This is a genomic window from uncultured Vibrio sp., assembly GCF_947488985.1.
GTDB lineage: Bacteria > Pseudomonadota > Gammaproteobacteria > Enterobacterales > Vibrionaceae > Vibrio.
Genome location: NZ_CANLBV010000001.1, coordinates 57672 through 115342, shown reverse-complemented (window position 1 = coordinate 115342; position 57671 = coordinate 57672). Strand labels below are relative to the sequence as shown.

General features: G+C 46.2%; 49 protein-coding genes and 1 other RNA gene (2 of these 50 cut by a window edge). 38 read left to right on the top strand and 12 right to left on the bottom strand.

The features are described from left to right. The 3 genes from Q1A70_RS00465 to Q1A70_RS00455 all read right to left on the bottom strand — a co-directional run. Positions 1–59: the 5' end (the start) of a TIGR04211 family SH3 domain-containing protein gene (locus tag Q1A70_RS00465; RefSeq protein ID WP_299685269.1), read on the bottom strand. 553 nt of this gene lie to the left of the window's left edge; 59 of the gene's 612 nt are visible here — the first part of the coding sequence; its start codon is at positions 57–59; its stop codon lies beyond the left edge, outside the window. A 206-nt stretch (positions 60–265) separates the two neighbouring features. Next, a complete protein-coding gene (locus tag Q1A70_RS00460) occupies positions 266–1528 on the bottom strand; it encodes an inorganic phosphate transporter (RefSeq protein ID WP_299685271.1) in 1263 nt (420 codons plus the stop codon). 128 nt (positions 1529–1656) lie between these two features. Then, complete coding sequence (locus Q1A70_RS00455; protein ID WP_299685273.1) at positions 1657–2337, bottom strand: TIGR00153 family protein; 681 nt, start codon at positions 2335–2337, stop codon at positions 1657–1659. Between the two features lie 207 nt (positions 2338–2544). Between Q1A70_RS00455 and Q1A70_RS00450 the strand changes: the two genes are divergently transcribed. Further along, positions 2545–4062 (top strand): inorganic triphosphatase, encoded by a 1518-nt coding sequence (locus Q1A70_RS00450; protein WP_299685275.1) that lies wholly within the window; start codon positions 2545–2547, stop codon positions 4060–4062. A gap of 42 nt (positions 4063–4104) precedes the next feature. On the opposite strand, the gene Q1A70_RS00445 is transcribed toward Q1A70_RS00450, so the two are convergent. Then, the gene (locus Q1A70_RS00445; RefSeq protein WP_299685277.1) at positions 4105–4854 is read right to left on the bottom strand and encodes a potassium channel family protein; all 750 of its coding nucleotides are present in this window, start codon (positions 4852–4854) and stop codon (positions 4105–4107) included. 97 nt (positions 4855–4951) lie between these two features. On the opposite strand from Q1A70_RS00445, the gene Q1A70_RS00440 reads away from it, so the two are divergent. The 3 genes from Q1A70_RS00440 (at position 4952) to hldE (ending at position 11006) form a co-directional block, all read left to right on the top strand. After that, positions 4952–6208 (top strand): methyl-accepting chemotaxis protein, encoded by a 1257-nt coding sequence (locus Q1A70_RS00440; RefSeq protein WP_299685279.1) that lies wholly within the window; start codon positions 4952–4954, stop codon positions 6206–6208. Between the two features lie 353 nt (positions 6209–6561). After that, positions 6562–9420: a bifunctional [glutamate--ammonia ligase]-adenylyl-L-tyrosine phosphorylase/[glutamate--ammonia-ligase] adenylyltransferase gene (glnE, locus tag Q1A70_RS00435; RefSeq protein WP_299685281.1), complete on the top strand. Its 2859-nt coding sequence runs from the start codon at positions 6562–6564 to the stop codon at positions 9418–9420. A gap of 161 nt (positions 9421–9581) precedes the next feature. After that, positions 9582–11006: a bifunctional D-glycero-beta-D-manno-heptose-7-phosphate kinase/D-glycero-beta-D-manno-heptose 1-phosphate adenylyltransferase HldE gene (hldE, locus tag Q1A70_RS00430; RefSeq protein ID WP_299685283.1), complete on the top strand. Its 1425-nt coding sequence runs from the start codon at positions 9582–9584 to the stop codon at positions 11004–11006. A 106-nt stretch (positions 11007–11112) separates the two neighbouring features. Here hldE and tolC read toward each other — a convergent pair whose 3' ends face one another. Further along, positions 11113–12432 (bottom strand): outer membrane channel protein TolC, encoded by a 1320-nt coding sequence (gene tolC, locus Q1A70_RS00425; RefSeq protein ID WP_299685285.1) that lies wholly within the window; start codon positions 12430–12432, stop codon positions 11113–11115. A 227-nt stretch (positions 12433–12659) separates the two neighbouring features. Between tolC and nudF the strand changes: the two genes are divergently transcribed. From nudF to parC, 6 genes are all read left to right on the top strand, one after another. Further along, positions 12660–13289 (top strand): ADP-ribose diphosphatase, encoded by a 630-nt coding sequence (gene nudF / locus Q1A70_RS00420; RefSeq protein WP_299685287.1) that lies wholly within the window; start codon positions 12660–12662, stop codon positions 13287–13289. 4 nt (positions 13290–13293) lie between these two features. Further along, positions 13294–13734 (top strand): DUF1249 family protein, encoded by a 441-nt coding sequence (locus Q1A70_RS00415; RefSeq protein ID WP_299685289.1) that lies wholly within the window; start codon positions 13294–13296, stop codon positions 13732–13734. 60 nt (positions 13735–13794) lie between these two features. Continuing rightward, positions 13795–14619 (top strand): 3',5'-cyclic-AMP phosphodiesterase, encoded by an 825-nt coding sequence (cpdA, locus tag Q1A70_RS00410; RefSeq protein ID WP_299685291.1) that lies wholly within the window; start codon positions 13795–13797, stop codon positions 14617–14619. A 15-nt stretch (positions 14620–14634) separates the two neighbouring features. Continuing rightward, the gene (gene yqiA, locus Q1A70_RS00405; RefSeq protein WP_299685293.1) at positions 14635–15240 is read left to right on the top strand and encodes an esterase YqiA; all 606 of its coding nucleotides are present in this window, start codon (positions 14635–14637) and stop codon (positions 15238–15240) included. A 240-nt stretch (positions 15241–15480) separates the two neighbouring features. Continuing rightward, entirely contained in the window at positions 15481–17361 is a 1881-nt protein-coding gene (parE, locus tag Q1A70_RS00400; protein WP_299685295.1) for a DNA topoisomerase IV subunit B, read from the top strand. A 3-nt stretch (positions 17362–17364) separates the two neighbouring features. After that, positions 17365–19620, top strand: coding sequence for a DNA topoisomerase IV subunit A (parC, locus tag Q1A70_RS00395; protein WP_299685297.1), 2256 nt, complete (start codon positions 17365–17367; stop codon positions 19618–19620). Between the two features lie 108 nt (positions 19621–19728). Here the strand turns inward: parC and degS are convergent, their stop codons facing one another. From degS to zapG, 3 genes are all read right to left on the bottom strand, one after another. Further along, complete coding sequence (gene degS, locus Q1A70_RS00390) at positions 19729–20793, bottom strand: outer membrane-stress sensor serine endopeptidase DegS (RefSeq protein WP_299685300.1); 1065 nt, start codon at positions 20791–20793, stop codon at positions 19729–19731. 428 nt (positions 20794–21221) lie between these two features. After that, positions 21222–22577: a DegQ family serine endoprotease gene (locus tag Q1A70_RS00385; protein WP_299685502.1), complete on the bottom strand. Its 1356-nt coding sequence runs from the start codon at positions 22575–22577 to the stop codon at positions 21222–21224. A gap of 124 nt (positions 22578–22701) precedes the next feature. After that, positions 22702–23157 carry a Z-ring associated protein ZapG gene (gene zapG / locus Q1A70_RS00380; protein WP_299685303.1) on the bottom strand — a complete coding sequence of 152 codons (456 nt, stop codon included), beginning with the start codon at positions 23155–23157 and terminating at the stop codon, positions 22702–22704. 219 nt (positions 23158–23376) lie between these two features. Here zapG and zapE point away from each other — a divergent pair, with 219 nt between their 5' ends. From zapE to sspB, 8 genes are all read left to right on the top strand, one after another. Beyond that, positions 23377–24480, top strand: a complete 1104-nt coding sequence (gene zapE, locus Q1A70_RS00375; RefSeq protein WP_299685306.1) for a cell division protein ZapE — start codon at positions 23377–23379, stop codon at positions 24478–24480. 247 nt (positions 24481–24727) lie between these two features. Next, positions 24728–25156: a 50S ribosomal protein L13 gene (rplM, locus tag Q1A70_RS00370; protein ID WP_010434689.1), complete on the top strand. Its 429-nt coding sequence runs from the start codon at positions 24728–24730 to the stop codon at positions 25154–25156. Positions 25157–25169: 13 nt separating this feature from the next. Next, positions 25170–25562 (top strand): 30S ribosomal protein S9, encoded by a 393-nt coding sequence (rpsI, locus tag Q1A70_RS00365; RefSeq protein WP_004740758.1) that lies wholly within the window; start codon positions 25170–25172, stop codon positions 25560–25562. A 328-nt stretch (positions 25563–25890) separates the two neighbouring features. Continuing rightward, positions 25891–26481 (top strand): ubiquinol-cytochrome c reductase iron-sulfur subunit, encoded by a 591-nt coding sequence (petA, locus tag Q1A70_RS00360; RefSeq protein ID WP_004740757.1) that lies wholly within the window; start codon positions 25891–25893, stop codon positions 26479–26481. Next, on the top strand, positions 26481–27746 hold the full coding sequence (locus tag Q1A70_RS00355) for a cytochrome bc complex cytochrome b subunit (RefSeq protein ID WP_299685311.1): 1266 nt from the start codon (positions 26481–26483) through the stop codon (positions 27744–27746). Before petA ends, Q1A70_RS00355 begins: the two co-directional genes overlap by 1 nt. Then, the gene (locus tag Q1A70_RS00350) at positions 27743–28480 is read left to right on the top strand and encodes a cytochrome c1 (RefSeq protein ID WP_299685314.1); all 738 of its coding nucleotides are present in this window, start codon (positions 27743–27745) and stop codon (positions 28478–28480) included. The genes Q1A70_RS00355 and Q1A70_RS00350 overlap by 4 nt, the downstream gene beginning before the upstream one ends. Positions 28481–28578: 98 nt before the next feature. Further along, positions 28579–29214: a stringent starvation protein SspA gene (gene sspA / locus Q1A70_RS00345; RefSeq protein WP_299685317.1), complete on the top strand. Its 636-nt coding sequence runs from the start codon at positions 28579–28581 to the stop codon at positions 29212–29214. A 5-nt stretch (positions 29215–29219) separates the two neighbouring features. Next, complete coding sequence (gene sspB, locus Q1A70_RS00340; protein WP_299685320.1) at positions 29220–29714, top strand: ClpXP protease specificity-enhancing factor; 495 nt, start codon at positions 29220–29222, stop codon at positions 29712–29714. Positions 29715–29832: 118 nt separating this feature from the next. Here the strand turns inward: sspB and Q1A70_RS00335 are convergent, their stop codons facing one another. Genes Q1A70_RS00335 through Q1A70_RS00320 form a run of 4 tightly spaced genes read right to left on the bottom strand, consistent with a single transcriptional unit; the run spans position 29833 to position 33259 of the window. After that, positions 29833–30453 (bottom strand): BON domain-containing protein, encoded by a 621-nt coding sequence (locus Q1A70_RS00335; protein ID WP_299685323.1) that lies wholly within the window; start codon positions 30451–30453, stop codon positions 29833–29835. Positions 30454–30469: 16 nt separating this feature from the next. Further along, positions 30470–31060: a phosphoheptose isomerase gene (locus tag Q1A70_RS00330; protein WP_004729817.1), complete on the bottom strand. Its 591-nt coding sequence runs from the start codon at positions 31058–31060 to the stop codon at positions 30470–30472. Positions 31061–31062: 2 nt separating this feature from the next. Continuing rightward, the gene (locus Q1A70_RS00325) at positions 31063–31461 is read right to left on the bottom strand and encodes a YraN family protein (protein WP_299685505.1); all 399 of its coding nucleotides are present in this window, start codon (positions 31459–31461) and stop codon (positions 31063–31065) included. Continuing rightward, a complete protein-coding gene (locus Q1A70_RS00320) occupies positions 31448–33259 on the bottom strand; it encodes a penicillin-binding protein activator (protein ID WP_299685330.1) in 1812 nt (603 codons plus the stop codon). Before Q1A70_RS00320 ends, Q1A70_RS00325 begins: the two co-directional genes overlap by 14 nt. A gap of 61 nt (positions 33260–33320) precedes the next feature. Here Q1A70_RS00320 and rsmI point away from each other — a divergent pair, with 61 nt between their 5' ends. From rsmI to carA, 20 genes are all read left to right on the top strand, one after another. Then, the gene (gene rsmI, locus Q1A70_RS00315; RefSeq protein ID WP_299685333.1) at positions 33321–34187 is read left to right on the top strand and encodes a 16S rRNA (cytidine(1402)-2'-O)-methyltransferase; all 867 of its coding nucleotides are present in this window, start codon (positions 33321–33323) and stop codon (positions 34185–34187) included. 211 nt (positions 34188–34398) lie between these two features. Further along, positions 34399–34838: RNase P RNA component class A (rnpB, locus tag Q1A70_RS00310), an RNA gene on the top strand. 229 nt (positions 34839–35067) lie between these two features. Further along, positions 35068–36018: a 16S rRNA (cytosine(1402)-N(4))-methyltransferase RsmH gene (gene rsmH, locus Q1A70_RS00305; RefSeq protein WP_299685336.1), complete on the top strand. Its 951-nt coding sequence runs from the start codon at positions 35068–35070 to the stop codon at positions 36016–36018. A gap of 3 nt (positions 36019–36021) precedes the next feature. Then, a complete protein-coding gene (gene ftsL / locus Q1A70_RS00300; protein ID WP_299685339.1) occupies positions 36022–36339 on the top strand; it encodes a cell division protein FtsL in 318 nt (105 codons plus the stop codon). Continuing rightward, positions 36336–38096, top strand: coding sequence for a penicillin-binding transpeptidase domain-containing protein (locus tag Q1A70_RS00295; protein ID WP_299685342.1), 1761 nt, complete (start codon positions 36336–36338; stop codon positions 38094–38096). Before ftsL ends, Q1A70_RS00295 begins: the two co-directional genes overlap by 4 nt. Positions 38097–38114: 18 nt before the next feature. Beyond that, positions 38115–39602: a UDP-N-acetylmuramoyl-L-alanyl-D-glutamate--2,6-diaminopimelate ligase gene (gene murE / locus Q1A70_RS00290; RefSeq protein ID WP_299685345.1), complete on the top strand. Its 1488-nt coding sequence runs from the start codon at positions 38115–38117 to the stop codon at positions 39600–39602. Beyond that, complete coding sequence (gene murF, locus Q1A70_RS00285) at positions 39599–40972, top strand: UDP-N-acetylmuramoyl-tripeptide--D-alanyl-D-alanine ligase (protein ID WP_299685348.1); 1374 nt, start codon at positions 39599–39601, stop codon at positions 40970–40972. The genes murE and murF overlap by 4 nt, the downstream gene beginning before the upstream one ends. Next, positions 40969–42051 (top strand): phospho-N-acetylmuramoyl-pentapeptide-transferase, encoded by a 1083-nt coding sequence (gene mraY, locus Q1A70_RS00280; RefSeq protein ID WP_299685351.1) that lies wholly within the window; start codon positions 40969–40971, stop codon positions 42049–42051. The genes murF and mraY overlap by 4 nt, the downstream gene beginning before the upstream one ends. Positions 42052–42109: 58 nt before the next feature. Next, on the top strand, positions 42110–43426 hold the full coding sequence (murD, locus tag Q1A70_RS00275) for a UDP-N-acetylmuramoyl-L-alanine--D-glutamate ligase (protein ID WP_299685354.1): 1317 nt from the start codon (positions 42110–42112) through the stop codon (positions 43424–43426). Between the two features lie 22 nt (positions 43427–43448). Next, a complete protein-coding gene (gene ftsW / locus Q1A70_RS00270) occupies positions 43449–44627 on the top strand; it encodes a cell division protein FtsW (protein WP_299685357.1) in 1179 nt (392 codons plus the stop codon). Between the two features lie 30 nt (positions 44628–44657). Beyond that, entirely contained in the window at positions 44658–45719 is a 1062-nt protein-coding gene (gene murG / locus Q1A70_RS00265) for an undecaprenyldiphospho-muramoylpentapeptide beta-N-acetylglucosaminyltransferase (protein WP_299685360.1), read from the top strand. Positions 45720–45732: 13 nt separating this feature from the next. Then, a complete protein-coding gene (murC, locus tag Q1A70_RS00260) occupies positions 45733–47193 on the top strand; it encodes a UDP-N-acetylmuramate--L-alanine ligase (protein WP_299685363.1) in 1461 nt (486 codons plus the stop codon). Between the two features lie 191 nt (positions 47194–47384). After that, positions 47385–48164 carry a cell division protein FtsQ/DivIB gene (locus Q1A70_RS00255; protein WP_299685366.1) on the top strand — a complete coding sequence of 260 codons (780 nt, stop codon included), beginning with the start codon at positions 47385–47387 and terminating at the stop codon, positions 48162–48164. After that, entirely contained in the window at positions 48157–49425 is a 1269-nt protein-coding gene (gene ftsA, locus Q1A70_RS00250) for a cell division protein FtsA (protein ID WP_299685369.1), read from the top strand. The genes Q1A70_RS00255 and ftsA overlap by 8 nt, the downstream gene beginning before the upstream one ends. Positions 49426–49456: 31 nt before the next feature. Continuing rightward, positions 49457–50686 (top strand): cell division protein FtsZ, encoded by a 1230-nt coding sequence (gene ftsZ, locus Q1A70_RS00245; protein ID WP_299685372.1) that lies wholly within the window; start codon positions 49457–49459, stop codon positions 50684–50686. A 96-nt stretch (positions 50687–50782) separates the two neighbouring features. After that, positions 50783–51700, top strand: a complete 918-nt coding sequence (gene lpxC, locus Q1A70_RS00240; RefSeq protein WP_299685375.1) for a UDP-3-O-acyl-N-acetylglucosamine deacetylase — start codon at positions 50783–50785, stop codon at positions 51698–51700. A 388-nt stretch (positions 51701–52088) separates the two neighbouring features. Further along, a complete protein-coding gene (gene secA, locus Q1A70_RS00235; protein ID WP_299685378.1) occupies positions 52089–54815 on the top strand; it encodes a preprotein translocase subunit SecA in 2727 nt (908 codons plus the stop codon). 280 nt (positions 54816–55095) lie between these two features. Then, positions 55096–55494, top strand: a complete 399-nt coding sequence (gene mutT, locus Q1A70_RS00230; RefSeq protein ID WP_299685381.1) for an 8-oxo-dGTP diphosphatase MutT — start codon at positions 55096–55098, stop codon at positions 55492–55494. A 90-nt stretch (positions 55495–55584) separates the two neighbouring features. Then, positions 55585–56409 (top strand): 4-hydroxy-tetrahydrodipicolinate reductase, encoded by an 825-nt coding sequence (dapB, locus tag Q1A70_RS00225; protein WP_299685384.1) that lies wholly within the window; start codon positions 55585–55587, stop codon positions 56407–56409. Between the two features lie 504 nt (positions 56410–56913). Then, positions 56914–57671, top strand: partial view of a glutamine-hydrolyzing carbamoyl-phosphate synthase small subunit gene (gene carA / locus Q1A70_RS00220; RefSeq protein WP_299685387.1) — the 5' portion only. The gene runs 397 nt beyond the window's last position; only the first 758 of its 1155 coding nucleotides appear in the window; the start codon lies at positions 56914–56916; its stop codon lies off the right edge, out of view.

Below are 57671 nucleotides of genomic sequence, written 5' to 3'. Positions count from 1 at the left end.
GCAAAGGCAGCGGGAGCCGCAAGCATTGCGAACAAAACTAAGCTAATCAGTTTTTTCACAGTAAATCCTTTAACGATTCAAATTGGATAGGCGTATGAGTCAGCCTCAATCCGCAAATAATATTTAGTTTCTTTATAGGGTGCAACAAAGAAGGGAGGCAAAGCCTCCCTTTCTGTGCGTTTGAGTCAATAATGACATGGCATTTACATATCACCACTGAAGCTCACAGTATCCTGACGCTAGCTCTCACTAGTAATAATGACGATTATACGCCAAATACAGCTTCAAGAGCGTAGAAGAATACAACAGCAAGTAGCGCACCTGCAGGCAGCGTAACAATCCAAGATGCAACGATGTTACGTACAACACCTAAGTTCAACGCGGCAATACCACGAGCGAAGCCGACACCTAATACCGCACCAACCAAAGTTTGAGTGGTTGAGATTGGCAGACCAGTACCAGAAGCCAGTACTACAGTACATGCCGTTGCAAGTTGAGCGGCAAAACCACGGCTAGGCGTTAGTTCTGTGATACCAGTACCAACGGTTGCCATTACTTTATGACCCATTGTTGCAAGACCAACGACGATACCAATACCGCCTAAAGGAAGAATCCACCAAGCAATGCTGCTTTTCGCTGTCAGCTCGCCCATGTTTTCAACGGTTGATACCACTGCAGACAATGGACCGATCGCATTCGCAACATCATTGGAACCGTGTGCGAATGCCATCGCACAAGCCGTGATCACCATCAGTACGCTGAAGATGCCTTCTACACCAGTAAAGCCACGATCTTCTTCGCGATCAGCAAACTTCTTCTGGATGTACAAATAGCCACCGACCATTACTAGGCCAGATACACCGATAGACCATAGCCATGCTTCCGTGGTGCTTAGGTGAAGACCAACGTGCTTAAGACCTTTCTGGATGGTTACAAGCGTAATCACCATCGTTGTGATGAACATGTATACCGGTACAAAGCGCTTCGCGTTAAATAACGGGTTTTCGGTATCAAAGATCAGTCGCTGTGCACTCACAAAGATAACGTAAGCGAAGAAGCCTGAAATAACGGGTGTGATAAGCCAGCTACCCACAATGCCTTGAACGCTGCTCCAGTCTACCGCTTCCGTACCTACAGACACACAAGCAAAACCGATGATTGCACCGATGATAGAGTGAGTGGTAGAAACCGGCCAACCCATGTACGAAGCTAACAATAGCCATGTACCTGCCGCCAATAACGCCGACATCATGCCGTACACGAGTACTTCAGGCTGGTTTGCAAACTGAGATGTCTCGATAACACCTTGACGGATCGTATCGGTAACTTCACCACCAGCAAGGTATGCACCTGCGAATTCAAAGATCATTGCGATAATGATCGCTTGTTTTACGGTTAGAGCTTTAGAGCCTACTGAGGTGCCCATTGCGTTCGCAACGTCATTTGCACCAATACCAATAGCCATCAAGAAACCGAAAGCTGCTGCAACAATAATCAGGACAGTGCCGTAATTAGCAAGGATATCCATCGTAATACCTAGTTGTTTGATAACAAGCGGAACAAATTTAGACGCAAAAAACCGCTCAGCGAGAGAAATACTCAGCGCATAAGTGGTTTGGTTGAAAAATGTTCTTCGTTATATGGTTAACGTATGATTTAAGAGCGAGAAAGCATTACTTCAAGACGAGCGCCGACGCGCTGTGCTTGATCTGCAATACCACCAACCCATTCAAGAATTTTGTATAAGAACATGATATCAACTGGATTCAGACCATCTTCAATCGCCATTAATTGTTGGCGCAGTTCGATCTGCATCGCATCCGTGTCATCTTCAATTACATCTAATTGATTTATCATTTCAGCAACGAGTGTCACTTCACGACCTTTAAAGCCCGTCTCAAGTAACTCGTCTAGTTCATTAATTACGTTTTGTGCTTGGTTCGCTGCATCTAGGCAACGCTTCACGTAAGCAATGAAATTGTCTTGCAAAGGAGTAGGAATGACAAGTTGACGACCATATACACGGCCAGCAATGTCTTTCGCTAGGTTTGCGAGTTTGTCTTGCTGAGTTAATAGCTCCAACATATCGGTGCGATCAACGGGCATAAACAAACCGCGAGGAAGTTTCAGGCGAATTTCACGTTTTAGTACGTCAGCTTCTTTCTCAAGGTGAGAAATTTGAGCTCGAATTTCTGATGCTTTTTCCCAGTCACCCTTTGAAGAAACTTCAAAGAAATTTACTAGGTGAGAACAACATTCATTCACGCATACTACGTGACGCTGCAAAGGTTTAATTGGGGACTTTGCAAATAACCCCATAATCGTATTTACTGGCATGGTCATCCAACCTAATAAATAATAACCTTAAAACAACATACACCATATTCATGGTGAAATGTTAAACGATGGCTACAAAGGCGCGCATGTTAACCTAATCAATCTCTCATTAAAACTGTTTTAGATCATGATAAGCGCGATATTTGTGACTTGCTGAGTTTTCAAATTGGCAATATCCTGTCCCTATCTTCACAGAAAGGTATAACTATGGAAACCGAGATAGAACTGAAGTTTTTTGTTTCTCCTGATTTTTCAGAGACTTTACGCAATAAAATTGCTGAAACTAAAGTACTTCAGCACAGTTGTCGCGAGCTAGGTAACATCTACTTTGACACCCCTGACAACTGGCTACGTAAGCACGATACCGGCTTGCGCATTCGACGCTTTGATGACGTATTTGTACAAACCGTAAAGACCGCAGGACGCGTGGTTGCTGGCTTGCATCAAAGGCCGGAATACAACGCTGAACATGACAGCAATCAGCCTAAACTCGCTCTGCACCCAGAAGATATCTGGCCAGCAGGTAAAGACATCGAAACGTTGCAAGCTGAGCTTACACCTCTGTTCTCTACTAACTTCACTCGTGAGCAGTGGTTGATTGGTATGCCAGATGGTAGCCAAGTTGAGGTGGCTTTTGATCAAGGCTTTGTTGAATCAGGCGACCAGCAAGAGCCAATTTGCGAAGTCGAACTGGAGCTTAAATCTGGTCAAACTGATGCTCTATTTACACTGTCTCGTCAATTCTGCGAACAAGGTGGCATGCGCCTAGGCAACCTTAGTAAAGCGGCTAAGGGTTACCGTCTTGCTCAAGGTTATCAAGGCGATGAAGTCACTCCTTTGACTTTAGTCGATACTGACAAAAGTGACACCGTTGAATCGTGTTTCATTCAATCTTTAGAGCATGCTCTCGCTCATTGGCATTATCACGAGCAGATCTTCACTGAGCGTCAGTCGATTGAAGCGTTGCATGAGATCAGCCACTCGCTGAGTTTTATTCGCCAAACCTTCACCATCTATGGCGGCATTGTTCCACGACGTGCCAGTGCGATTTTACGTCAAGAGTTAAAGTGGCTCGAGCAAGAGCTTGAGTGGCTAAAAAGCTATGACCACTTCGAAGATTTGCTGGAAGATAAAGGCCATGTGTTGCGCAAACTCGATGCGCGTAAGTTCTTAGTGGCTGAGCTAAAAGAGATGCAACAGCAGCTGCCAGATCGTGAATCTTTGTTGACGTTATTGAGCTCAGCCCGTTATACCGGTTTGTTGTTGGATCTGAGCCGTTGGATCTTGTCTCGAGGCTGGCAGCCGTTTTTAGATAGTAAAGCGCGCGAACAAATGGCGCGTGGTATTGAGTGGTTCTCGGTGCAGCAGCTTGATCGCACGTGGGCGGAACTCATGGAAGCATTCCCGCCAGAGCGAGTGATGACCAGCCAAGCGTATATTGATCAACAATATCGCTTAATGCGTAACCTCTATTCCGGTGTCGGTTTTGCTGGCTTGTATGATGCCGATGAGCGCAATAGTTTCCGCTTGCCATGGGCTGATATGGTGCAAGGCATTGATGACCTATTAATGCTAAGAACGCTGACACCTTTAACTGAGAAGCTGGAAGGTGACGAACGGGTTCAACTTGAACGCTGGCTAGCACGCCAAGAAGTGTCGATCCTGCATGCGATGGAGCAGACCCGTCAAATCAGTATCGAGGTTGAGCCGTACTGGCAAGATTAACCAGTAAGATAGAATACCAATTTGAAAAATAGGGCTGAGGCCCTATTTTTTTGTCTGCTGCTCCAGCTTCTCTAGTCGTTCGAGAATTTTGGCTTGTTGCTCGATGATCTGCTCTAGATACCTCTCTCTGTTTTCGGCTCGTTGATTCTCGTGGTGAGTCGGGGAGGTGATTAAAGACGTTATTAAACCTGAAATCATACCAAAAACACCCACACCACTGATGATCACCAGCGATGCCACCAATTTACCCGCAGTCGTCACTGGGTAGTGATCACCGTATCCCACGGTACTGATCGTGACGAACGCCCACCACAGCGCATCATCCCCCGTCGTGATATTGGCATTGGGATTTTGATGCTCTAACAGAAGGATCGTACCTGCGCCAATCGTCAGTAAGATCACTAATAGTAGGATGATCGAGGCTAGCGTGGTCTCATGGCGGTTGCGAAACAACGCGGAGACAATCCGCTTGCTTGAGCGAAGAACAAGAATCACTCGCGATATCTGAAAAATGCGAGCGAAACGCAGTGGTTCGATCATGGGAATGCTTGCCAAGAAATCGATCCAGTGTACCCTGAGGTACTCTTTTTTGTTTTCTGATCTGAACAGATCAATCGTGAGCTGAAAAAGAAAAATACAACAGATTATAAAGTCGAGGCCGATAAGAACTTGTTTCGATTCTTTATCAATCGGTGCAAACAATAAGCCTGAGATCACAAATAACGCTAAGAAAGATAGGATCAGTGATAATAAGCTCATCGGCGTGGGTGTGTCTTTGATATTATTTGACATTCATATGAGGCTCGAAATAAATCGCGAATATTGGCTGGAATAACCACCTCGCGGAGATAAAGGCCACCAATATATAAGAATTAATGGAGTACTGACAATGACTAAACTGTCATTTAAGCCGTGGGAAAGGGCTATTTCCGATGTTCGCCTCGTACCAAAACTGATCATGTTAATGGTCTTCAGCACTATTTTGATCATTTCGAAGCAACTATGGGACGCCAGTACGTTTTACGATTCACTGCTTGCTGCAACCAACAATACTCAAGTAGCACAACAGCATTATGAGGCTTACCTCGTGCAAGTTGCATGGCAAACTGCGTTAATGATCTCTGTGTTTGTGGTGCTTCTATTAGCAGCCGCTCGTGTGATGCTGCGTCAAACGCAATACTTGAACGATGCGATTAAAACCATGGCCGATAAAAACTTGTCGCAGCCGATTCAGATGGATTGTAAAGATGAATATGGCGATGTTGCTCGTGAATTAGAGAAAACGCGCGTGCAATTAAATACCATGATCAAAACGCAATTGGCCTCTTCCGATGAGCTATTTGGATTGACTGAGGTGATGGCTATTAGCATGTCGGAAACCAAAGAGTCCGCCCAAGAAGAGTTCAACGAGATCGATCAACTGGCGACGGCAATGAGTGAGATGACTTCTACAGTTCAAACCGTTGCTGAGCATGCCCAAAGTGCCTCATCACTGACCGAGTTAGCTTCAGGTCAAGCATTAACGGGGCAAAAATTTGTTCAGGGTTCGGTGTCTAAGATGAGTGAGTTGTCTTCCGATATCGCAGCCTCATCGGCTGCTGTCAACCAAGTGGAAGAGCGTGTTGACTCAATTGGCAGTGTGGTTGGCACTATTCAAGGTATCTCTGAGCAAACCAACCTACTGGCACTTAATGCTGCGATTGAAGCGGCACGTGCGGGTGAAGCAGGTCGTGGTTTTGCGGTTGTTGCGGATGAAGTTCGTAACCTTGCCCAGCGTACACAGCAAGCAACGGTAGAGATCCAAGATATGATCAGCCACCTACAAAGCAGCGCAAACTCAGCAGTGGAGCTGATGGAAAAAAGTGTTGTCGAAGCAGCCGAAGGTGTTGATCTGGTCACTAACGCTGGTTCTGAACTCGATGGCATCGTAAGCCAAGTCAACCAAATCAATGATATGAACTTCCAGATCGCGACGGCAGCAGGGCAGCAAAGCAGCGTGGCTGAAGAGATGAGTCTCAACCTAACCAATGTTCGTGAACTGGTTGAAGCGTCAGTGGTAGTAGTAAGTGAGTTACTGGAGACGTCTCAGATCATGCAGACTAACGCAGAAGAGCTCGACGGTGAGATTAAGCAGTTTAAGGTTTAACCTTAAGCTCAGCTCTTACCTCTACTCTAAGAGTTAGCTTCACTTAATCAGTTAGCCGATGAAAACGCCCACATTGTTGATGTGGGCGTTTTTTATTGGCGTAACTTTGGTATAACTTATCTTTAGTGATTAAAACTCGTCTGTTAAAGCTGTTCGACTCAAGAGCGGCTTCAACAGAAACGACTTACCTAAGAACTTAAGAGCTATTTAGCTAAGAGCTGTTTAGCCAAGAACTATTTAGCCGAGAGCTAAAGAACTATTTATCTAAGAACTCAAGCCATTTACCAAAGAACGGAACCGATTGTTCAGCGCACCACTTATACGTCGGCGTACTACTTATACAAGGAAGAAACATGCCATTGCCTTCTCAAATCGTCACTCATTCGCAGTCTGCTTTCGAACAGTTGTTAGAGCATCAAAGCGACGCCATCAGCACTTGGTCTGACCCTCTAATTGACGAGCTCAAGCGAGTATTAGCTTTAAGCAGTTTTATAGGTGACTGTTTACAGCGCGACACTTTGTTGTCAAAGACCTTACCTGAAATGTTGGCATGTGAAGAGCGTGCTGAAGGGTATCGTGAGCGACTCGCCACATTGCTTGCTGACTGTGCCGATGAAATGAGTGGTCAGCACGTACTGCGCCAATTTCGTAATCGAGAGATGACTTATATCGCTTGGCGTGACTTTATGGGGTCATGGCCGCTAGAGCAGAGCTTAAGTCATTTATCGATGTTGGCAGAGGCGATGATATTTGAGACCTACCAGTGGCAATATGATATTTGCTGTAAAGAGTGGGGCACACCTTGCAATCAGCAAGGCGAGGCGCAGCCTATGTTGATCATTGGTATGGGCAAACTCGGTGGCGGAGAGCTGAACTTCTCTTCCGATATCGATCTGATTTTTACCTATCCTGAAAATGGTGAAACGCAAGGCGCAAGGCGCAGTATCGCCAACGCGCAGTTTTTCACACGTTTAGGGCAGCGGATCATCAAGGCGCTGGATCAACAAACCTTTGATGGATTCTGTTATCGAGTCGACATGCGCCTGCGCCCATTCGGTGAGAGCGGTCCACTTGTGATGAGCTATGCCGCACTGGAAGACTACTACCAAGAGCAGGGGCGCGACTGGGAACGTTACGCGATGGTCAAAGCGCGAGTGATGGGCAGTGAGATGTACCCTGAATACCAAGAGCTTCGTCAGATGCTGCGCCCATTTGTGTTCCGTCGTTATATCGATTTTAGTGCGATCCAATCACTACGCCGTATGAAGTCAATGATCAGCAGCGAAGTGCGTCGTCGTGGTCTCTCGAACAACATCAAGCTTGGTTCTGGTGGTATTCGCGAAGTGGAATTTATCGCTCAAGTCTTCCAATTGATACGTGGTGGCCGTGAGCCGAGCTTGCGTGGTCGAGGGCTACTGGAAACCTTAGACGCTATCGAATCACTGCATTTGTTAGAAGGCGAAGAGGTCGGCCATTTGCGTGAGGCTTACCTGTTTTTGCGCCGCTTAGAAAATCTGCTGCAAGCGATGGCAGACAAGCAAACTCAGACGTTACCCGATGGTGAATTTGAACAGTTGCAACTTGCTATCGCGATGCAATTCTCGGATTGGGATAGTTTGAACGCAGCGACTCGTGTGCATATGGCGAATGTCCATACCGTGTTTGAAGACTTAATTGGAGTGGACGAAGAGGATGCGAACCCTATAGAAAGTCACTTTAGTGAGCTGTGGGATATGGCCCATAAACCGGATGTGATTGAGCATGTTTTACAGAATGATATTGCAGTGGCCAGTCCTCAGGAGGCGGTTAAAACGATCATTCAATTTAAGGCAGATTTGGCGAAGAAAACCTTAGGCCCACGTGGGCGAGAAGTGCTCAATCGCTTAATGCCTAAAGTCTTTCAAGCGCTATATACCAATAAAGATGCCGAGTTTGGTTTGTCCCGAGTGCTGCATCTCTTGCATAAAATAGTCACCCGTACCACTTATCTTGAGTTGTTGGATGAGCACCCTGCTGCGCTGACTCAGCTTGTGCGCCTATGTACCGCAAGCCCGATGATTTCGGAGCAGCTAGGTCGTTATCCAATTTTGTTGGATGAGTTGATTGATCCTCAGCAGCTCTATAACCCAGTCCCATTGGATTCTTACAAGACAGAGCTGCGTGATTACCTCGCTCGCATTCCTGAAGATGATATGGAGCAGCAGATGGAAGGCCTGCGTCAGTTTAAGCAGACCTGTATTTTGCGAATCGCCGCCGCTGATATTGCAGGCGTATTGCCCGTTATGGCGGTCAGTGATCACCTTACTTATTTGGCTGAGGCGATAGTTGAGGCTGGGGTTAGCCAAGCTTGGTTACAAGTTTCAGCCAAGTTCGGTGAGCCAACCCATATTAAAGATCGTGAAGGTCGCGGCTTTGCGGTGGTCGGCTATGGTAAGGTGGGCGGCTGGGAGCTTGGCTACAACTCCGATCTTGATATCGTGTTTATGCACGACTGCCCGGTACACATCTATACGGATGGAAAGAAAGAGATCGACGGACGCCAATTTTACCTAAGGTTGGCGCAGCGAATTATTCATATTTTCTCGACCAGAACCGCTTCTGGTATTTTGTATGAGGTCGACACCCGTCTCCGTCCTTCAGGAGCCTCTGGCTTATTGGTGAGCCCTACCGATGCCTTTGATGAGTATCAGCACAATGATGCGTGGACATGGGAGCACCAGGCTTTGACTCGCGCGCGTATGATCTACGGTGATGAGCCATTGGCTTCTGCGTTTAACAAAACTCGACATGAGGTGTTATCTCTTACGCGTGATGAGGCAACGCTCAAAAAATCAGTGGTCGATATGCGAGAAAAAATGCGTGATCATTTGGGAGGCAAAAAAGCCGATAGATTCATGCTTAAACAAGATGCGGGTGGGATTACCGATATTGAGTTTTTGGCGCAGTATTTAGTGCTTAGATACAGCCATGAGAAACCGAAACTCACCCGTTGGTGTGACAATGTCAGAATTTTTGAAAGCCTGCAGACACAAGGGATCATGGACGAGCAACAGGGAATAGCACTTATCCATGCTTATACAACGCTCCGCGATGAAATTCACCATCGTAATCTGCTTAATCTTGATGCCGATGTCGCGATAGATAAGTTTACCGACGAAAGAGCGCATGTGGTGCAAGCATGGCAGCAATGGATGGAAGCGCAGCCTGAGTAACGGCGTATGCTTTATTTGAGCCACTTTCGCTGCGCGGTCTATGGCTTATCGGTTGCTGACCGCAGTACCAGCCGTGATCGGCTTTTACTCATTTTTCTATGGTTTAGCCACTGTAATCAGTGTGCTAGACTCTAGCCAGATTCGATTTTTGGAGATTCACAATGAAACCAATTCTACCTGACTACAGTCAATCAGGTGTTCTTGTTGTCGGTGATGTCATGCTAGACCGTTACTGGCATGGCCCTGCAGGCCGTATTTCACCGGAAGCACCTGTACCTGTTGTAAAAGTAGAAAATAACGAAGAGCGTCCCGGTGGTGCGGCTAACGTAGCGATGAACATCGCTTCACTTGGTGGTCATGCTCATGTCGTTGGTTTAACAGGTAAAGATGAACCGGCTGAGGTGCTAAAAAACACCTTGGGTGCACTTAAAGTTAAGTGTGACTTCGTTGAATTGGAAGATTACCCAACGATCACCAAACTGCGAGTGATGAGTCGTGGTCAGCAGTTGATCCGCCTTGATTTTGAAGACAAATTTGAAAATACGGATCCACAACTGGTGCTGTCTCGTATGGAGCAAGCGCTGCCAAATGTGCGTTCAGTGATCCTATCTGATTATGCGAAAGGGGCTTTGGAGCATGTGCAAAGCTTTATTCAAAAAGCGCGTACTGCCAAGGTTCCAGTGTTTATTGATCCAAAAGGCGCAGACTTTGAACGTTACCGTGGTGCTACCTTGCTTACGCCAAACATGGCTGAGTTTGAATTGGTGGCTGGCAAGGTTAAATCTGAAGAAGAGATGATCGAAAAAGGGATCGCACTCATTGAAGAGTTTGATTTCGAAGCCTTGCTGGTGACACGCAGCGAACATGGGATGACGCTACTTCGTAAAGGCTTGGAACCATTCCACCTACCGACTCAAGCGAAAGAAGTGTACGACGTGACGGGGGCTGGTGATACGGTGATCTCGGTACTGGCTGCTTCGGTTGCTGCTGGCAAGCCATTGGATGAAGCGTGTGCGTTAGCCAATGCTGCTGCGGGTGTGGTGGTTGGCAAGCTTGGCACATCCACACTGTCTACGATTGAATTAGCGGAAGCGATTCACGGCAGTCAAGATACCGACTACGGCGTGATTTCTGAAGCGGCACTGGTTGAAGCGGTGAAGCGTGCGCGTGCGAAAGGCGAGAAGGTGGTCATGACCAATGGCTGCTTTGATATCTTGCACGCAGGGCACGTCTCTTACATGAATCACGCGGCTGAATTAGGCGATCGTTTGATCGTTGCGGTGAATACTGACGAATCCGTAAAACGCTTGAAAGGTCCGGGTCGTCCTGTGAACCCAACCGATCGTCGTATGGCGGTATTGGCTGGCTTAGGTGCAGTTGACTGGGTGGTTCCATTTTCTGAGGACACGCCACAGCGTTTGATCTCGGAAGTGCTGCCAAGCATTCTGGTCAAAGGTGGAGATTACAAGCCCGAAGAGATTGCAGGTGGTGAAGAAGTGATTGCTGCTGGTGGCGAAGTTAAAGTACTCAACTTTGAAGATGGTTGTTCGACGACGGAAATCATTAAAGCGATCAAAGGCGGCTGAGGCTAAGCCTTAGTGTCTGATTTCGTTTAGATAGACAATAAAAATGCCGCTCAATGAGCGGCATTTTTGTAACGGTAACCTTATAACCTTACTTGATTACTTGATATCAGTTGTTTGCTGACTTTAAACCAGCGTTTACGTCAACAATGTCTTGTTCGCTAAGAGTACCAACCGCTTGACGAAGCTGAAGTACACTTAGGATGTAATCGTAGCGAGCGTCAGACAGGTTTTTGTTGGCATCGTATAGACGACGTGTTGAATCAAGTACGTCAACGATAGTACGAGTACCTACATCAAAACCTGCTTCTGTTGCTTCTAGTGCAGATTGAGCTGATATCACCGATTGCTCGTAAGCGCGTAGAGCACCAATCGAAGCGCTGATGTTGTTGTTGAATGCACGTACGTCTTTTACCACGCTACGGTAAGTCGCTTCTAGGTCTTCACTTGCTGCAACATAGTTGTATTCAGCCTGCTTAGTCAAAGAAGTGGTGTTACCACCCGTGTATAGAGGCACCACTAAGTTTAAACCTAGGTTCAGGTTGTCAGAGTCGTAATCATTTATGCTGTTAGAGCTATTTGATTGTTCCGCAAGAGCATAGCTACCATCAAGTGTTAGGCTTGGTAGGTGACCAGAATGAGCGAGCGAGATGTTGTCTTTCGCAATGTCTTGAGAGATGCGTGATGCTAACAGGCTTAGGTTCTTTTGCTCTGCTTGCTCAACCAGTGCTGCGGCTGATTCTGAAGATTCGCTTGCTGAGAAACGATCAGTGTCTAGGATGCTTAGGTTAGAGTGTTCTTGACCTGTGATCTCACGTAGACCTTCGTAGTTATTGGTCAGTGTGTTCTCTGCTAAAACTTCGTCTGCTAGTACGGCATCATACTGAGCTTGTGCATCATGCACGTCAGTAATCGCTGAAAGACCAACTTCAAAGCGCTGTTTCGTTTGTTCTAGTTGACGAGCAACTGCGGCTTTTTCGGCACGAACAAACTCTAGGTTGTCTTGAGCTCGAAGTACTTCAAAGTAAGCGCTCGCAACACGAAGAATCAGAGCTTGTTGCTGGGCTGCGTAAGCGGAATCTGATTGACGGGCTGTTTTCTCTGCCGTATCTAACGTAATCCAAGAAGAACGTTGATAAAGTTCTTGCGTAAATCCAAGAGCCGCTCCCCAAACGTTACTGTTAAATCTATCATCGGAACGGTCACCACGGTTGATGTCGTAGCTTGCTGTCAAATTGATTTGCGGTAACAAAGAGCTACGGCTTGACGTCACTGCTTCAAAAGCGGCATCGCGCTGTGCTGCAGAACGAAGCAGTTGCGGATCGTTCTGTTTTGCTTGGTCGTAAATTTCAGCTAGCGTATCAGCGAACGCTGATGTGCTCAGGCTACCAATTGCTGCACTGATAAATAGTGGAAGCAGTTTTTTCATTTTCCTATTCCTGCCTTTGATGGAATTTTTCTTACAAGAGTTTAACTCAATTTGATGGTAATTTACTCGAAAATTTGCACTTTTTTACATTTAACTGTCCATGTGGGCAATATTTTTTTGTTGAAACTTAACTTTAATTGTAAGTTTTGTATAAAAAGTTGAATCTTATGCTTGGTAGTTAACTCGGACAATGAGTAAACTATAGAAATCACTCAGTGAGGTGCCTAATGCAACAGTATGAAAATCAACGCCATGAGTTTACTCAGCAAGATCTGGAAATCGTCTCCAAAGAGACGCTGTTCCATGGCTTTTTCAAAATGGTGAAATACACATTTAAACATAGACTCTTTGAGGGCGGCTGGAGCCAACCGATAGAGCGTGAGATGTTTGAGCGTGGTCATGCTGCTGCTCTGTTGCCTTATGATCCTGTTCGTGACGAAGTCGTGATCGTCGAGCAGATCCGTGTTGGTGCCCTAGAGCATGACAATCCATGGCAATATGAAATTGTGGCTGGGATTATCGATACCGATCAATCATCGGAGGAGGTCGCTCGTCGTGAGGCGATGGAAGAAGCCGGAGTTGAAGTCGGCTCTGTGTTGCCTATTACTTCGTATTATCCTTCATCTGGCGGTTGCTCTGAAAGGCTCGATGTTTTTGTTGGCTGTGTTGATGCAAGTACCGCACAAGGTGTACATGGTTTAGATTACGAAGGGGAAGATATTCGCGTGCATGTGATGAGCCGTGAAAAGGCTTATCAGCGAGTCAAAGAGGGTGCGTTTGAAAATGGCGCCACGATCATTGCACTGCAGTGGCTACAATTAAACTACCAAGAATTACAGTCAGAGTGGATAGATTAAGGTTATGCCAAATATCGCGGTCAAAAAACCGTATCATGTTGATCTTGCTGAATTGATGCGAGTTTATGAGACGAATTATGCCAAGCTGAATGCTTTGTTACCGGTTGGGCATCAGGTTGGTGACGTTCGTTGTTACCAAGCCGTTAATATGGTGTATCAGCTGACAGTGAATGAGGTCACAAAATACACCACATTATTAGATATATGTCAGAGTGATGAGATGCCAGTATTCCCTTTGCCAAAAATGTCTGTCAGGCTGTATCACGATGCTAGAGTTGCAGAAGTATGCGGGAGTGGGGACTTTTCACGAGTCAAAGCGAAGTATGACTACCCCAACAGCAAACTGCTGCAAAAGGATGAGAAATTTCAGTTGAATAAATTTCTTGGAGAATGGTTAACGTTTTGTTTGAAAACGGGTATCAGCCGAACACCAATGACTTTTTAATTGAAGCTATTTTAAGAACACGTTTAAAGTCTAAACAGTAACGTATCTGGATTTGTTATTTTGGAATTATCACACACTTCAAAATTTGATGAGAGCAGTATCAAGCTTGTACAGCTAACGGATACGCATTTATTTGCCCCGAGTGATGGCTGCTTATTAAGCATTAACACCCAAGATAGCTTTCGTGCTGTAGTCGATGGTATTGTTAGTCAAGGCTTTGAGTACCAAGCAATTTTAGCGACTGGCGATATCTCGCAAGATCACAGTGCTGAGTCGTACCAAAAATTTGAATCAGGGCTCCTTCCTTTGGAAAGGCCATGCTATTGGCTGCCTGGAAATCATGATTTCAAACCCAATATGGGTAGTGTTTTACCATCGCCACAAATTCAATGTGTCGATCATGTGCTGTTAGGCGATAACTGGCAGATGATCATGTTGGATTCACAGGTGGTTGGTGTACCTCACGGGCGGTTAAGCGATCAGCAGCTTGATTTGTTAGATCAAAAACTGACTGAATTCCCACAGCGAAATACCTTAGTGCTGCTGCATCACCATCCGTTATTGGTTGGCAGTGCGTGGCTGGATCAGCATAACTTGAAAGACGCTGAGCAATTTTGGGATGTGGTTCAGCAACATGACAATGTTAAAGCGATACTGTGTGGGCATGTTCATCAAGACATGAATCGAGAGCATCATGGTGTCCAAGTGATGGCAACCCCGTCGACTTGTGTGCAGTTTAAACCTAACTCGGATGATTTTGCGGTTGATACCTTGTCTCCGGGGTGGAGAGAAATTGAATTGCATCAAGATGGTACGCTAAGCACCCAAGTTCGCCGTTTGCCTCATGGTCAGTTCCTGCCTGATTTTAAGGCTGCTGGTTACTAATGAAGGTGGTTATTGATGCCAGGCTCTAATCAGCAAGCGACTAAGCCACCGCTGCTTCTCTATATTCACGGATTTAACAGCTCATCACGTTCTCATAAAGCGAATGTGATGGCAGATTACTGTGCGGAGCATCGCGCTGATATTAAAGTTGTAACTCCTCAACTGCCGAGTTTCCCTCAGCAAGCGGCACTTCATTTGCAGAAGCTGGTGGAGCAATACAAAGGGCAATATCAAATAGCGTTGGTCGGTAGCTCGCTGGGTGGCTATCTTTCAACATGGCTGAATAGTCACTATGGTTTTAAGGCTGTTGTCGTCAACCCTGCGGTCAAGCCTTATGAGTTACTGGCTGATTATTTAGGTGAGCAAGTTAATCCTTACACCAATGAGCGCTATGTATTGGAAGCAAAACATATCGATGAGCTGAAGGCATTAGAGGTTCCGATTATCGCTAAACCAAGTGACTTCTGGTTACTTCAGCAAACAGAAGATGAAGTTCTGGATTACCGACAAGCGGTAGATAAATACCAAGGGGCAACGCAAACAGTTGAAGAGGGCGGAGATCATAGTTTTGTTGATTTTGAACGCTACCCACAACAAATCATCGCCTTTCTGAACCTTTAATCTGTTTCACGATACTGATTAATCTTCTCTTGTTTGCCTGATATTTCATCTATCAATGGTGAAATATCATAGTTTGATGTCTTAGTTTTTGAACTCGCTTGACATCATTACCCAGCTTCCAGACTATATTCCCCAATACTTCGTCCGTTCGCTCTACTATGACGGTTCATAGTAACGATGCTGCTTTAGTGAAACTAAGGCCAGCGAATAGACGCAAACTTTTTGAGTAAACTCCGTATTATGACTGAACAATATAATGCAAAAGACCTTGAGGTGCTTGAAGGTCTCGATCCCGTACGACATCGTCCGGGAATGTATACCGAGACAGAAAGACCTAACCACCTTGCCCAAGAAGTCATTGATAACTCGGTCGATGAAGCACTAGCGGGACACGCTAAAAAGATCAAAGTGATACTTCACGCAGACCAATCGCTAGAAGTTACCGATGACGGCCGTGGTATGCCTGTCGATATCCACCCTGAAAAAGGGATCTCAGGTGTTGAGCTTATTTTAACTAAGCTCCACTCAGGCGGTAAATTCTCAAACAACAACTATAAGTTCTCTGGTGGTTTGCACGGTGTCGGTATCTCGGTGGTCAATGCGCTGTCAAAACGCGTTGAAGTAACCGTTCGCCGTGAAGGTCAAGTTCACGAGATCGCACTAGAAAATGGTAAAGCGGTCACTGAACTGACGGTTACTGGCACTTGTGGTCATCGTAACAGTGGTACATCAGTACACTTCTGGCCTGATCCTAAATACTTCGATAGCTCTAAGTTTTCAACGCTTCGCTTGATCAACAATCTACGCGCAAAAGCGGTACTTTGCCCGGGATTAGAAATAACCTTCAGCGACAAAGTAAACAATGAAGAACACAAATGGTTCTATGAAGATGGTCTAAAAGATTACCTTGCTGAAGGCGTAAAAGGTTACACCCTGTTGCCTGAAGAGCCTTATGTTGGTGAATTCGTTGCTGAAACGGAAATGGCGAACTGGGCGATCATCTGGCAGCCAGAAGGCGGCGATATGATCACCGAGAGTTACGTGAACTTAGTACCGACCAAGCAAGGTGGTACCCACGTAAACGGGCTTCGCCAAGGTCTGTTGGATGCCATGCGTGAGTTCTGTGAATTCCGTAATCTTCTTCCCCGTGGCGTTAAGCTAACGGGTGATGATATCTTCGACCGCTGTTCATACGTATTATCAGTGAAGATGCAAGATCCGCAGTTTGCAGGTCAAACAAAAGAGCGTCTCTCTTCTCGCCAAACGGCAGCATTTGTTTCAGGTGTAGTTAAAGATGCCTTTAGCTTGTGGTTGAATGAAAAGCCACAGTTGGCAGAGCAACTAGCAGAAGCTTGTATTGCCAATGCTCATCGTCGTATGCGTGCAAGCAAGAAGGTTGTGCGTAAGAAAGTCGCTTCGGGTCCGGCGCTACCGGGTAAGTTAACCGACTGTTCAGTACAAGATTTAAACCGTACCGAAATCTTCTTCGTGGAAGGGGACTCGGCGGGCGGCTCTGCCAAACAAGCGCGCGATCGTGAGTTCCAAGCGGTGATGCCACTGCGCGGTAAGATCCTAAATACATGGGAAGTGTCAGCAGACCAAGTATTGGCGTCGCAAGAAGTGCACGACATTTCGGTGGCTTTAGGGATTGATCCAGACAACGACGATTTATCAGGCCTGCGTTACGGTAAAATCTGTATCCTTGCCGATGCGGACTCGGATGGACTGCACATCGCAACACTATTGTGTGCCCTGTTTACCCGCCACTTCAGCGCACTGGTTGAAGCTGGCCATATCTATGTTGCCATGCCCCCACTGTATCGTATCGACTGTGGTAAAGAGGTGTTCTACGCCTTGGATGACGATGAAAAAGATGGTGTGCTCGAGCGTTTGTCTAAGAAGAAAGCTAAGATCAACGTGCAACGATTCAAAGGTCTGGGTGAAATGAACCCGCTTCAGTTGCGTGAAACCACCATGGATCCAAACACGCGTCGCCTTGTTCAGTTAACGATTGACGACAATGAAGCGACAATCGAGATGATGGACATGTTGCTCGGTAAGAAACGTGCAGATGATCGCCGTGCATGGCTACAGACTAACGGTGATATGGCCGAGGTATAATGAATGTCTAACGAAATTACATTTGATGGCGTTGAACAGTTGCCGATGCGCAAGTTCACCGAAGATGCCTACTTAAACTATTCAATGTACGTGATCATGGATCGTGCATTGCCGTATATCGGTGATGGCTTGAAGCCAGTACAACGTCGTATTATTTATGCGATGTCTGAGCTTGGATTATCGGCATCATCGAAATACAAAAAATCAGCCCGTACCGTGGGTGACGTTCTTGGTAAGTATCACCCACACGGTGACTCTGCTTGTTACGAAGCGATGGTACTGATGGCCCAGCCGTTCTCTTACCGCTACCCACTGGTCGATGGTCAGGGCAACTGGGGTGCGCCAGATGATCCGAAATCATTTGCTGCAATGCGTTATACCGAAGCGAAACTGTCTAAGTTTGCTGAAGTTCTGCTGGGTGAATTAGGCCAAGGCACGGTTGAATGGCAACCAAACTTTGATGGCACCATGAAAGAGCCACAAATGCTGCCAGCACGTCTGCCTCATATCCTACTGAACGGTATCACGGGTATCGCGGTAGGTATGGCAACCGACATTCCACCACACAACGTGCGTGAGATTGCGGACGCAACTATTAAGTTGATCGATAGCCCTAAATCTGAGCTATCGGACATAATGGAAAGTGTACAAGGTCCTGACTATCCAACAGAAGCTGAGATCATCTCTCCTAAATCGGATATCGAAAAGATCTACAAAACAGGTCGTGGCAGCATCAAGATGCGCGCGGTTTGGCATAAAGAAGGCTCTGATATTGTTATCACAGCTCTGCCTCACCAAGTGTCAGGCGCTAAGTTGCTTGAGCAAATTGCTAACCAGATGCGAGCTAAGAAGCTACCAATGGTTGACGATCTGCGTGACGAGTCGGATCACGAGAACCCAACGCGTATCGTAGTGGTTCCTCGTTCGAATCGTATCGATTGTGATCAGCTGATGAGTCACCTATTTGCTTCGACGGATCTAGAGAAGAACTTCCGTGTTAACTTGAACATGATTGGCTTAGACAATCGTCCTCAAGTTAAAGGTCTGGTTCAAATCCTTAAAGAGTGGATTGAATTCCGCCGTACAACGGTTCGCCGTCGTCTGCAATACCGTCTAGATAAAGTGTTGGCTCGCCTGCACATCTTAGAAGGCTTGCTGGTGGCTTATCTTAATATTGATGAAGTGATTGAGATCATTCGTACAGAAGATGAGCCTTCTCCTGTGCTGATGAGCCGATTCAATATTAGCGAAACACAAGCCAACGCCATCTTAGATATTAAACTTCGTAATTTAGCGAAGTTAGAAGAGTTTAAGATTCGTGCAGAGCAAGAAGAGCTTGAAGCAGAGCGCGACAAGCTTGAAAAATTGCTAGGTTCAGAGCGTCGTTTAAATACGTTAATCAAAAAAGAAATCCAAGCTGATGCTGAGAAATACGGTGATGATCGCCGATCTCCACTTGTGGTACGTGCTGAAGCAAAAGCGCTGACAGAGCGTGATTTAGTGCCTAGTGAACCAATCACGGTGGTGCTGTCTGAGAAAGGTTGGATTCGTCATGCCAAAGGGCATGAAGTGGATGCTGAGGGCTTGAACTACAAATCGGGTGATAAGTTTTTAGCGAGCACTAAGGGTAAAAGCAACCAACAAGCGGTGTTCCTCGGCAGTGATGGTCGAAGTTACTCTCTTGAATCACACTCACTACCGTCAGCGAGAAGCCAAGGTGAGCCGATTACCGGTCGTTTGAACATTAGTGCTGGTAGCTCAATTCGCCAAGTAGTGATGGGGGAAGATGAGCAGCTATGGTTGGTTGGTTCTGATGCTGGCTATGGCTTTGTTTGTAAGGGCAGCGATCTGTTGTCGAAGAATAAGAGTGGTAAAGCGCTGGTTAACTTGCCACAAGCTTCTGAAGTGATGATGCCAAGTCCGATCGCGGACTTAGAGAGCAACCAGATCCTGGCGATTACTAACCAAGGTCGTATGCTGTTGTTCCCAATTAAAGATTTACCTCAGCTGAGTAAAGGTAAGGGGAACAAGATCATCAACATTCCTTCTGCCAAGGCCAAAGAGCGTGAAGAGTTTGTATCACATCTGATGGCGATCCCAGAGAATGCAACGCTGACTATCTATGCTGGTAAGCGTAAACTGGGTTTGAAACCGGCAGACCTTGAAAACTTCCGTGGTGAACGTGGTCGTCGTGGTGGTTTACTGCCGAGAGGATTACAACGAGTGACTCGCATCGATATCGAAGACCCAAATGAATGATAAAGATGTCTGTTCTTGTGATTAGATAAAAGAAAACCCAGCTTGAATGCTGGGTTTTTTGTATCTGTGTTCTGTTGTATGCGTGCTTTGGTCGTTTAAATATCGGCTCTACAAGCGAGTATCTTCGGCAATGCTGACCTTGAGGGTTTCGTTTTTACCTTGGCGCAAGATGCCGACATCAATGACAGTACCCGGTCGTAAGTCGGTAACGATGTCCATCACGCTTTGACGACCATTTATCTGAGTATCATTGATGCTGATAATGATGTCTTGTACTTCAAATCCTGCATCAGCGGCTGGGCCATTCGGGTCGATGCCTAATACCACAATGCCACCGATGTTCTTATTGCCAAGCAAGCGTGATGTCACCGAATTAATATCTTGCCCATCAATACCGATATAACCACGAATCACGCGGCCATCGGCGATGATCTTCTCCATGATTTTATTGGCAAGTGGATACGGAATGGCAAATGAAATTCCGTAGGTTTCCATATCCGTTGCTTGCTGGAAAGAAGCGGTATTGATACCGACCAGTTCACCTTGGGAATTCACCAATGCGCCACCTGAATTACCTTCATTGATTGCCGCATCGGTTTGGATAAAGGCTTGATGTCCATCGGCACTGATCGAAGATCGTCCCGTTGCTGAGATAATACCTAAGGTTGTGGTTTGACCTAGGTTGTACGGGTTACCGATAGCCAGTACCACATCGCCGACATTTGCTTTGTAGCTCGGATTGAGCGGGATCACTGGCAGATTGTCACCACTGACTCTGAGTACCGCGATATCAGTGCGCTGGTCTGAGCCGACAAGTTGCGCGGCGGCGACTCGTCCATCTTGAAGTGCCACGACAATTTGATCGGCCTGAGCCACTACGTGGAAATTGGTAATGATATAACCTTTTTCGCTGACAATGACCCCTGAACCCAAACCTTGGGTCAGAAGCTTATTGCGATCGTTTTCTGCATATTTACGGCTATAAATATTGACTACCGCTGGCGCAGCGCGGCGTACGGCTTGATTAAATGAGATCTGAAGAGAGCCAATATTATCGACCTTAGGATTGCTGGCGCTTGAGACAATCGCTGGCCTTAAGCTCGGAAAGGCGAGCAAGATTAGCGCTGCTGAAATGAGTCCAAGGGAAATAGAACGAAATAGAAAGGACAGCATGTTTCCCTCTTCAACATATAAGGTATGAATTATCCATCAATGGATGACCGATTGACTTGATTACTAGGGCGTGTTGGTCTTTTGTGGTTAAATTTCGTTCGAGATAAAAGCGTTTTAATCGCGGCGAGGGTGAAGTAGCCTAGTCACTCTAAGCAAATCTCCCTCAACAAAGAGTAAAAAGCTTTTAGCCGACCCCTTAGAGCAGCGTTTGCTGGTCATTTCTACTACGTTATCGGCTTCTCATGTAGGCTAGCTACACATAGACACCTCTGCCTTGTAAAAATACCCAGCAACTCGCTGCAAAAATCAGCTCGAAAGATCAACACGCCCTAGTGAAGCATAGCATTTTGATTCATCTAAAGAAAAGGGAGGGTGAATAAGTTTACAGCAAACTTACTCAGCCTCCCTATGGGTACATGGGGGAATAACTATCGGATCACAAGATAGATCGTTCTGTCACCTCGTTGGATATTCAATGCTAATACACCAGGTTGCTTTTCAAGAATTTCTCTAAACTGTGCAATGTTCTTAATCGGCTGGCGGTTTACCCCGATGATGATGTCATCTTTGAGAAGTTGATAGGCTTCTGCGGGAGATCCTTGAGCCACACTTAATACCTTCACCCCGGTCACCGCATCGCTTTCATTGGTGTTGGTCAGCTCTGCACCGGTCAGCCCTTCATGGAGCTTTTCAGCTTGTGTCTTATTGTTTATTGATTCGCCAAGGGTTACATCAAAGGTTTTGCTCTTTCCATCACGCACTACGCCGAGCTCTATTTGCTTTCCTGCCCCAAGGGTTGCGACTTTCGCCCTTAGCTCACTGAAGGTATCAATTCGCTTACCATTGATAGAGACAATGATATCACCGGCTTGTAAGCCTGCTTTATCTGCTGCACTGTCGGGGACAATTTGACTAACAAAAGCGCCTTTACTGGATTCATAGCCGAGAGCTTCGGCTAACTCTGAGGTGATTTCTCCGCCTTGAACACCAAGCATGCCACGTTTTACTTCACCGAAATCGAGGATCTGCTCTGTGAGATTTTTCATCATATTGGATGGGATGGCAAAGCCGATACCAACATTGCCTCCGTTAGGACCAAGAATCGCGGTATTGATACCAATCAGCTCGCCGTTTAGGTTCACTAACGCACCGCCGGAGTTACCACTGTTAATGGCAGCATCGGTTTGAATGAAGTTTTCGAAGTTTTCTAGGTTGAGGCCGCTACGACCTAATGCTGAAACGATACCGGAAGTCACGGTTTGTCCAAGGCCAAATGGGTTGCCTATTGCAACGCTAAAATCGCCGACTCTTAATTTGTCTGAGTCCGCGAACTTAATTTGGGTGAGCTTCTTGGCTTCTTCTAGCTTGAGCAGCGCAATGTCTGACATTTGATCGCCGCCAATCAACTCAGCGTCGTACTCTCGACCATCATGCAGTTTCACTTTGATATCGTCGGCACCATCAATGACATGGTAATTGGTGACAATATGTCCTTTTTGAGCATCAATGATCACACCAGAGCCAAGCCCTCTAAATGGACGTTCTCGCGTTTGCTCTGGTCCGAAAAAGAATTGGAATTGTTCCGGGATTTGCTGACGTTGTACCTGTTTACCTTTGACAGCGATACTCACCACGGCCGGGGTGACTTGCTCAAGCATAGGGGCGAGGCTGGGTAGCGGTTCATTACCAACACTGACTGGCAGTGCCGCTGTTGCTTGAATGGGGGTGATGATTGAACTTAAGCTTAAGGTCAGTACCGATAAAGCAAGCAAAGGTTTTTTCATCATAAACTCCTCTCTAGTTAAGGTATTACTCTCTCAAATTTGGTATGAAAATGAGAGTTTTCAAGTGACCTGAGTGATAGTTATGACTCAAAAACCTTTGCAAAGTTCACAGAAATGTTAAATGTTATGATGCTTTTGCGGTCACAACATCAGGTGCATCGATGATTTCTTTCTTATGCTCTGTAAATAAACCGGTTGCCCCATTAGCGTAGTCTTTAGGTTGCTCATCAAGCGTTTCCTCTTTAGCTGAAGGTTTGTCTTGTGGTTTATCTGAGTGGGCAGCGGCTGTTTTAACAAATGGATTGTCTTGCTCTGGCAGATTAGGAATCAGCTCTGAGCTTGTTTTTTCCATATGTTGATACAGCTTTGTGTAGTCCTTACCTAAGGTATCCAACATTTCTGCTGATTTTGCAAAGTGATCAGCGAGCTCTTGTCGCTGCTGCTCGAGAGCATATTTCGCGCTCTCTAACTCTTTCTGTACGTTCTTTTGTTTTTTGTACTCAGGTGTCATGAGACGAGAAATAGCGACCCCTAAAATAACTCCAACTAGTAAACCACCAACGGCATACATCCAAGGCATAACAGCTCCTTATTATTGTTTTTTAACATGTTTGTTACTGCTTAGTTACAGATAATACCGCTCCATGGTACTATGAGAGAGCCGCAGTATAAAGAGAAATGCGTGTGCGCTAATTAGCATTTTGGTGCTGCTTTATTCGCCAGTTGACGTTATTTGTTGTGCTGTTAGGGCTTATTTTTCTTCGCTGCCTGATATCGCTTTCATTGTGGAACTGTCGTCATGAACCCCGTCAAAAAATACGAACAAGATATAAAAGAACATGGATTTCAAAGAGATCCCGCACAAGAGCAAGCCGTTAAATCTTTAGATGAACTCTTTTATCAGTTCCAAGATTATATGAATACTCCGGTTCCTCAACTGACTCGCTTCCAGAAATTACTCGGCAAAAAGCCAGAGATACCAGAGCCTCCCAAAGGACTCTATTTTTGGGGAGGCGTTGGGCGTGGTAAAACGTACCTTATGGATACATTTTATGATGCCTTGCCTACCACCCAAAAAATGCGCGTCCACTTTCACCGCTTTATGTATCGAGTTCATGATGAGTTGAAGGCATTAGGTCATGTTAGCGATCCGCTTCCTTTAGTCGCAGACAAGTTGCAGCAAGAAGCGGATATTATCTGCTTTGATGAATTCTTTGTTTCAGACATCACCGATGCGATGATCTTGGGTACCTTGTTTCAAGAGCTGTTCGCCCGAAACGTTATCTTAGTGGCGACTTCTAATATTCCGCCAGCAGATCTGTATCGCAATGGCTTGCAACGTGCGCGTTTCCTACCGGCGATTCAGCTTATTCAAGACAATTGCCATATCCTGAATGTCGATAGTGGTGTGGATTATCGCTTACGTACTTTAGAGCAGGCTGAGATCTATCACTATCCGTTAGATAGCCAAGCCAATGTCAACCTTGAGAAGTATTACACGCAGTTGGTGGGGGAAGATAAAGAGAAACTCAAGCAGATTGAGGTTAATCACCGCCAATTAGAGGTTATAGAAGCGAGCGATGGAGTATTGCATGGCACTTTCGCTCAACTTTGTCAGTCGGCTCGTAGTCAAAATGATTACATTGAGCTATCTCGGCTTTATCACACTGTGCTTTTAGCCGATGTTCTGCAAATGGACGCGACCTCAGATGACGCAGCAAGACGCTTTATTGCCTTAGTTGATGAGTTCTATGAGCGTAATGTGAAATTGATTATATCGGCAGAAGTTGAGCTAGAAAGTTTATACACCCAGGGCCAACTGGAGTTTGAATTCAAGCGCTGTCAGTCACGCTTAATTGAAATGCAGAGCCATGAATATTTAGCAAAAGAGCACTTAAGTTAGTCTGGATTATCTCGATTCAGAAGCAGAATTAAAAAAATCGTGATTTTATTCAAAAAGAGGTGATTTTTTCTTCGCTCTTCTCTATAATCCTGCGACCTACCGTTACTGCGGGCCTCTAGCGATGAGTAAAATCACGTTATGCCAAGAGTTTTCCAACACTCGAAGGGGTGATGAATGGTAACTCTTAGACAGTGGGAATACATCAGTATTCCTTAAGTGTAAATTTTTTAAATAGGTAATTATTAGCATGAAAACTTTCGTTGCTAAACCAGAAACTGTAAAACGCGACTGGTACGTTGTAGACGCTGAAGGCAAAACTCTTGGCCGTCTAGCAAGTGAAATCGCTTCTCGCCTACGCGGCAAGCACAAAGCAGAATACACTCCTCACGTAGACACTGGTGATTACATCATCGTTGTTAACGCTGAGAAAGTTGCTGTAACTGGTAACAAAGCTAAGGGTAAGGTTTACTACCGTCACTCTGAGTTCCCAGGTGGTCTTAAAACTATCACTTTTGAAAAGCTAATTGCTAAGAAACCAGAAATGGTTCTAGAACTAGCAGTTAAAGGTATGCTTCCACGTGGTCCTCTAGGCCGCGCGATGTACCGTAAGCTTAAAGTGTACGCTGGTACTGAGCACAACCATGTTGCTCAACAGCCACAAGTACTAGACATCTAAGGGGATTATGAAAATGGCAGAGAATCAATACTACGGCACTGGTCGTCGCAAAAGCTCAGCAGCTCGTGTTTTCATCAAACCAGGCTCTGGTGAGATCGTAATCAACAAGCGTAGCCTTGATGTTTACTTCGGTCGTCCAACTTCTCGTATGGTTGTTAAGCAACCTCTTGAGCTAGTTGAACTAACTGAAAAACTTGACCTTTACATCACTGTTTCTGGTGGTGGTATTTCTGGTCAAGCTGGCGCAATCCGCCACGGTATCACTCGCGCTCTTATGGAGTACGATGAAACTCTACGTCCTGCTCTACGTGCAGCTGGCTACGTTACTCGTGACGCTCGTTGCGTTGAACGTAAGAAAGTTGGTCTACGTAAAGCACGTCGTAAACCTCAATTCTCTAAGCGTTAATTTTTCTTTACGAAAAGTACACGCTCCCAGTTTTATTACTGGAATTGTGGTTCAAAGCTCGGCTATATGCCGGGCTTTTTGTTTTATACCCCCTCTAAACACTTTCCCTCCCTCGTTTTATTTCCAAATTCTTATATTTTGAAAGCTTTTGTAACCCAGTGTGCGCTTTGCCTCATGATTGTTACAAAAAAGTAGCTTTATCTTGTCAAAAAGTAGGGTTTTATTTATCATTTGCCGTCAATAAATACAACTAGATACATATTTTGTTAGCCATGCTCTTTAATCGGAATAATGTCAATCCACAGGGAACAAATGGGAGAATGTTTGGATGAGCAACGCGCCTTTAAATAACGGTCGCAGGCGTTTCTTAACCGCAACAACAGCCGTTGTTGGTGGTTTAGGAGCAGCCGCTGTAGCCGTGCCTTTTATAAAATCATGGAACCCGAGTGCCAAGGCGAAAGCTGCGGGTGCGCCGGTGGAAGTGGAAGTCAGTAAGTTAGAGCCAGGACAAATGGTTCGTGTCGAGTGGCAAGGTAAACCTGTCTGGGTTGTGCGTCGAGCAGAATCGGTACTTGAGAACCTTAAGTCAATCGGTGGTCAACTTCGTGATCCTCAATCTGAAGCTGAGCAACAACCTGAATATGCACAGAATGAATTCCGTTCAATTAAACCGGAGTTCTTTGTCGCTGTAGGTTTCTGTACGCACTTAGGGTGTTCTCCAACTTACCTACCAGATTCTTTTGCAGAACAAGTTCAGGGTGTTAAGTCCGGTTTCTTCTGTCCTTGTCATGGTTCAAAGTTTGATATGGCGGGTCGAGTGTTCCAAGGCGTACCAGCACCATTGAACCTTGTTGTGCCAAAACATATGTATTTAAGTGACACTAAGATCCTGATCGGTATTGACGAGGGAGATGCATAATGCAAGGACTACTAGATTGGGTAGAGAAACGTATACCCGCGATGAATGCTTATAAAAAGCACTTGTCGGAATACCCAATGCCTAAGAACTTCAACTTTTGGTATCTTTTTGGTTCTTTGGCAATGTTGGTGCTGGTTAACCAAATTCTTACCGGTATTTGGCTAACGATGAACTATGTACCGTCGGGTGAAGGCGCATTTGCTTCTGTTGAATACATCATGCGTGATGTGGAATACGGTTGGCTACTGCGTTATATGCACTCCACGGGAGCGTCAGCATTTTTTGTTGTTATCTACCTGCATATGTTCCGTGGCCTGATCTACGGTTCTTATCAAAAGCCTCGTGAGTTGCTTTGGATCTTCGGTATGTTGATCTTCTTAGTGCTTATGGCTGAAGCCTTCATGGGTTACCTACTACCATGGGGACAAATGTCTTACTGGGGTGCTCAAGTCATCATTTCTCTGTTTGGTGCCATTCCCTTTATTGGTGATGACCTCACACTTTGGATTCGTGGTGACTACATCATCTCTGGTGCTACGCTAAACCGTTTCTTTGCACTGCATGTTATCGCTCTACCAATCGTCCTGTTGTTGCTTATTGTACTTCACGTACTTGCGCTGCACGAAGTGGGCTCGAATAACCCAGACGGTATCGAGACTAAGCTCCCTAAAGGCACAATGGGCGACGACTACAAAACTCAGTTCCCATTCCACAAGGATTACACTAAGAAATACGACATCATTGACTCTATTCCTTTCCACCCATATGGAACGGTGAAAGATATGGTTGGTGTGGCTGGTTTCCTATTCTTGTTCTGTTATGTGCTGTTTTTTAACCCTGAGATGGGTGGTTATTTCCTTGAGCCGCCTAACTTTGAAGCTGCAAACCCACTGAAAACGCCTGAGCATATTGCTCCAGTTTGGTACTTCACGCCATTCTACGCAATCCTGCGTGCGGTTCCTGACAAGCTGGTCGGTGTTGTCGCAATGGGTGCATCGATTGTGGTGCTATTCCTACTGCCATGGTTCGACCGCTGTAAAGTGCGCTCTTATCGTTACCGTAGCAAGCTGCATTTGATTAACATCATCCAATTCACAATAAGCTTTATTGCATTGGGTATACTGGGTGCGCTTCCTGCAACACCAACGTATACGCTACTGGCTCAAATCTTTAGCTTAGGTTATTTCATGTTCTTCGTTCTGCTGTGGTTCTACAGTAAAAATGAAGCGACGAAACCATTACCAGAAAGGGTGACATTCAAATGAAAAAGTGGATTGTAATTTTATTTGCTATGTTGCCGTCACTGGCTATGGCAGCGGGGGCAAACGTACCATTAGACAAAGCGAACAATGACTTAACTGATAAAGCTTCATTGCAAAATGGCGCTAAGATGTTCATGAACTACTGTTTCGCTTGTCACTCAACTCAGTACCAGCGCTATGAACGTGTTGCGAATGATTTAGAGATCCCAGTTGATCTGATGAAGGAAAATCTGATTTTCGACCCTCAAGCGAAAATCGGCGACCTGATGGTTAACGCGATGCCTTCTGAGCAAGCGGCAAGTTGGTTCGGCGCTCCACCACCAGATCTAACATTGGTTGCTCGTGTTCGTGGTGCCGATTGGCTATATACGTACCTTCGTACTTTTTATGAAGATCCGTCTCGTCCATTTGGCGTGAATAACATCGTTTTCCCAAGCGTTGGTATGCCGCACGTTCTTGAAGAGCTGCAAGGTATCCCTACACCAATCTACGATACTCATATGGTTGATGGCGAGGAAGTGACGGTTGTTGTTGGCACTGAAACGGATGGTTCTGGCGAATTAAGTGCAGGTGAATACGACGAAGCGGTTCGTGATCTTGTGAACTTCTTGGTTTACTCGGGTGATCCTGTACAACTAGAGCGTCATGCGATGGGTTGGTGGGTAATGGCCTTCTTGGTTATCTTCACTATCATCGTGATTTTGCTTAAGAAAGAGTATTGGCGTGATGTGCACTGATTGTGCTATAATGTCGTGCTAATTCCCAAATTATGTTAATGTTCAATGGAGGCTTTTAGGCCTCCATTGTTTTTATTTAAAGTGTACTGGAGGGCTCCATGGCTGTAGCTGCCAATAAACGTTCTGTAATGACTCTTTTCTCAAGTGCTTCTGATATGTATAGCCATCAGGTGCGCATTGTTCTTGCTGAAAAGGGCGTAAGTGTTGAAGTTGAGTTGGTTGATGAAAAAAATCTACCAGCAGAACTTGTTGAACTGAACCCGTATAAATCAGTACCTACCCTTATTGATCGCGAGCTTGCTCTATACGACTCAAAGATCATCATGGAATACCTAGATGAGCGTTTCCCTCATCCACCATTGATGCCTGTGTACCCGGTTGCCCGTGGTAATAGCCGTCTAATGATGTACCGCATTGAGCGTAACTGGTATTCAGTTGCAGAGAAGATTGTTAAGGGCAATGCTGAAGAATCTGAAGCGGCTCGCGTTAAACTACGCAACGATCTACTGACTCTTGCTCCTATCTTCGCTGAATATGAATACTTCATGAGCGAAGAGTTTAGCTTAATTGATTGCTACCTAGCTCCGCTACTATGGCGTTTACCTGAGCTTGGTATTGAATTGATTGGCCCTGGTTCTAAAGAACTTAAAGTTTACATGAACCGCGTATTTGAACGTGATTCATTCTTAGCTTCTCTTACTGAGGCTGAGCGTGAGATGCGACTCGTTCGCTAAGCGTTATGGATATTTCAAATATGACACCACGCCGTCCATATATGCTGCGTGCATTTTATGAATGGCTGGTTGATAACGAATTGACGCCACACCTTGTTGTTGAAGCAACATTACCGGGTGTGCGAGTGCCAGAAGAGTTTATCCAAGATGGTCAAATCATTCTGAACATTGCGCCTCGTGCCGTTGGACAACTTGAACTGGGTAACGAAGCGGTGACGTTTAGCGCTCGCTTTAGTGGTCGACCACATTCAGTGATCGTTCCTCTATACGCGGTACAAGCGATTTATGCTCGTGAAAATGGTGCTGGGACCATGTTTGAACCTGAAGAGGCTTACATGGAAGCGTTTGAAGAGGGAATTGAAGAAGGTCCTTTCGAACAAGCCGAAAAAGTGCCATCTTTGAGCGTAGCAACGGCAGACGTAGATGCGGAAGAGCCTGACTCAGATCCTGAGCCACCTCGTCCAGCGAAAGGTCGCCCAAGCCTTCGTGTTATCAAATAACGATTTAAATAAAAAAAGCAGCGACTCGTCGCTGCTTTTTCTTTTCAACTTAACAGTCTAGCGTTCAAACTTATACTCTAGCGTTCAAACCTATAGTCTAGTGTTCAAATCTATACGCTTATGATTCGTCAGCAGCCGTTTCTACTTTTTCTGCTTCGCCATATTCAAACGCTCGAATGACCTGTTTCACACCTGAGATGTTACGTGCCACTTCTGTCGCGATATCTGCGTGCTCACGAGTAACCAATCCTAGCAGAAACACTTCTGAATCCTCAGTAATGACTTTGACTTCCATACCGTTAAGATCTGAGTTAGCAAGTAGAGCCGACTTCACCTTAGTGGTAATCCAGCTGTCTTTACTGATCGCGCTCACCGACAATGGCTCTTTCACGCGCACCTGATTGTGGATCTTGTTGACGCCTGCCACTTCTTTAGCTTGGCTTTCAAAAGCACGGCGCTCTGAGTCTGTGGTTGCTTGCCCCATCAATACTACTGAACCTCGGTAAGAGCTGGCGGTGACTCGGACATTGCCACGAAATGGCTGTTTATTAGTGATCGCTGCGACTTCAAATTCGATGTTGTTGTCGTTCCAAATCTCTTTGGTTGTTCGAGTATCAGTAACGAAGTTTGCTGTGGTTGCTGCACCTGCAATGAAAATTCCAGCACAACCAGATAGGGACAGTGTCAGTAGTGAAACGCTGATCAGCTTAAACAGCCTCATTGAGATTAATGTTTTCATTGCGATGCTCCTGCTATTACTCTTCGTGAGCTGGGAAGAGTACTTGGTCAATAAGATCACATAAGCAGTGCAGTGTCACCATGTGGACTTCATGAATGCGTGCGGTACGGTGTGAGGGAATGCGAATTTCCACATCATGCTCACCAAGTAGACCTGCCATTTCACCGCCATCTTTACCGGTAAAGGCGATGATGGTCATGTCACGTGTTACCGCCGCTTCCATAGCTTTGATAATGTTTTTGCTGTTACCGCTGGTCGAGATCGCCAACAAAATATCACCGGTTTGGCCAAATGCGCGTACCTGTTTAGAGAAGATCTCTTCATAATGATAGTCGTTTGCGACCGCCGTTAGCGTGGTGTTATCTGCCGTGAGTGCCATGGCGGGCAGGCTAGGGCGCTCAGTTTCAAAACGGTTGAGTAGGCACGACACAAATTGCTGGGCGTTCGATGCCGAGCCTCCATTACCACAACAAAGGATTTTGTTACCGTTGAGTAAGGTCGCAACCATGGCTTGAGCGGCGTGCGTGATCGCGTCTGGCAGTGCTTCTGCAGCTGCAATTTGGATTTGAATACTTTCTGTAAAACTTTCTTTAATGCTGTCTAGCATGTTTATCCTTGGGTAATTGCGTTTTGAATCCAGTTGATATTGTCATTCGGCCCTTCAATGGCAACGATATCAAACCTGAAATCTGTAGAGTGCACCGACAAGCCTTGCTGCATCAGCCACACATTGGCCGTTTTGAGCAGCTTTTGTGCTTTCTTTGCTGTCACCATCTCTGCGGCATGTCCGTAGCGGGTTTGCTTGCGGTATTTTACCTCAGCAAACACAACCGTATTGTTATGGCGCATTATAAGATCAATTTCGCCACATTTTGCTATGAAGTTTTGCTCAATTAACGATAAACCACGGCGAGTTAGATAGGCTTTGGCCACGGTTTCATATTTATCACCTACCTGTTTATGGGTGACAATGGTTTTTGATAGAAACTGACGACTAAAAAGTCCCATGCTCTGCCCAGCTGATTTCACGCTGTACTATACAGTTGTTATCAATGGTCAATACGCCGGTTTTTCCTGGAATGCTGTAACCTTGGACTGCTTTCATCTGTGGCAGTGCATCCATAAGGTAGTAGGCATCCATCCCTAATGCTTGGAGGCGTTTTTGACCGTTTGAATTGGATGGCCATAGGGTATTAAGCTGGCTGTTTAACTTATTCTTGCTTTCAACCAGTAGTGGAATATCGCTGTAGAATACTCCCGTCAGGTCTTCGTACTGCTTGTCACCACTATTGCTGCGTGAGTTTGAGAACAGTGCAGGTTGGCTCGCGTCCGGGTTAATCGCCACCTCGATAAAAGGTTTGATCAGCGTGAGCTCCGAGTTTTTCGCAACGATATAGACGGAATCGATATCACGACGGCTGCGCGGCTCGGTTTCTAGGTCGAGATCGAGTAACCCATCCATTTGAGCAATCCGTTGCTGACTCTCTTGCAAGCCAAATACTTGGTTTACATTACGCTGCAGTTGGCGCTTGTCTGAGAAAAAGCTGATCGCGACATCATTGTTGCTGTATTTTCCCCACTCTTCTTTAAATGCTTGCTCAACTCGGTCACCTAGGCGGCCTTTTGGCGCAAGAACCAGCGGGTATTTATAGCCTTGAGCGAAAAGGTGCTTCGCGGCTTGAGCGACTTCTTGTTCTGGCGATAGGGTGAGATAACAAATATTGGTATCAGGCTCTAGTTGCGTTGGGATGTTTAAAGCTAACGCTGGGATCGAATTTTCGTGGTTTTTCTGCGCTTGTTGAAGCTTAGTGATGTTGCTCTTAATCAATGGGCCAACGATGAAATCAACCTTGTTCTCTTCCAGAGTTGCTTTAATTTCTGTTGCGCTTTGAATGTTGGTGTCCATCACGGTTAGCGTGGCATCTTCTTCGCGATCTTTGTCATTCATCATCGCAAAAATGAAACCATCACGTACCAGTTGTGCTTGTTTGCCGTACTTCCCCGTTAATGGTAGCAGCAGTGCCGTGCTGGTTGGTTTGCTGATTTCTAGCGCTAAGATATCGGTGATCGCTTGCGGTGTATAGGTTGCGGCTGGATGACGAGGGTTCTCTGCCAACCAATCAGACAATGTTTTCTGTAGGTCTGGCAGGTTGCCATTGAGCGCCTTCATGTAAATCGTCAGCTGCAACCAACCGGCTAGAGTGTCTTCTGTCGGAGAAGTCTTCAGTTCTAGAATCTCATATTGAGAGTAGCTGTTTAGGTTTTGCCAAATACGGTCGGCGATTTGCTGCGGGTTGGCGTCGCCTGGATACTCGGAATAAAGGACTAACTCACGGCTCGCTTCGAAGTACTTGCCTTGCATCTCTGAACTGTTAGCACGCAGTTCGTGGTAATCTTTCCACTGCTCATCTGGCAGTTTCCACCAAGGCTGGAAGTTGAGCTGGTTGTCGGCTTGCTGTGGCTGCGCGTTATTAAGTAGCAGCTGTGCGCGAGCTAATTGCCACTCTGCTTGTTGAACTTCACTCAGCTCTTGCTTTGCGATGCGTTTGATAAGCGCAGTGGCTTGATCGGTTTTACCAGCTTGTACTGAAGCCTTGAGCGCCATGATTAACCAATCGTTTTGCAGACTGCCAGTGCTACTGTCCGCTTGCATCATGTAACTTTCCGTTGATTGCGCTGGATCGAGTGTAATATCAACACGCGTAGGTGCTTGAGGACTTGAAGAACAAGCCGCCAATGTAATTGCTAATGCAATTGGAGTGAGTAAGCGTGGTACACTGAGTCTCTTATGGTTCATCGTTGCCATGAGTTCTTTAAATTCCGTATCAATTTGTATCTATATTAATCGTTGAAGTGATGGTAAACAAATGACAGATAACAAAACCTTGCTCACAGAGAGCCCAACTCTCTATATTGTGCCCACCCCAATCGGAAATTTGGGAGATATCACTCAAAGAGCAATTGAAATCTTATCAAGTGTCGATGTTATTGCAGCCGAAGACACACGCCACACGGGTAAGCTGCTTGCTCACTTCAATATAGCAACCAGAACGTTCGCTTTACATGATCATAATGAACAAACGAAAGCGCAAGTTCTAGTTGAAAGGTTATTAGAAGGCCAGTCTATCGCATTAGTCTCTGATGCGGGTACCCCTTTAATCAGTGATCCAGGTTACCATCTTGTCTCACAATGTCGTCAAGCCGGTGTGAGAGTTGTGCCACTTCCTGGTGCATGTGCGGTGATCACTGCACTGAGCGCGTCTGGTTTGCCGTCTGACCGCTTCAGTTTTGAAGGTTTCTTACCACCGAAAAGCAAAGGTCGTAAAGATAAGTTCTTAGAGATCGCAAAAGCCGAGCGCACCTGCATCTTTTATGAATCACCGCACCGTATCTCTGACTCTCTACAAGATATGCTTGAGATTCTTGGCCCAGAGCGTGAAGTTGTATTGGCGCGTGAGCTAACCAAAACCTTCGAAACTATACAAGGGCTGCCACTTGGTGAGCTGATAGAGTGGATTGAAGAAGATTCGAACCGTAAACGCGGTGAAATGGTATTGCTGATCCACGGTCACCGTGAAGAAGCGAGCACCGAGCTGCCAGACGAGGCGACTCGCACGCTAGGTATTCTAACCAAAGAGCTGCCCCTTAAAAAAGCAGCGGCGATGACGGCAGAAATCTACAATCTGAAAAAGAACGCATTATACAAATGGGGCCTAGAGCACCTAGATGGTTAACGCTGAATAACTAAATAGCGAAATAGATAAATCGCTGCTCAGTGTATAAGTTGCCAGAGCGCTATTTCAAAGCTTGTGAGGAGTGATGGTGTTACCGTCATTCCTCTTTTTTTGTCTTAATTGTGTAAAGTTTCCGCAGTTGCTTAGAGGTTTGCAGCATATTTGTGATCTCGCTAGACACTGCCCTCTAATCTCTATACAATTCGCCCTCGGAGTTGAACGGGTAATCGCTGCTTTGCTGATGTCCTTCGGGAGACTGACGTTGAGGTCCTTCGGGAAACTGACGTTGAAGTCCTTCGGGAGACTGGTAGAGGGGAGGAACGTCCGGGCTCCATAGAGCAGGGTGCCAGATAACGTCTGGGGGGCGCGAGCCCACGACAAGTGCAGCAGAGAGAAGACCGCCGATGGCCTCATTTCTTCGGAAGAGGCACAGGTAAGGCTGAAAGGGTGCGGTAAGAGCGCACCGTGCGACTGGCAACAGTTCGTAGCAAGGTAAACTCCACCCGGAGCAAGATCAAATAGGCCCTCACATTGCGTTGCTCGCGTATGGGGGCGGGTAGATTGCTTGAGCCTGTGAGCGATTGCAGGCCTAGACGAATGGTTACCGCCGCGCAAGCGGAACAGAACCCGGCGTATGTGTCAACTCCACCCATTAAAAGAACCCATCATTACCTAACGGTAGTGATGGGTTTTTTGCTTTATATTGACGTAAATGATTTCGATTTCCTTAGAATCTTCCATCTTGATATAAGCTTAGAGCAACAAATTGGCAAAGCTTGTCCACAATATGGTGGAGATACAGCGTGAAATCAGTACACTAAAACGTTAACAGAATAAATTATTGCCTAACTAACGGCTAAATCCACTCACTGAGAAGACTATGACAGAAGCATTCAAACATATTTCAGTATTGCTTAACGAATCTATTGACGGACTTGCGATCAAACCTGATGGTACCTACATTGATGGTACTTTTGGCCGTGGTGGTCATAGCCGTACAATCCTGTCTAAACTGGGCGAGAATGGACGACTTTTTAGTATCGATCGCGATCCACAAGCGATTGCTGAAGCACAAAAGATTGATGATCCGCGTTTTACTATTATTCACGGTCCATTCTCTGGCATGGCGGAATATGCCGAGCGTTACGACTTAGTTGGTCAAGTGGATGGTGTTTTACTGGATCTCGGAGTGTCTTCACCACAGTTGGATGACGCTGAGCGTGGCTTTAGCTTTATGAAAGACGGCCCGCTTGATATGCGCATGGACCCGACGTCTGGCATTCCAGTTTCTCAGTGGTTAGCTCAAGCCGACCTTGATGATATCACTTGGGTTATTCGTGAGTTCGGTGAAGATAAACACGCTCGCCGTATCGCAAAAGGCATCATTGCCTACCAAGAGAATGAAGAGAACGAACCGCTAACACGTACCGGTCAGTTGGCTAAGCTTATCTCGGATGTAGCACCTAAAAGCTTCAAAGAGAAAAAGCACCCAGCGACTCGTGCTTTCCAAGCTTTCCGCATCTACATCAACAGTGAGCTTGAAGAGATTGATACCGCACTTAAAGGCGCTGCGAGCATTCTGGCTCCAGAAGGCCGTTTGTCTGTGATCAGCTTCCACTCGCTTGAAGACCGTATGGTGAAGCGCTTCATCCGTAAAGAGAGCCAAGGCCCTCAAGTCCCTCATGGTTTACCTCTCACTGAAGAGCAGATCAAAGCACTAGGCAGTGCGGATCTGAAGCCGGTTGGTAAAGCGATCAAACCATCGAAAAATGAAGTGGATGAGAATACTCGCTCACGCAGCTCTGTACTACGCATCGCAGAAAAGCTCTAGTCGATGAAGACCTCCAAGCCCAATTTAGCCAAGATAATATTTTTCGATTTGATCTCCGTGGGCAAGGTTCCATTGGCGTTGCTTATTTGTATCTTTGCGAGTGCCATGGGGGTCGTTCTTACCACACATATGTCACGTCAGGCGATCATGCAAAAAGACATGGCTTTGGTGGCGCGAGAACAGCTGGATGAAGAGTGGCGAAATTTAATGCTTGAAGAGACGGCACTGGCTGAACACAGCCGCGTTCAAGCTTCAGCAGTAAGAGATCTCGAGATGAAACGTCCAGACTCTGACAAAGAAGTTGTGATCACACTGAAATGACCGGTAAAAAGGAAAACGCACCCGCAAAAACCGTTAACCAATCAACGAAAGAGCGAGTGAAGAACGACAACAAGGATTTAGGTCCGATTCTGATAAAGTGGCGTTTCAACGTCATTATTGCTTTTGTATTTCTTGCCTTTGCGGCACTGGTTGGCCGTGTCGCTTACATTCAAATCATTGAACCCGATAACTTAATTCGTCAGGGCGACCTTCGCTCGGTGCGCGTTAAGGCGATCCCTTCTGCGCGGGGGATTATCTCAGACCGCAATGGCGAACCGCTTGCTGTCAGCGTCCCCGTTGAAGCGGTATGGGCCGATCCAAAAACGATTTTCGATAAAAATGGCTTAGCCCAAATTGATCGTTGGCATGCGTTAGCCGATGTACTGGGCCTAGATCGACAATCGATGATCGACAAAATATCGAGTAACAAATCTCGCCGATTTATTTACCTGCAAAGGCAAGTTAGCCCGGCGATGGCTAAGTATATCCGTGACTTAAACTTAGTCGGTATTGGCCTTAAAGCCGAGTCTCGTCGTTATTACCCAGCGGGTGAAATCAGTGCTCACCTTATTGGAGTCACGGGGATTGATGGTCATGGTCTTGAAGGCGTTGAACGTAGCTATGACAAATGGCTCACGGGTGAGGCGGGTAAGCGCACGATACGCAAAGACCGCTATGGACGTGTGGTCGAAAATATTGCTCTAGAAGAGCGTGAACAGGGCAAACCCTTAGAGCTGACGATTGATCAACGCTTACAAGCGATTGCGTATCGAGCGATCAAGCAGGCGGTTGCGGATCATAAAGCGACCTCTGGCTCCGCCGTTTTATTGGATGTTAAAACGGGTGCCGTGCTCGCGATGGTTAATGCTCCTTCATACAACCCTAACAATCGTGCTGATTTGCAGAGCTTTAAGATGCGTAACCGCGTGCTCACTGATGCAATGGAGCCCGGCTCGACCGTGAAACCTTTTGTGGTTTTGGCGGCGCTAGAAAATGGCATCGCCGATCCTAACACCGTGGTCAATACCGGTAACGGCATCATGCAGATTGGAGGCAGTCGTGTACGAGACACATCGAAAGTGGGGAAAGCGGATTTAGCCACGATTTTGAAGAAGTCGAGTAACATTGGTGTGGCGAAGCTGGCGCTTGATATGCCACTTGAAGCCCTGCTTGGGTTATACAGTTCGGTTGGGCTAGGTGAAATGTCGGGGCTAAATCTGGTGGGGGAAACCACAGGTATCTTCCCGAACCGTCGACGCTGGTCCAAGTTTGAAATTGCCACCTTATCCTTTGGTTATGGTCTGTCAGTGACACCGATCCAGTTGGCGCATGCTTATGCGACCCTTGCCAATAAAGGCTTATATGAGCCGATTCATCTTATCAAGAGCAATGATCAGGATTTCTCAAAACAGATAATCAAGCGTGAGAACGCAGAGCTGGTACTGCAAATGCTGGAAGGGGTAACCCAAAAAGGCGGTACGGCAACCAGGGCGGCGGTGCCGGGTTACCGAGTTGCGGCGAAAACAGGTACTTCTCGTAAAGCCGAGGCGGGGGGCTATAGTGATCAATACATTGCGATCACCTCAGGCTTTGCTCCAGTGAGCGACCCGAGAGTCGCGCTGGTGGTTGTGGTTAATGAACCTCAAGGCGATCTTTACTATGGCGGCTCAGTCGCTGCTCCTGTTTTTTCAGAGATCATGAAGGGGGCACTGCAAATACTGAATGTGCCTGCCGATGAAAACAAGTTTCAAGAATAGAGCCAATCAGGATTCAATATGAGTAATAGCCTTACGCTGTCATCGTTACTTTCACCTTGGGGAGACTTTAGTTCGCCAGAGCTGGAGTCGATTACTGTCAAGCATTTGGAATTGGACAGCCGAGCCATCAATAAGGGCGATATCTTTGTTGCCGTTGTTGGGCATGCTGTGGATGGCCGCCGTTTCATTGATAAAGCGATTGCTAAAGGCGCTCACGCCGTCATTGCACAAGCTGACGCTGACAAACCGCATGGCTTGGTTGAGTGGCTCAACACGGTAGCGGTGGTTTACGTCGCCGATCTTAGTCACGTGCTGTCGGAATTGGCGGGCCGTGTTTACTCATCTCAAGCGACCAAGCTGATTGGTATTACTGGCACCAATGGCAAAACCACCATCACCCAATTGATTGTTCAGTGGCTAGGTTTAGTCGGTCAACGCTCTGCGGTAATGGGCACTACAGGTAATGGCTTCTTAGATAATCTAAAAACAGCGGCCAATACCACAGGCAACGCGATTGAAATACAGCGCACGCTGAGTGAGTTGGCTGAAGAAAAAGCCGTTTATACTGCGATGGAAATCTCTTCTCATGGTTTGGTTCAAGGCCGAGTAAAAGCATTAGATTTTGAGGTTGGTGTATTCACTAACCTGAGCCGTGATCACCTTGATTATCATGGCACGATGCAAGAATACGGATTGGCTAAGAAAAGCCTGTTTACTGAGCACAAATGCAAGCATGCAGTAATTAATGTGGATGATGAGGTCGGCAAAGCGTGGATGTCAGATTTGTCCAATGCGATAGCCGTTTCATTGCTTCCGTTGTCTGGTTACCAACAGTCGGTGTGGGCATCTGATGTCGCTTATGCAGAGACAGGCATCAAACTCAATTTTGATGGTAGCTGGGGGCAAGGTCAGCTTTCGGTTCCTTTAATTGGTCAGTTCAACGCATCAAATGTGTTGGTTGCTTTCGCGACTCTGCTGTCATTAGGCATCGACAAACAAACCTTAGTCGATACAGCGCCTCAGCTTGAGCCTGTTATTGGGCGTATGGAGCTATTTCAAGTGCCGAGCAAAGCTAAAGTAGTGGTCGATTATGCGCATACGCCAGACGCGTTAGAGAAAGCATTGGCGGCGTTACGTGTGCATTGCTCTGGAAAGCTGTGGGCTATTTTTGGCTGTGGCGGGGATCGTGATACTGGTAAGCGTCCGATAATGGCAGCAACCGCTGAGCAGTTTGCCGATAACATCATTCTTTCAGATGACAACCCTCGCAGCGAAGATCCGGCGCTGATTATTAAAGACATGCTTGCTGGCTTACGCAAACCTGAATCGGCATTTGTCGAACATGATCGCTATCAAGCGGTGAAGTTCGCACTTGAGCAAGCTAGCAGCAATGACATTATTCTCGTGGCAGGTAAGGGGCATGAGGATTATCAAGTATTGAAAGATAAAACGATTCACTATTCAGACAGAGAGTCTGCGCGACAACTTTTAGGTATTTCAACATGATCAATGTATCACTTGAACAGATTTGTACTGCGGTTAGCGGTGAACTGGTTGTGGCTGGCAAGTCCAGTAATAGCGTGATTGATGCCATTTCGACAGACACGCGTACCGTGGAACAAGGTGCGCTGTTTGTTGCGTTGGTTGGTGAACGTTTCGATGCGCACGACTTTTGTCTGCAAGCGGCTGAAGCCAATGCGAGTGCGTTATTGGTCGAACGAAAACTTGACCTCAATATTACTCAAGTTGTTGTTGAAGATACTAAACTTGCATTAGGTCAGCTCAGTGCTTGGATCCATGAGCAATGTCACGTACCTACAATGGCGATTACAGGCAGTTGCGGTAAAACAACCGTCAAAGAGATGGTGGCAAGTATCTTACAGCAACGCGGCAAGGTGCTGTTTACAGCAGGCAACTTCAATAATGAGATTGGGGTACCGCTGACCTTGCTACGCAGTGAACCCAGTGACGATTATGCCGTGATCGAATTGGGCGCCAATCATATTGGGGAAATTGCCTATACCACTCAGCTGGTAAAACCTCAGGTGGCACTGGTCAATAATATCGCAGCGGCACATCTCGAAGGCTTCGGCTCGATTGATGGTGTGAAGCAAGCGAAAGGTGAAATCTTTCAGGGGTTAGCCGCTGGTGAGACTGCTATTGTTAATTTAGATAGCCATGGTGGTGACTTTTGGAATCAAGTGCTCGCAGATAAAACCGTACTGACATTTTCTGAAAGTAGCTGTGAAGCCGATTATTTTGCTGAAAATATCGAAATCAACGATCAAGGCGAAGCCTGCTTTGATATGCAAACGCCACAAGGTACAGCGGCTGTTGAACTTGGTATTATTGGCCAGCATAACGTGGCCAATGCGTTGGCAGCAGCCGCGTTGAGTGCTCAATTTGGTGCCACGCTTGAAGAAATTAAAAGCGGTTTGGCGAATCTTATCTCAGTTAAAGGCCGAGTAGAGGTTCAACAATTAACTGACAATATCAAGTTGATCGATGACAGTTATAATGCCAGCGTACCGGCAATGAAGGCGGCAGCGAAACTGCTTTCTAGCTTCAAGGGGCAACGTTGGCTGATTTTGGGCAATATGGCCGAATTAGGTGACGAAAGCCTTGCACTTCACCGTCAAGTCGGTGAATATGCTGCCCCATTCGCTTTTGAGCATGTACTCACTTATGGTGATGATACCAAGGTGATTAGTGAGATCTGTAACGGCACTCACTTTGCAACGCATCAAGCGATGATCGCGCACATAGAGCAGCACTTATGCTTGCCAGACAACGCGTCACATACCTTGTTGGTAAAAGGCGCAAATAGTGCAGGAATGAGTAAAATAGCCGCTGCTTTAAAGGAGAACTTTTCATGATAATTTGGCTTGCAGAGCTACTACAGCCATACTTTTCTTTTTTCCGTTTGTTCGAATACCTATCTTTTCGAGCAATCTCGAGCATATTGACTGCGTTATGTTTGTCGCTGTGGATGGGACCTCGCTTAATCGCGCGTCTGCAAATGCTACAGATTGGTCAAGTGGTTCGTAATGACGGCCCTGAATCTCATTTCAGTAAGCGTGGTACACCGACCATGGGTGGTGTGATGATCCTCGCTGCGATCATTATTACGGTATTGATGTGGGCAGACCTGTCAAATCCTTATGTTTGGGCGGTATTGGTTGTCCTTGGCGGTTACGGTGCGGTGGGTTTTGTAGATGACTACCGTAAAGTGGTTCGTAAGAACACCGATGGCTTAATCGCTCGTTGGAAGTATTTTTGGCAATCAGCGATTGCACTGGTTGTGGCGTTTGCTCTTTATGCTCACGGTCAAGATACCGCTGCAACACAACTGGTGGTTCCGTTTTTTAAAGATGTGATGCCACAACTCGGCTTGCTATACATTGTACTGACCTACTTTGTTATTGTGGGGACCAGTAATGCGGTCAACCTAACCGACGGTCTCGATGGCTTGGCGATTATGCCAACGGTGATGGTCGCGGCTGGCTTCGCGGTGATTGCATGGGCGACCGGCAACGTTAATTTTGCAGAGTACCTGCACATTCCATACATTCCATATACCTCTGAACTGGTTGTGGTATGTACTGCGATTGTGGGTGCAGGACTGGGCTTCTTGTGGTTCAACACTTACCCAGCACAAGTTTTTATGGGCGATGTGGGCTCTCTTGCACTGGGTGGCGCACTGGGTGTGATTGCGGTATTAGTTCGCCAAGAGTTGGTGCTGGTGATTATGGGCGGCGTGTTTGTAATGGAGACCTTATCCGTGATCTTGCAGGTTGGTTCATACAAGTTGCGTGGTCAGCGTATTTTCCGCATGGCACCGATTCATCACCACTATGAACTGAAAGGCTGGCCGGAGCCGCGCGTTATCGTGCGTTTTTGGATCATCTCAATGGTACTGGTACTGATTGGTCTAGCGACACTGAAAGTTCGTTAATCCTATTCGAGCCTCTTAATTAGAGGCTCGTTAAAACAATTAAGAGCATCTTGTTTAAATGGAACCTTGGCAAAATATTCAAAATGTAGTGGTTGTGGGGCTCGGTATTACCGGGCTCTCTGTCGTTAAGCATCTCGTAAAAAATCAGCCGCAACTTTGCATTAAAGTGGTTGATACTCGAGAGCAACCGCCGAGCAAGGAATCTTTACCTGAATCGGTAGCGCTGCATTCTGGAAGTTGGCATCGCCAATGGCTAGCAGAGGCTGATCTGGTGGTGACTAACCCAGGCATTGCGTTGGCGACTCCTGAAATTCAAGACGTTATTCAAGCGGGTATTCCAGTTGTGGGCGACATCGAGTTGTTTGGCTGGGCAGTCGATAAACCTGTGGTGGCGATAACAGGCTCTAACGGCAAGAGCACCGTGACTGACCTTACGGGTGTGTTGGCAAAAGCGGCCGGTTTGAGTGTCGGTGTGGGGGGGAATATTGGTGTCCCTGCCTTGGATCTTTTAGAGCTTAATGCTGATTTATATGTTCTTGAGCTTTCAAGCTTTCAGTTAGAAACAACATCAAGCCTAAACTTAGCAGCAGCAGCATTTCTGAATCTGTCAGAAGACCATATGGATCGCTACCAAGGCATGGCCGATTACCGCAATGCCAAGCTAAGGATCTTTAACAATGCGCAGTGTGCGATTGTAAACCGCGACGATAAGCAGACGTATCCAGACCACCACATGTCATTGGTAACATTTGGGCTCGATGATAAAGAGTTTGGTGTCGCGACAGTTGATGGCACCGAATGTCTAATCGACAACGGTAAATCTGTACTTGCTACCCAAGATTTAACATTGGTTGGACGTCATAACGTGGCCAATGCGTTAGTCTCGCTTGCACTGCTTAAACAGGTCGGAATTGATTACGGCAAAAGCCTTGAAGCTTTGAAAGCCTATAATGGCTTAACGCATCGTTGCCAAGTGGTGGCAGATAAACGCGAAATCAAATGGGTTAACGACTCAAAAGCGACTAATGTAGCCAGTACATTAGCGGCTCTGTCGGGCTTAGAGTGCCGAGGTACTTTGTATCTTCTGGTTGGTGGGGTTGGTAAAGGGGCCGATTTCAGTGAGCTTAAGCCTGTGTTGTCGCAACTAGAGCGCGTTCAACTGTGTTGTTTTGGTGAAGATGCTGCGCAATTCATGCCATTACATCCATCGACGAAGACGTTTGATACCATGCGTGACATCATCGAGAGTATCTCTGCACAATTGATGTCGGGTGACATGGTGATGCTGTCTCCTGCATGCGCGAGCTTCGATCAATTTAATAATTTCATGGCGAGAGGTGACGCGTTCACTGAACTTGCTCATGAGTATGCTTAACGTGTTGAAGGACTAACATTCAGTGCAAAGAGTGAAAGAAATCAATCAATCTATTTGGCAATGGCTTAACCGTGCCACACCAGAGGCGCTCTACGATCGTCAATTGGTATGGATTGCTCTTGGATTGATGCTGACGGGCTTGGTAATGGTAACGTCGGCTTCGTTCCCAATCAGTGCTCGTTTAACCGATCAGCCGTTTCACTTTATGTTCCGTCATGCCATCTTCCTTGTGTTGGCGTTAGGTGTGTCCAGCGTCATATTGCAGATTCCGATGCAGCGCTGGTTTCAGTACAGTATGTATCTACTGAGCCTGTCCTTCTTCTTGCTGATCGTGGTATTAGCGGTCGGTAAGTCGGTTAACGGTGCATCGCGTTGGATCCCTCTCGGCCTATTTAACCTACAACCTGCAGAAGTTGCCAAGCTGTCACTGTTTATCTTTATGGCGGGCTACTTGGTTCGAAAACAAGACGAAGTAAGGAAAACCTTCTTCGGTGGTTTCGGTAAACCTATCATGGTGTTTGGCGCCTTTGCTGTGTTGCTGCTCGGTCAACCCGATTTAGGTACCGTAGTCGTAATGCTGGTTACCCTGTTCGGCATGTTATTTATCGCCGGTGCCAAGCTTTCGCAGTTTATTGCTTTGATGGTGGCAGGCATTGCTGCCGTTGTCGGCTTGATTGTCATAGAACCCTACCGTGTTCGACGTGTGACCTCTTTCTGGGAACCTTGGAATGACCCGTTCGGTAGTGGTTACCAGTTAACCCAATCACTGATGGCGTTTGGTCGTGGTGATTGGATGGGGCAAGGGCTTGGCAACTCAATTCAAAAACTCGAATATCTACCGGAAGCACACACCGACTTTGTATTTGCTGTATTGGCAGAAGAGCTCGGTTTCGTTGGTGTTACCTTAGTGCTGATGCTGATCTTTAGCTTGGTGTTTAAAGCCATTCTTATTGGTAAAAAAGCCTTCGATAACGACCAAGTGTTCAGTGGCTATTTGGCTTTCGGTATTGGTATTTGGTTTGCTTTTCAAACGCTTGTTAACGTAGGCGCCGCTTCAGGTATTGTTCCGACCAAAGGTCTCACGTTGCCGCTTATTAGTTACGGTGGTTCAAGTCTTATCGTGATGTCGGTGGCGGTTTCTATGCTGCTGCGAATCGATCACGAATGCCGAGTGCAACAAAAAGAACAAGCCGACAATTAAAACGAATCAGTAGAATAAGAATCTAACATTATGACAAAGAACAAAAAACTTTTAGTGATGGCTGGTGGTACTGGCGGTCACGTTTTCCCAGGGCTAGCAGTAGCGAAAAAGCTTCAACAGCAAGGCTGGGAAATTCGCTGGTTAGGCACGGCTGACAGAATGGAAGCGGATTTAGTGCCAAAGCATGGTATTGAAATCGATTTCATCAAGGTAAAAGGCCTTCGTGGTCAAGGTATGAGCAAGCTAATCAAAGCGCCATTCCAGATTGTTAACGCCATACTTCAAGCAAGAAGGCACATCAAAGCATGGCAACCGGATGTGGTGCTTGGTATGGGCGGTTACGTCAGTGGTCCTGGGGGGATCGCAGCTTGGTTATCGGATATTCCCGTGGTTTTGCATGAACAAAATGCCGTGGCAGGGTTAACCAATCAATGGTTATCTAAAATTGCCAAAAAAGTGTTCCAAGCTTTTCCAGGGGCCTTTCCGAACGCAGAAGTCGTAGGTAACCCGGTGCGTGAAGATGTTGTGAGTCTTGCTGAACCTGAATTACGTTTAGCCGAGCGTGACGGCGACATTTGTATTTTGGTGATGGGCGGCAGTCAAGGCGCTAAGATCTTGAATGATACCCTGCCTGTGACGATGGCGCAGTTGGGGACGGGCTTCAGCGTGTTGCACCAAGCCGGTAAGAACAATCAGCAGCAAGTGGTTGAGCAATACCAATCGCATTCTGTCGATAATGTTCAAGTCACAGAATTTATTGATGATGTGGCGCAAGCTTATGAGTGGGCCGATCTATTAGTGTGTCGCTCAGGAGCGTTAACCGTATCGGAAGTGTCTGCGGCGGGGGTGGGGTCTATCTTCGTTCCGTTTATGCACAAAGACAGACAACAAGCGCTGAACGCCGATCACTTAGTTGAGTGCGGCGCAGCGTTAATGATTGAACAGCCTCAACTAACGGCTGATAAGCTAGCGAACACCATCGCTCAGCTGGATAGAAATGAATTAAAAATGATGGCAACAAAAGCTCGTCAAGCAGCCAAGCTTGATGCTGATGCGACCGTCGCTGAAGCGATCAAAGCTTTAGCAAAATAATGAGAACGAATTGATGACGATTGAACATACCCAAGACTTAGCGCAGATCCGTGCAATGGTGCCAGAGATGCGCCGTGTTAAATCTATCCACTTCATTGGTATTGGTGGCGCAGGAATGAGCGGGATCGCTGAGGTCTTGTTAAATGAAGGCTATCAAATTACCGGCTCTGATATTGCTCAGAATCCAGTAACCAAGCGTCTAGTGAGCAAGGGGGCGACGGTTTATATTGGTCACCAAGCCAGTAATGTAGCTGATGCGAGTGTGGTCGTGGTATCAACCGCTATTAATGAAGAGAACCCCGAGATTGTAGCAGCCCGAGAAGCGCGCACACCGATCGTTCGTCGTGCTGAAATGCTGGCTGAGCTGATGCGTTTTCGTCATGGCATTGCTGTAGCTGGTACGCACGGTAAAACCACCACGACTGCGCTAGTGACTCAGATCTATTCAGAAGCGGGTTTAGATCCGACTTTCGTCAATGGTGGCTTGGTGAAGAGTGTGGGGACTAACGCTCGTTTAGGGTCGAGCCGCATTTTGATCGCGGAAGCCGATGAGAGTGATGCGTCATTCTTACATCTGCAACCTATGGTCAGTATCGTGACGAATATCGAAGCGGATCATATGGACACCTATGGTGGTGATTTCGAAACGCTAAAGCAGACGTTTATTGATTTCTTGCACAATCTGCCATTCTACGGTCAGGCAGTGATGTGCGTTGATGATCCGGTTGTTCGTGAGCTTATTCCTCAAGTGAGCCGCCAAGTCATCACTTATGGCTTTTCAGAAGACGCGGATATTCGCATTGAAAACTACGCTCAAAAAGGCCAACAAGGCAAGTTTACGGTAGTACGTAAAGGAAAAGAGAACCTTAATATTACCTTGAATATTCCGGGTCGTCACAACGCGCTCAATGCAGCGGCAGCGATTGCTGTCGCGACAGAAGATGATGTCAGCGATAAAGCGATTCTAAAGGCTATGGCAGGCACTGAGGGGACTGGTCGTCGTTTCGATCATCTTGGTGAATACGAAACAGGTAAAGGCATTGCAATGCTGGTTGATGATTACGGTCATCACCCAACCGAAGTGGGTGTTACTATCCAAGCGGCTCGAAGTGGTTGGGCTGACAAGCGTCTGGTGATGATTTTTCAGCCGCACCGTTATAGCCGAACTCGTGATCTCTATGATGACTTTGCAAATGTTCTTGATCAGGTTGATGTCCTCATCTTATTGGATGTGTACTCAGCCGGTGAGAAACCGATTGCAGGGGCTGACGGACGTTCATTAAGCCGAACTATTCGTGGTCGTGGTAAGGTTGATCCGATCTTTGTTGCCGATATCAATACTCTGCCGTCGGTTTTAGCCAATGTAATTCAGGGTGGAGATCTTGTCTTAACGCAGGGGGCCGGTGATGTTGGCCGCGTTGCCAAGCAACTTGAATCGTTACAGTTAGACATCTATAAAATGCAGAACGCGTAATAGAATCGCGTCTACATACTGTGGTCAATCGCTCACTTCTTGCGATTGGCCTAAAATTGACCAAAAATCTTATTATCAACGTTTGATAGTTTGGTTTTGCTCAGTATAATTCACAGGTTAAAGTAAGTGCTTTTACCTCTATTACGAAGATAGGGAATAGAATTGCGAACCAACGACAGGGAGTGCGGGCTTTGGTAGAAAGTACTTTTAGCGAAAACCGCCACCTACTCAGTATACCAACAGTTAAGAAACACGCCTTGGGCGGCTCTTTTTTTGTCATGGTATTGCTATTCATTGGGTTTCTTTTCTACACCACATTGACGTGGATGTGGGACGATCAGCGATTGCCCCTCTCTAACATAATACTTCAAGGCGATTTAACTTACGTAACCGCAAGTGATGTCCAGCATGCTTTTGGCGATCTCGAGCATATTGGTACATTCATGTCGCAAGACATCGGCGTATTGCAAGACAGTTTGGAATCGTTACCTTGGGTATCAGTTGTTTCTATTCGTAAGCAGTGGCCAGACACAATAAAAGTATTTTTGACTGAGCATGATGCAGCAGCAATCTGGAATGGCAATATGCTGCTGAACGAAAATGGTCAAGTTTTTGATGGCGACATCGGTATTTTGAAGGGCGATAGAGTTAAGCTTTATGGCCCAGATGGCACCAGCCAAGACGTGATTGAAAAATGGCGACAGGTAACCCCTTTGATTAACCGTTTGGGGCTAACCGTGACCTCGCTGGTTCTCAATGAGCGTCGTGCTTGGCAAATAATCCTAGATAACGGTATTCGTTTAGAACTAGGTAAAAATTTTTTAGATGAGCGTGTTGAACGCTTCATTTCGCTTTATAACCAATTAGGAAGTAAAGCGAATCAAGTGAGCTACATCGACCTCAGGTATGATACGGGAGCTGCTGTAGGATGGTTCCCAGAACAAGAGTTAGAAGAGAGCACAGATGACTAAGACCGCAGATGACAACATAATCGTTGGTCTTGATATAGGCACTGCGACCATATCAGCTCTGGTTGGTGAAATATTGCCTGATGGTCAAATCAATATCATTGGCTCAGGGCAAAGCCCATCCAGAGGTATGGATAAAGGTGGTGTCAACGACCTAGAGTCGGTAGTTAAGTCGGTTCAGCGAGCCATTGATCAAGCAGAATTGATGGCAGAATGCCAAATCAGCAATGTGTTTATCTCGTTATCGGGCAAACATATCGCAAGCCGAATTGAAAAAGGCATGGGTACTATCTCAGATGAAGAGGTGTCTCAAGACGATATGGATCGAGCGATCCATACCGCAAAATCAATTAAAATAGGTGATGAGCAGAGAATCCTGCACGTGATCCCACAAGAATTTACCATTGATTATCAAGAAGGGATTAAGAACCCACTTGGCTTATCTGGTGTTCGAATGGAAGTCAGTGTTCACCTAATATCTTGCCATAGCGATATGGCGAGAAACATTATTAAAGCGGTTGAACGATGTGGTCTCACTGTCGAACACATCGTGTTTTCAGGGCTTGCCTCAAGCAATGCGGTAATTACTGAAGACGAGAGAGAGCTTGGAGTTTGTGTGGTTGATATCGGTGCCGGTACGATGGATATTTCCATTTGGACGGGCGGCGCGCTTCGACACACAGAAGTGTTTTCTTATGCAGGAAATGCAGTAACCAGTGATATTGCCTTCGCTTTCGGCACGCCAGTGAGCGATGCTGAAGAGATAAAAGTAAACCATGGTTGCGCTCTGAGTGAACTCGTAAGCAAGGATGACTCGGTTAACGTCCCAAGTGTTGGTGGTCGCCCATCGAGAAGTTTGCAACGACAAACTTTGTCTGAGGTGATTGAACCACGCTACACTGAACTCATGGGGCTCGTTAACCAAACTATTGATACGGTTCAATTACAGCTACGAGATGAAGGCATTAAACACCATCTTGCAGCTGGTGTCGTTCTCACTGGTGGAGCAGCACAAATTGACGGGTTAGTGGAGTGTGCGGAACGTGTATTCCGCAATCAAGTTAGAGTGGGTAAGCCGTTAGAAGTTAGTGGCTTAACTGACTATGTTAAAGAGCCGTATCATTCTACGGCGGTTGGTTTACTTCATTACGCAAAAGATAGTCAGATCAGCGATGAAGGTGATTACAGCGAATCTAAGCGTTCAGCACCTTCTATGCCTAGCTTATTTGGCAAATTGCGTAATTGGATACAAAAAGAGTTTTAACCTGAGTTGCAGGAAAAAACGGAGATAACACATGTTTGAACCGATGATGGAAATGTCTGACGATGCGGTAATTAAAGTCGTTGGAGTTGGTGGCGGTGGCGGTAACGCTGTTGAGCACATGGTACGTGAATCAATCGAAGGCGTAGAATTCATCAGTGTTAACACTGATGCTCAAGCACTTCGTAAAACAAGCGTGAGCAGCGTGATCCAAATTGGTGGTGATATCACTAAAGGTTTGGGCGCGGGTGCAAACCCACAAGTAGGCCGTGATGCAGCTCTCGAAGATCGAGAAAGAATTAAAGAAGTTCTAACTGGCGCCGATATGGTATTTATCGCAGCTGGTATGGGCGGTGGTACTGGTACAGGTGCTGCTCCAGTTATTGCTGAAGTTGCGAAAGAGTTGGGTGTGCTAACGGTTGCTGTTGTAACTAAGCCATTTAGCTTTGAAGGCAAAAAGCGTTTAGCGTTTGCAGAGCAAGGTATCGAAGAGCTTTCTAAACATGTGGACTCTTTAATTACGATTCCAAATGAAAAGCTACTTAAAGTACTTGGCCGTGGCGTAACTCTGCTAGAAGCCTTCGCAAGTGCCAATGATGTACTCAAGAATGCGGTACAAGGTATTGCTGAGCTAATTACTCGCCCTGGTATGATTAACGTCGATTTCGCGGATGTTCGCACCGTAATGTCTGAGATGGGTCATGCAATGATGGGTAGCGGTATCGCAAAAGGTGAAGACCGTGCTGAAGAAGCGGCTGAAACGGCAATTTCTAGCCCACTACTAGAAGACATCGACCTAGCTGGTGCACGTGGCGTTCTTGTGAACATCACAGCAGGCCTAGATATGCGTCTAGATGAGTTCGAAACAGTAGGTAACACAGTTAAGGCATTCGCATCTGATAACGCAACGGTTGTGATTGGTACTTCTCTAGACCCTGATATGACGGATGAAATCCGCGTGACGGTTGTTGCAACCGGTATCGGTACAGAGAAAAAACCAGACATTACTTTAGTTGCTGGTGGTAAAGCTAAGGTTGCACCAACTCCTCAACCACAGGTAGCGGCTCAAACTGCACCAAAAGTGGAAGAGAAAGTGGCACAGCCATTGCGAGAAAAAACTGAGGTTAAGCCTCAAGTTAACCCTCAGCCAACAACGTCACCTGTTTCTTCAGGTACAGGGGCTAGCCAAAGTGCTGCACCTAAAGCTGAGAAAGAGAGTGGATATTTAGATATTCCAGCATTCTTACGGCGTCAGGCTGATTAACAAACACCCAAAATTTGACTATAGTCGAATTAATGGTAAAATTCGCGGTCGGTAAATACTGGCCGTGATTTGTAGCACTGATAACGAGGCAAGCAGATGATCAGACAACGTACTCTGAAAGAAATTGTGAAAACAACTGGTGTGGGTCTCCACTCTGGTCGTAAAGTCACACTTACTCTTCGCCCGGCAGCTGCAAATACAGGCATTGTTTATCGTCGTACAGATGTAAATCCACCTGTAGATTTCCCAGCTGATCCAGCATCAGTTCGTGACACTATGTTATGTACTGCTCTTGTTAATGACGAAGGCGTACGTATCTCTACAGTGGAACACCTTAACGCAGCTCTAGCGGGCATGGGCATTGACAACATTATTGTTGAAGTAGATGCACCAGAGATCCCAATTATGGATGGTAGCGCAAGCCCATTCGTATACTTGCTACAGCAAGCGGGTGTAGAAACACTGAATGCAGCGAAGCGTTTTATTCGTATCAAAAAGCCTATCCGTTTTGAAGAAGGCGATAAATGGGCAGAGTTTGTTCCATTTAACGGCTTCCGTATGGACTTTGAGATCGACTTTAACCACCCAGCAATTGAATCTGATGAGCAACGTTTGTTGTTTGATTTTTCTTCACAAGGCTTTGTGAAAGAAATCTCTCGCGCTCGTACTTTCGGCTTCATGCGCGATATTGAGTATCTACAATCTCAAAACCTAGTACTTGGCGGTAGCTTCGATAACGCCATCGTTCTAGACGAATACCGAATTCTTAATGAAGAAGGTCTGCGTTTTGACAATGAGTTCGTAACTCACAAAGTACTGGATGCGATTGGTGACTTGTACATGTGTGGACACGCTATTATTGGTGAGTTCCGTGCATACAAATCAGGTCACGGCCTAAACAACCAACTACTACGTGCAGTACTTGCTGACGCAGAAGCTTGGGAATGGGCGACATTCGAAGAGGAAGCAGGTTCTCCTGTTGCATTTGCAGAACCGGGAATGGTTCTAGCTTAATTGTGGTAAGCAAGAATATAAAAATTTTAAAACCAGGTCATAGACCTGGTTTTTTTGTCTCTATTTTTCAGTTCTAATGACATTAACCTCCCCAAATTGCCCACCAATAGCCTGCTGCCTGGCTAATCCATCAGCAATTAGAAAGAAAAGTTCCAAGCACATCAAACAAATGGGGTTATAAATGGTCGTGAGTGTGAAAATTCCTTACACTAGAGGGCATTAATTTTAACTCAAGCCTTGAAAACTCTACGCTCAAGTACAATATCAATGGTACTAGATTTATCTCAGTATCCTTGGTTAGTAACTGAAGACTAGTTCATAACTAGTAGAGACTGACGGCATTTAAAATAGATCGCGGACGATCTGAGAACGAAGAGATTCCAAGCACATGATTACTAAGCTGCTGACAAAGGTAATTGGCAGTCGCAATGACAGAACACTGCGCCGCCTTAGAAAAATTGTAAAAGAAATTAATAACTACGAACCAACATTTGAAGCACTTTCAGACGAAGAGCTAAAAGCAAAAACGGTTGAGTTTCGTGAGCGCTTAGATAAAGGTGAATCGCTAGATCAACTTCTACCTGAAGCATTTGCTACGGTACGTGAAGCGTCTAAGCGTGTTTACGGCATGCGCCACTTTGACGTACAAATGATTGGCGGTATGGTACTAAATGCTGGCCAAATTGCAGAAATGCGCACAGGTGAGGGTAAGACTCTTACTGCAACCCTACCTGCTTATCTTAACGCCCTGCCAAGCAAAGGGGTTCACGTTGTCACCGTGAACGACTACCTAGCGAAGCGTGATGCGGAAACAAACCGACCACTGTTTGAATTCCTTGGCATGACGGTTGGCGTGAACGTGCCAAACATGGCTCCACCAGAGAAAAAAGCAGCGTATCAAGCGGATATTCTTTACGGGACAAACAACGAGTTTGGCTTCGATTACCTGCGTGACAACATGGCTTTCCGTGCTGAAGAGCGAGTTCAACGTGAACGCTTCTTTGCTGTTGTCGATGAGGTTGACTCCATCTTAATCGATGAAGCGCGTACGCCACTTATCATTTCTGGTCCTGCAGAAGACAGTTCAGATCTTTACACGCGTATCAATACGTTGATCCCTTCTCTAGAGCGTCAAGATAAAGAAGATTCAGAAGAGTACCGTGGTGAAGGTCACTACACCATGGACGAAAAATCGAAGCAGGTTCACCTCACTGAAACCGGTCAAGAGTTTGTCGAAGAGCTGATGGTGAAAAACGGTCTGATGGAAGAGGGGGACACACTTTATTCTCCAACCAATATCAGCCTATTGCACCACGTTAATGCTGCGCTTCGTGCGCACGTATTGTTTGAGAAGAACGTTGACTACATCGTGACTGAAGAGGGCGAAGTCGTTATCGTTGATGAACATACTGGTCGTACAATGCCAGGTCGTCGTTGGTCTGAAGGTTTACACCAAGCGGTTGAAGCGAAAGAAGGTGTGAAGATTCAAAATGAAAACCAGACGCTAGCATCGATTACCTTCCAGAACTTCTTCCGTCTGTACGAAAAACTATCAGGTATGACAGGTACCGCTGATACTGAAGCTTTCGAGTTCCAGTCGATCTACGGCCTAGAAACAGTGGTTATTCCAACCAACAAGCCTATGGTTCGTAACGATATGCCTGATGTGGTTTATCGTACTGAAGAGGACAAATTCAATGCGATCATTGAAGACATCAAAGACCGTGTTGCTGCGGGGCAGCCATCATTGGTTGGTACGGTGTCTATTGAGAAATCGGAATTGCTATCGAATGCATTGAAAAAAGCAAAGGTTAAGCACAGCGTTCTAAACGCGAAATTCCACGAACAAGAAGCGGAAATTGTTGCACAAGCGGGTACGCCAGGTGCGGTCACGATTGCGACTAACATGGCAGGTCGTGGTACCGACATCGTGTTAGGTGGTAGCTGGCAGGCACAAGTTGAGAAGCTAGCGAACCCAACGCAAGAGCAGATCGAGAAGATTAAGGCCGACTGGAAAGTGGTCCACGATACCGTACTTGAGTCAGGTGGTTTGCACATCATTGGTACTGAACGCCATGAATCTCGTCGTATTGATAACCAGCTACGTGGTCGTTCTGGTCGTCAAGGTGATGCGGGTTCTTCTCGTTTCTACCTATCGATGGAGGACTCTCTACTGCGAATCTTCACATCGGATCGTATGGCGGGTCTTATCCAAAGTGGTATGGACGAAGGCGAAGCGATCGAATCTAAGATGCTATCGCGTTCAATTGAAAAAGCACAACGTAAGGTTGAAGGGCGTAACTTCGATATTCGTAAGCAGCTTCTAGAGTACGATGATGTAGCCAATGACCAACGTAAAGTGGTTTATGAGCTCCGTGACGAACTGATGAGTTCAGACGACATCAGCGAAATGATTGAACACAACCGTGAAGACGTGTTTACTTCGGTTATCGATGAGTACATTGCACCTCAATCACTTGAAGACATGTGGGATATCGCTGGTCTACAAACTCGCCTGAAGAATGACTTCGATCTAGACTTTGATATTCAAGGTTGGTTAGACGAAGACGATAAGCTTTACGAAGAAGCTTTGCGTGAACGTATCCTAAGCATGGCTATCGATGCTTATAAGCAGAAAGAAGAAGTGGTTGGTGTTCAAGTACTGCGTAACTTCGAGAAATCTGTGATGCTACAAACGCTAGATGGCCTGTGGAAAGAGCACTTGGCGGCGATGGATCACCTTCGTCAAGGTATTCACCTACGCGGTTACGCTCAGAAGAACCCGAAACAAGAGTACAAGCGCGAGTCGTTTGAACTGTTTGAAGGCCTACTAGATGTACTGAAATCAGACGTGATTACCATCCTTTCTAAAGTTCGTGTTCAGCAACAAGAAGAAGTAGAAAAGATGGAAGCTCAGCGTCAAGCTCAAGCTGAAGAGGCTGCTCGTCGTGCGCAAGCACAACATGCAAACGCTGAAAATCAGTTGGGTGATGATGAAGCAGAAGCGGCTTCTCCACAAACGGTCGTGCGTGATGATCGCAAAGTGGGTCGTAACGAACCTTGCCCATGTGGCAGTGGTAAGAAGTACAAACAGTGTCACGGTAAAATTAACTAAGTTTGGTGAATCGTTGCTGTAACAGATGATAGCTATAACGGATGATTGCAGTGTCGGAGGTACTCACTTACTAACGTAAGCTCAGTGCTTCCTCCTCGCACTCACCACGTCACAGCTTAGCTTCACAAAACTTAATGATAAAAAAAGAGTCGCTTAGGCGGCTCTTTTTATATGTGAATTTGATGGCTTACCTTTTGACGAGAGAGGCGGTCGTCATTCCCTATAGCGAGGAACGAGTCTTGGTTGAGTGGGCTAACAGTTATAGAAAGGAACACTATCAATGAAAAGAATCCATATTGTAGCGGGTATTATCTTCAATCAGGATAAGTCTCAGGTATTTATCACAAAGCGTCCAGACGACAAGCACAAAGGCGGTTTTTGGGAGTTTCCGGGTGGCAAGGTTGAAGCGGGTGAAACCATCGAGCAGGCAATGATCCGAGAACTCGATGAGGAAATCGGCATTACAGTGACTAAGCAGTCTCTGTTTGAGTACCTTGAGTTTGATTACAGTGATAAGTCACTTAAATTTGATTTTATGTTGGTGACTGACTTTGAACAGCAACCTTACGGCAAAGAAGGTCAGCAAGGTGAATGGGTAAGCCTAGACTCATTGAGTCAATACGCCTTCCCAGAAGCAAATGTGCCAATTTTAGAGCGGGTAGTAAAAGAGTTTTCGTAATTACTAGCCTGGGTTTGAGATTGTTGTTAATTTAAAGAGATTAATCGAATGAACGTTGCTGCAAGATAAAAGTGGCAACGCTAACCAAAAATGGAGATATTCGCAGTGGTAAGAATTGCAATTGCAGGAGCAGCGGGCCGTATGGGGCGCAACTTGGTGAAAGCTGCTCATTATAATTCACAAGCAAGTGTTGGCGCTGGTTCAGAACGTCCAGAGTCCTCTTTGGTCGGCGTTGATGTGGGCGAATTATGCGGTGAAGGTCGTTTTGATGTGGCTCTAGTCGATGACCTGTCTAAGGCTGTCGAAGAGTTTGACGTGATCGTCGATTTTACATCCCCTGTTAGCACGTTAGCGAATATTGAACTTTGTAAGCAATACGGTAAGAAACTGATCATCGGTACTACCGGGTTCTCTGAAGATGAGAAGTTGGTGATTGAGGCGGCTTCAAAAGAGATGCCTATCGTGATGGCCCCTAACTACAGTGTGGGGGTAAACCTAGTATTCAAGCTGTTAGAGAAAGCCGCCAAAGTGATGGGTGATTACAGTGATGTTGAGATCGTTGAGGCTCACCACCGTCATAAGGTCGACGCACCATCCGGCACAGCGATTGGTATGGGCGAAGCGATTGCAGGAGCAATGGGCAACGAGCTAAACGATGTTGCGGTATGGTCACGTGAAGGTATTACTGGCGAACGCACTAAAGACGAGATTGGTTTTGCGACGATTCGTGCTGGCGACATCATTGGTGAACACACGGCGATGTTTGCGGATATCGGTGAACGAGTCGAAATTACTCATAAAGCTACTGATCGTATGACTTTCGCCAACGGTGCTATCAAGGCTGCTGTTTGGCTAAATGATAAACCAGCCGGTTTTTATACCATGACCGATGTGCTTGGTTTGAATGAGCTGTAAATAGATATTTATGCGCTGGCCGTTGCCAGCGCCTTTTGCTTTTTAAGTCTTTTCCAAAGTCACTCCTTCTTTGTTGTCTTCCATTTGGTTACTCTATTCTTCTGTTTTTCTTCTATATTGCTGTTTGTTTTATTGGTTACAGTGATATTTTCGCCTTAGCTCTTCAAATTGTCATCTTTTCTCTTGGTATTTATCGATTGCGTTTTGTAGATGGTCGTATCTGTCGTCCTATTACGAGTAATAGTGAGCCTTTAAGGTTGGAAAATCGGAAAGTCCGGACTATTTCTGCATTAAAGTTGAACTTTTGAAGGTTTGGTGGTGTAAATCGATCTAGCCCTTACAAATGTTTAATTTCTTTTGCGTTAAATGTTGACACGTATCACGCAGATCACTAGAATACCGCCAATTTGTCTAATTTCCATAAACACGCAGTGTTTGGTGTTGCAGGAAGGTAGATTTGCAAATTAAATCAATTTTAATGCATTTTTATTTCTGGAGGTTGTCTTGAATAAGTCAGCACTACTTGTCCTAGAAGATGGGACAGTATTTCACGGTGAAGCCATTGGCGCTGTAGGTTCTGCAGTTGGTGAAGTCGTTTTTAATACCTCGATGACGGGGTACCAAGAAATCCTCACTGATCCTTCCTATTCTCAGCAAATCGTTACTCTTACATACCCTCACATTGGCAATACCGGAACCAATTCCGAAGATGAAGAATCTTCTTCAATCCACGCTCAAGGCCTTGTGATTCGCGATCTTCCTCTTATCGCTTCTAACTTCCGTAATGAACAATCTCTTTCTGATTACCTTAAGTCGCAAAACGTTGTTGGTATCGCTGATATCGATACTCGTAAACTGACGCGTATTCTTCGTGAAAAAGGCGCTCAGAACGGTTGTATCGTTGCTGGCTCTTCAGTAAACGATGGAAACCTTGACGAAGCGCTAGCTCTAGCGAAAGCAAAAGAATTCCCTGGCCTAAAAGGTATGGACCTTGCGAAAGAAGTTACAACAAAAGAAGCGTATCAATGGAAACAAGGTTCGTGGACGCTTACGGGTGGACTTCCTGAAGCGAAAGCAGACTCAGAATTGCCATACCACGTTGTTGCTTATGACTTCGGTGCAAAACGAAACATCCTACGAATGCTCGTTGACCGCGGCTGCCGCCTAACTGTTGTTCCAGCTGAAACTTCTGCTGAAGAAGTGCTTGCGCTGAACCCTGACGGCGTATTCCTTTCAAATGGCCCTGGTGACCCAGAACCATG

Bases quoted from the DNA above. Each gene is read 5' to 3' on its own strand.
- Q1A70_RS00450 (WP_299685275.1), top strand. From the start codon at position 2,545: ATGGAAACCGAGATAGAACTGAAGTTTTTTGTTTCTCCTGATTTTTCA.
- yqiA (WP_299685293.1), top strand. From the start codon at position 14,635: ATGCCAGGCTCTAATCAGCAAGCGACTAAGCCACCGCTGCTTCTCTAT.
- Q1A70_RS00350 (WP_299685314.1), top strand. From the start codon at position 27,743: ATGAAAAAGTGGATTGTAATTTTATTTGCTATGTTGCCGTCACTGGCT.
- Q1A70_RS00355 (WP_299685311.1), top strand. From the start codon at position 26,481: ATGCAAGGACTACTAGATTGGGTAGAGAAACGTATACCCGCGATGAAT.
- parC (WP_299685297.1), top strand. From the start codon at position 17,365: ATGTCTAACGAAATTACATTTGATGGCGTTGAACAGTTGCCGATGCGC.
- murC (WP_299685363.1), top strand. From the start codon at position 45,733: ATGACGATTGAACATACCCAAGACTTAGCGCAGATCCGTGCAATGGTG.
- tolC (WP_299685285.1), bottom strand. From the start codon at position 12,432: ATGAAAAAACTGCTTCCACTATTTATCAGTGCAGCAATTGGTAGCCTG.
- sspA (WP_299685317.1), top strand. From the start codon at position 28,579: ATGGCTGTAGCTGCCAATAAACGTTCTGTAATGACTCTTTTCTCAAGT.
- Q1A70_RS00440 (WP_299685279.1), top strand. From the start codon at position 4,952: ATGACTAAACTGTCATTTAAGCCGTGGGAAAGGGCTATTTCCGATGTT.
- lpxC (WP_299685375.1), top strand. From the start codon at position 50,783: ATGATCAGACAACGTACTCTGAAAGAAATTGTGAAAACAACTGGTGTG.
- Q1A70_RS00295 (WP_299685342.1), top strand. From the start codon at position 36,336: ATGACCGGTAAAAAGGAAAACGCACCCGCAAAAACCGTTAACCAATCA.
- ftsZ (WP_299685372.1), top strand. From the start codon at position 49,457: ATGTTTGAACCGATGATGGAAATGTCTGACGATGCGGTAATTAAAGTC.
- rpsI (WP_004740758.1), top strand. From the start codon at position 25,170: ATGGCAGAGAATCAATACTACGGCACTGGTCGTCGCAAAAGCTCAGCA.
- secA (WP_299685378.1), top strand. From the start codon at position 52,089: ATGATTACTAAGCTGCTGACAAAGGTAATTGGCAGTCGCAATGACAGA.
- sspB (WP_299685320.1), top strand. From the start codon at position 29,220: ATGGATATTTCAAATATGACACCACGCCGTCCATATATGCTGCGTGCA.
- mutT (WP_299685381.1), top strand. From the start codon at position 55,096: ATGAAAAGAATCCATATTGTAGCGGGTATTATCTTCAATCAGGATAAG.
- dapB (WP_299685384.1), top strand. From the start codon at position 55,585: ATGGAGATATTCGCAGTGGTAAGAATTGCAATTGCAGGAGCAGCGGGC.
- hldE (WP_299685283.1), top strand. From the start codon at position 9,582: ATGAAACCAATTCTACCTGACTACAGTCAATCAGGTGTTCTTGTTGTC.
- rsmI (WP_299685333.1), top strand. From the start codon at position 33,321: ATGACAGATAACAAAACCTTGCTCACAGAGAGCCCAACTCTCTATATT.
- Q1A70_RS00385 (WP_299685502.1), bottom strand. From the start codon at position 22,577: ATGAAAAAACCTTTGCTTGCTTTATCGGTACTGACCTTAAGCTTAAGT.
- murD (WP_299685354.1), top strand. From the start codon at position 42,110: ATGGAACCTTGGCAAAATATTCAAAATGTAGTGGTTGTGGGGCTCGGT.
- parE (WP_299685295.1), top strand. From the start codon at position 15,481: ATGACTGAACAATATAATGCAAAAGACCTTGAGGTGCTTGAAGGTCTC.
- Q1A70_RS00320 (WP_299685330.1), bottom strand. From the start codon at position 33,259: ATGGCAACGATGAACCATAAGAGACTCAGTGTACCACGCTTACTCACT.
- murF (WP_299685348.1), top strand. From the start codon at position 39,599: ATGATCAATGTATCACTTGAACAGATTTGTACTGCGGTTAGCGGTGAA.
- glnE (WP_299685281.1), top strand. From the start codon at position 6,562: ATGCCATTGCCTTCTCAAATCGTCACTCATTCGCAGTCTGCTTTCGAA.
- rplM (WP_010434689.1), top strand. From the start codon at position 24,728: ATGAAAACTTTCGTTGCTAAACCAGAAACTGTAAAACGCGACTGGTAC.
- ftsA (WP_299685369.1), top strand. From the start codon at position 48,157: ATGACTAAGACCGCAGATGACAACATAATCGTTGGTCTTGATATAGGC.
- Q1A70_RS00325 (WP_299685505.1), bottom strand. From the start codon at position 31,461: ATGGGACTTTTTAGTCGTCAGTTTCTATCAAAAACCATTGTCACCCAT.
- Q1A70_RS00455 (WP_299685273.1), bottom strand. From the start codon at position 2,337: ATGCCAGTAAATACGATTATGGGGTTATTTGCAAAGTCCCCAATTAAA.
- Q1A70_RS00415 (WP_299685289.1), top strand. From the start codon at position 13,294: ATGCCAAATATCGCGGTCAAAAAACCGTATCATGTTGATCTTGCTGAA.
- Q1A70_RS00445 (WP_299685277.1), bottom strand. From the start codon at position 4,854: ATGTCAAATAATATCAAAGACACACCCACGCCGATGAGCTTATTATCA.
- nudF (WP_299685287.1), top strand. From the start codon at position 12,660: ATGCAACAGTATGAAAATCAACGCCATGAGTTTACTCAGCAAGATCTG.
- Q1A70_RS00330 (WP_004729817.1), bottom strand. From the start codon at position 31,060: ATGCTAGACAGCATTAAAGAAAGTTTTACAGAAAGTATTCAAATCCAA.
- Q1A70_RS00460 (WP_299685271.1), bottom strand. From the start codon at position 1,528: ATGGATATCCTTGCTAATTACGGCACTGTCCTGATTATTGTTGCAGCA.
- rsmH (WP_299685336.1), top strand. From the start codon at position 35,068: ATGACAGAAGCATTCAAACATATTTCAGTATTGCTTAACGAATCTATT.
- murG (WP_299685360.1), top strand. From the start codon at position 44,658: ATGACAAAGAACAAAAAACTTTTAGTGATGGCTGGTGGTACTGGCGGT.
- ftsL (WP_299685339.1), top strand. From the start codon at position 36,022: ATGAAGACCTCCAAGCCCAATTTAGCCAAGATAATATTTTTCGATTTG.
- zapE (WP_299685306.1), top strand. From the start codon at position 23,377: ATGAACCCCGTCAAAAAATACGAACAAGATATAAAAGAACATGGATTT.
- Q1A70_RS00335 (WP_299685323.1), bottom strand. From the start codon at position 30,453: ATGAAAACATTAATCTCAATGAGGCTGTTTAAGCTGATCAGCGTTTCA.
- zapG (WP_299685303.1), bottom strand. From the start codon at position 23,157: ATGCCTTGGATGTATGCCGTTGGTGGTTTACTAGTTGGAGTTATTTTA.
- degS (WP_299685300.1), bottom strand. From the start codon at position 20,793: ATGCTGTCCTTTCTATTTCGTTCTATTTCCCTTGGACTCATTTCAGCA.
- petA (WP_004740757.1), top strand. From the start codon at position 25,891: ATGAGCAACGCGCCTTTAAATAACGGTCGCAGGCGTTTCTTAACCGCA.
- murE (WP_299685345.1), top strand. From the start codon at position 38,115: ATGAGTAATAGCCTTACGCTGTCATCGTTACTTTCACCTTGGGGAGAC.
- mraY (WP_299685351.1), top strand. From the start codon at position 40,969: ATGATAATTTGGCTTGCAGAGCTACTACAGCCATACTTTTCTTTTTTC.